Origin of the sequence: Salinimicrobium sp. TH3 (genome assembly GCF_026676115.1) — a bacterium.
Taxonomy (GTDB): domain Bacteria; phylum Bacteroidota; class Bacteroidia; order Flavobacteriales; family Flavobacteriaceae; genus Salinimicrobium.
Genome location: NZ_JAPONB010000001.1, coordinates 634388 through 692058, shown reverse-complemented (window position 1 = coordinate 692058; position 57671 = coordinate 634388). Strand labels below are relative to the sequence as shown.

The window sequence follows — 57671 nt, the reverse complement described above, 5'->3', positions numbered from 1 at the left end:
TAATTTTTCCCTTGTCTGAAACAAATGTCCTGAAGCCTTCCTTCTTTCCAAGGATGGCAGTACCCACACCGCTCTCGCCTCCTCCAAGGATGACGAGGAAATTCTTCTCCTTCATATGTTTTGCTCCTGCCTCCATTAGCGAATCTTAAGGGTTACAATGGTTACGATCGCCAGGAAGATCCCAATGATCCAGAACCTTACTACGATCTTGCTTTCATGAAAACCGGCCTTTTGAAAATGATGATGTAAAGGCGACATAAGAAAGATCCTTCTGCCTTCCCCATATTTTCTTCGGGTGTATTTGAACCAGCCTACCTGCATTACTACAGAGAGATTTTCAATAAGGAATACTCCGCAAAGGATAGGGATCAATAATTCTTTTCGGGTAGCCAGTGCGATTACGGCTATAATTCCGCCAATGGTGAGACTTCCGGTATCTCCCATAAAAACCTGTGCAGGAAAAGTATTGTACCATAGAAATCCTACCAATGCTCCCGCAAAGGCCGAAATAAATATTGTCATCTCCCCTGTCCTGGGGATGTACATCACATTGAGATAATCTGAAAAAATAATGTTACCCGAAACCCACGCAAAAATCCCCAGCGTGAGAACAATGATTGTTGAAGTTCCTGCGGCAAGCCCATCAATTCCATCGGTAAGGTTAGCTCCGTTGGAAACTGCCGTTACTATGAAGATTACAATAGGAATGAATATCAACCACGCATATTGTGCATAATCTGGATTGATCCAGGAGATAAGACTGGCGTAGTCGAATTCGTTGTTCTTTACAAAAGGAATAGTAGTTTTGGTCGATTTCTCTTCCACAGAGGTTGTCACAGGATTTTCAGCAGAAGAAATAAGCTCTACCGCATTGGTACTTCCGGGCAACTGCGGATTTTCATTAATGGTAATATCGGGATGAAAATAAATAGTAGCTCCTACTATAAGCCCAAGTCCAACCTGACCTACCACCTTAAAAATACCTTTTAGTCCCTCTTTATCCTTCCGGAAGGTTTTGATATAATCATCCAGAAATCCTATTGCTCCCATCCATAATGTGGTCACGATCAACAGGATCACATAAATATTATCCAGCTTCGCTACGAGCAATACCGGGATTAGCGTTGCAATAATGATAATTATTCCTCCCATTGTTGGCGTACCGGCCTTTTGGGTTTGGCCTTCAAGCCCTAGATCCCGAACGCTTTCCCCAATCTGCTTCTTCCGAAGGAAATTGATTATCCTTTTTCCATAAATAGTTGAAATACCTAAAGACAGGATAATAGCCACAGCCGATCTAAAGGAGATGTATTGATACAGTCTCTCCCCGGGAAAGGTATAGGCTTCTTCAAGATATTCGAACAGATGGTATAACATACGGTTTGTCTTCTCCGGGAGAATTATTTTTTTAGCTGCTTTAAATATTCACTTACGATCTTGAAATCGTCAAAATCCTTTCTCACCCCATTGATCTCCTGGTAAGTCTCGTGACCTTTCCCGGCGATTAGGATGATATCATTCTTATTGGCCAGCTGGCAGGCAGTTTTTATAGCCTGTAGCCTGCTGGTGACAGACATTACTTTTTTGAAATTCTGTGGCTCCACTCCTGCTTCCACTTCTTCAATGATCTTGTCGGGATCTTCGGTACGGGGGTTATCACTGGTAAAAACCACTTTGGTGCTCAAAGCTGAAGCAATATGTCCCATTTTTGGCCTTTTTGAACGGTCACGATCTCCACCGCAACCAACCACAGTGATCAATTCTTCATTCTTGGTTCTAATACTGTTAATAGTTTCCAGCACGTTATGCAAAGCATCTGGCGTATGTGCATAATCCACTATTGCAGTGATCTTTCCTTCGGAAATGTGATACTGAAACCTTCCGCTAACGGCGTTGAGCTCACTTATGTACTTTAAACTTTCCAAAGTTGTCAATCCAAGTAATTCTGAAGCAGCATAGATTGCCAGGACATTATAGGCATTAAAGTTTCCTATTAATTTAGTCCAAACCTCCTGCTCGTTGATCTTCAGCAGCATGCCGCCAAATCCATTTTCCAGGATTTGCGCCTTATAATCGGCTACAGATTTTAAAGCATAAGTATATTTCCTGGCTTTTGTATTCTGAAGCATTACGTTTCCATTCTTGTCATCACCATTGGTTAAAGCAAAAGCTGAAGCCGGAAGCTGGTCAAAAAAGGCTTTTTTGACATCCCTGTATTCGGCAAAAGATTTATGGTAATCGAGATGCTCGTGGGTAAGGTTGGTGAAAATTCCGCCGGCAAATTTTAACCCGGTCGTGCGATGCTGGGCAATCCCATGAGAACTCACTTCCATGAAACAGAACTCCACCCCTGCCTCATTCATTTTCTTTAAATAAGAATTTATTGTGAGAGAATCTGGAGTGGTGTGAGTAGCAGGAAATTTATCCTCTCCCACCATAACATTTACTGTAGAAAGCAATCCTACTTTAAATCCTGCTTTTGTGAACAGCTGGTACAGGAGAGATGCAACTGTAGTTTTACCATTAGTTCCTGTAACACCAACAAGTTTCAGGTTTTCTGAAGGATTTTCATAAAAATTATCGGCCATGTAAGCTAAAGCCTGCTGTGAGTCCTTCACTTTTACATAAGTGATCCCATTCACCATGGTCTTTGGCATTTCCTCACAAACAATTGCAAGTGCGCCTTGTTCTACAGCCTTATCTATATAGCCATGGCCATCGGTCTGGGTACCGCGTATTGCCACAAATATATCATTGAAACTCACTCTTCGGGAATCAAAATGAATATCATTGATCTGGATGTTGGTGTTTCCAACTACTGCTTCCAGGGAAACCCTGTATAATATGTCTTTTAAATAAATCAACTCAATTTCAATTTTATCACCAGGTTTTCAGCGATCTTGGTTCCGGGTTTAACCGACTGCTGGCTCACTTCTCCGTTTCCGGAAATTTCATATTTCACTCCAAGGTTCTCCAAAAGCGAAACTGCATCCATAGCAGGCATTCCTTTAAAATCTGGTATTACCTTTCCAAGATTCCTGGCTGTGGCAAAATACTTTTCGTAATTCTTTTCGATAGCCGGATTTACTGTTTCTAAAGTCTCAAATTCATCGAGCACCGGGGTATCTGTAAATATTTTTTGTGCAATCCTTTTAAAAACCGGCCCGCTTACGTCTGCCCCATAATACCCAACTTTATTATCGGGTTTATGTATTACAACAATGCAGGAATATTTAGGATCTTCTACAGGAAAGAATCCCACAAAAGAAGAGATGTACTGGGGATTTTGCGCCCAGCCTTCTTTCCAGTATTCAGTTTGGGCAGTTCCTGTCTTGCCAGCCATGGAAAAATTAGGGTCATAAAGGCTTTTTCCTGTTCCCCTTTCTACAACATTCTTCAGCAAATCGGTCACTTTTGCAACCGTCTCGGGGCTGCATATTTGAGGATCAATAACTTTCTTTTCAAATTTTTCAATGGCTTTATCCCACTCCTTTACTTCTTTAATAAAGCGTGGTTTCACCATTTCACCTCCATTAGCAATGGCATTGTAAAAGGTGAGCGTTTGCAGCGGAGTGATCTGGATACTTCCGTAGCCATATGCCATCCAAGGCAGGGACAACCCGCTCCAGGTCTTATCTCCCGGCGTGGGGATATAAGGTGTTCCCTCGCCTTTAATTGCAAGGCCCAGGTTTTCATCAAGATGCATTGCTTTCAACCGATCCACAAATTTCTGAGGCTGGTCCTTATAATTTTCATAAATAAGTTTGACGATCCCTACGTTGGAAGAAACTTCAAAAGCTTTTCCTGCAGAGATCTTACCGTAACCGCCATGTTTGGAATCACGAACTCTTCTGCGGTAAATAATCATCTGGCCTTTCTCTGTGTCTACTACAGTACTGGTATCGATCACCTTGTCTTCCAGAGCTACGATCATAGACATAAGTTTAAAGGTTGAGCCCGGTTCGTGGGCTTCTCCAACAGCGTAGTTTAACTTTTCAAAATAAGTTCCCTGTGAGGTGCGGCCAAGATTTGAAATCGCTTTGATCTCCCCTGTTTCAGTCTCCATTACCACTACAGAACCATGATCGGCCTCATATTTTTCCAGCTGTTTAAGTAAAGCGTGGTGAGCAATATCCTGGATCTTTACGTCAATAGTAGAAATAAGGTCATAGCCGTCTTTTGGCTCGACCTCGTTATTGTCGCTAATTGGTTTCCATTGTCCTTTTGAAATACGCTGCTTAAGTCGTCTTCCTTCCTTACCCCTAAGATATGGCCCAAAGGCTCCTTCAAGTCCAACCCGGGTGTAGTAACCGCTATCATCCTGCCGCTCATAACCTACAGTGCGTTCAGCCATTTTACCAAGAGGATGCTCCCGCACCGTTCTTTGTTCCACAATAATTCCTCCCCGGTTCGAACCAAGGTTGAACATTGGAAAGTTTTTTATTTTGATATATTCCGAATATCCAAGATTGCGGGCAATGAGCAGGTAACGGTGCTTATTGGCCCTGGCAGATCGTAGTTTCTGCGCCCATCTTGAGGAAGATTCCCCAAACATTTTTGCCAGTCCTTCTGAAAGCGGCCCCACATTTTCCTGGAAATTTTTATCTGAAACTGTAACTGCATCAAACCTTATATCATATTTAGGAATGGAAGTCGCCAGCAAATTCCCATTGGTATCATAAAGGTTTCCACGGTTCGCCGGAATAACAAAATTCCGGTAGGTACGCTGCTCGGCCATTTCCCGGTAATTCTCCCCCTCAACTATCTGAATATTGAGAAGCTTAAAGCCCACAGCAACAGCGAGCAAGAACATAAGACCTGCCACAACATATATGCGGTAAAGTATGTGCTTCTCAGTAGTTGCCATTACTCTTTTTCCTTAACTATGATCTTTGTTGGCGGCACATCTGAAGGTTTAATACCTTTTGGCGCCATTCTACCTGTAATAGTAGATTCCATTTTTAGCTTCATGAGGTTTGACCTGCCATCAAGGAACTCTGTCCTCAACTCCAGCACCTCATCGTTGAGTCTCGCTATCTCATGTACCTTTTGCTCTGCACTATGAGAGCTGCCAATCATAAAAATTGCCAGCACTGTACAAAAAAGAATGAAACGCCAGTTGTTAAAGGCGTCGTTACTTATAAGAAATTTCCCTTTCAGGATGTTGTATAAGCTCTCTTTCATGCTATTCATTTCTTTCAGCTATTCTTAATCTTGCACTACGGGCACGATTGTTCTTCTTAATTTCTTCGGAAGAAGGCACGATCATTTTTCCCACCTTTTTAAAGGGAACCGAAATGTTTCCGTAGAAATCTTTTTCGGGCTCACCCTCAAACATGCCACTCCTTATATACCTCTTCACCAGCCTGTCTTCGAGCGAGTGATATGAAATAAGACTTAGCCTGCCTCCCGGCTTCAACAAATTTTCGGTCTGCAACAAAAATTCCTTGAGCACTTCGATCTCCTGATTCACCTCAATCCTAATCGCCTGATATACCTGAGCAAGAACCTTGTGCTCCCGCCCTACCGGCAAAAAAGGTTTTAAAACTTCTTTTAATCTTTCACTTGTCGAGATCTCTTCCTCCTTGCGGGCAGAGATTATCGTTCGGGCAATTTTTGGCGCACTTCTCAATTCTCCATAATTAAACAGCACTGCCTTAAGCTGCCTTTCTTCATAGTTGTTCACTACTTCAAATGCACTAAGACTACTACCCTGATCCATTCTCATATCAAGTTTGGACTCGAAACGGGTAGAAAAACCTCTTTCAGCCACATCGAACTGGTGAGAGGAAACTCCAAAATCCCCAAGAATTCCATCTACTTTTTTCACACCGTAGAATCTTAGAAAACGCTTGATAAACCTGAAGTTTTCGTTTATAAGCGTAAATCGCTCATCATCGATCTTATTCTCAAGGGCATCTTTATCCTGATCAAAAGCGTAAAGCTTTCCTTGTGGCCCAAGCCGACTAAGGATCTCCCGGGAATGCCCGCCGCCACCAAAAGTTACGTCCACATAAACGCCCGAAGGCTGAATATTCAGCCCGTCAACACTTTCCTTCAGCAATACAGGATTATGGTAACTCATTTCCATTTCGGTTTTTGTTTCCCATTACACGTTCGGCCAATGCCGCAAATTCTTCAGCAGGGGTATCTATGGATTTTTCATATAGTTCCTTATCCCATATCTCCACTTTACCAATAGAGGAATTAAGGACCACTTCCTTATTTATCTTCGCAACCCTTACAAGGTCTTTCGGGATCAACAATCTCCCGTTAGTATCAACGTCCACTAATTTAACACCAGCTGTAAACATTCTTATAAAATCTACATTCTCCTTCACATACTGGTTAAGTTCTCCAATCTTCTCCATCTCCTTGTTCCATTGCTCCAACGGATATAATTCTAAACAGGGATTAAAAACTGAACGTTTGAGCACAAATCCCTCTTGCATTATTGGCACCAACTGCTTCTTCATAGGCGCAGGAACCATCAACCGGCCCTTAGCGTCTACCTTGCATTCATATGTACCAATGAGATTTACCACCCTTATAGTTTACAACTTCAAATATATTGAAATTTAAACCACATTTTACCACTTTTTACCACATTGTTGATAAATTTTCCACTTCTTAACTCACTCCCACCTGTTATACCAACTACTTGAAGCAGTTTTAGTTGTATCAATCATATGTTAAAAAAAATTTGATGTTAATAAACCCGGTACGGGAAAAAATGTGAAATTTGGGCGGCAGAAAATTATGGCAGCTTCTGCAAAATCGGTATACTTGTAAGGAAATCATTATATTTGCGAAGCTAACAGCAAAGGCATCAATGGAAAATAATCTAAGGGAAGAAGGAAAATTTAGTTATGTGGAGGAAGGTGAAGGAACACCAATTATAATCCTGCACGGTTTAATGGGAGGATTAAGTAATTTTGAGGGAGTTCTTGATTTCTTTCCAAAACATGGTTACAAAGTTGTGCTGCTTAAATTGCCCCTGTACGAGCTTTCCCTTTTAAAAACCAGTGTTGCCACCTTTGCAAAATACCTTCAGGAATTTATTGTTCACAAACAATTTGAGCAGGTGATCCTGCTGGGTAATTCTCTTGGCGGCCATATAGCACTTCTTTGCACAAAACTTTACCCAAATTCCATAAAAGCCCTGGTTATCACAGGTAGCTCGGGTCTTTACGAAAGTGCCATGGGAGAAAGTTACCCAAAAAGAGGGGACTATGAATACATTCGGAAAAAAGCCGAAAATGTTTTCTACGATCCCAAAGTAGCGACCAAAGAAATTGTGGATGATGTATACGAAACGGTTAATGATCGCAACAAATTGATCAAAACCCTGGCTATAGCAAAAAGTGCAATTCGTCATAACATGTCGAAAGATCTTCCAAAGATGAAAACTCCCACCTGTATAATTTGGGGACGTAATGACAATGTTACTCCTCCCGAAGTAGCCGAAGATTTCCACCGCCTGTTGCCCGACTCAAACCTTTACTGGATAGAAAAATGTGGGCATGCAGCCATGATGGAACATCCCGAAGCTTTCAATGAGATCCTTTTCCGTTGGTTGACCGCCCGAAAGTACTAAAACAACCCCATGAAGATCAAATCGGCCGAATTTGTCATTAGCAATTCTGATGTTTCTAAATGTCCCGAAACCAGGCTGCCCGAATATGCTTTTATTGGCCGCAGTAATGTGGGGAAGTCCTCCCTTATCAATGCTCTTACCAACAGGAAAGATCTTGCAAAGACTTCTGGCCGGCCGGGAAAAACTCAGCTTATAAACCACTTTTTGATCAACCAAAGCTGGTACCTGGTAGATTTACCAGGCTATGGCTATGCCCGCGTGTCAAAGACGGCAAAAAAGACTTTTCAGAAATTTATTACGCAGTATTTCGAGAAGCGGGAGCAAATGATTTGTGCTTTTGTACTTATCGACAGCCGTCACAAACCTCAACCCATTGATATGGAATTTATGAGCTGGCTTGGAGAACACCAGGTGCCTTTCTGTATCATTTTTACCAAAGCAGATAAAATGAAACCCAAAGCTTTGGAAAGAAATATTAATGACTACCAGGCAGAGATGCTAAAAACCTGGACAGAAATGCCCCAGTTTTTTGTCACCTCTTCGGCAAACGGAATGGGGAGTGAAGATGTTCTAAATTATATCCAGAACATCAATGACAATCTTCTTCCGCAGAAATAACTGTCAAAAATTCCCTTTCTGAAAGGTAAGCCTTGGCTATGAATTCACGAATATTATCTTGATTAACCGAACCATTTTCTTACCGGCTCAAAATTCATTGCTTCGTATTTTTCCGCAGAAATAGTTGCCAAAAAACCCTTTTTGAGAGGTAAGTTTTTCAGCCACGAATGCACGAATGTTAGCCAAAATCACTTTATTACATCAGAATTTGGTCGCTTCTACCGCAGAAATAAGCTTCAAAAATGCCTTTTTAGAAGATCTTTGCAGCCACCAACCCACAAATACTTTTGAGCCGCACGTAAAAGGATGGCTAAACTTACTGATCACTGACCACTGAATACTGACCACTTTTTCACTCTTTCTTCAATTCCATTTTATCTGCAAAGAATTCACAAAAATCCTTCATCGTATCCCTCATTTTTTCATCTTGAGTAGCGCGATAAAAAGTATCACTCATAGTAACCAGGGTTTGGTGGAAAAACATTTTCATGTCATCCAGAGGCATATCCTTGGTCCATAGATCGATCTTTAAAGTTTCCTTTTGCTGTGGATCCCACATGGACAGCATCATGGCCTTCGCTTCTTGATGTTCCACCCCTCCGTCTTCTGCGCTCCAATGAAGTTCTTCCGGAACACGATTTTCATCCAGTGAGACTTTAATATTGATGTTCGATGTTTTTGCTATTGCCATTACTTCTGTGGTTTATAATTTGATTGTTTAAAAATTGTTCCTCCATCTTTCTGTACCATCTCTTCTACAGAAACATCATTTTTTTCCATGTATTGCTTTACAATTTGCCAGCCTATGAATTGTCCAAGACGCGGCGGAGCTTCGGCATCCAGTTCCAGGTAAAATTTTGAAAAAGGTGCAGGATAAAGGAATCTCGTATACAGGTCTGAATCTGAGGAATAGAGCAATTCCCGCTCCACAAAATACCTCCAAACCTGGTCTTCATTGGCTTCTGCCCAAGCCATTTCTTCGGGCAAAAATGTCATTTTTTGTGCATCGGTCTTAAAAGGAACCAACAGGTCTTTTAGGTAAAGGATCTTTCCATAGTAGATCATGTGCGCAAGGAAATCCCGGGAACCTGGTCGCGGTACCACGGTTTGTGCAAAGGCCTCGGCAGCATCAACAGAAATTTGCTCTTTACGCATTTCCTTTTTGATGTAATCCTGCACGCCCGCATATAGTGGATGATCCATGCCCAAATAGGTGTCAAGGGCCACTAATAGCAGCGAATCGGCCCATACAACCTGGTTTCGATAATCAACATCACTGGTAAGGGTAATCACTTTGGGGATTTTGCGCTCCGGAAAATAATACTTTATATGCTGAAAAAGACTTTCAAGATCCTGCTCAGTCTTCTTAAGACTAGGAAATTCATTAGCCACAGCTTTGTTCAATTCCAGCTGAATGGTATCATTCATTTTTTCCACCCAAAGAATATCAGGGTACTGCCGCGGAAAGAGGAACGAAAAATCCCTTTTTAGAGCAGGAAGACTATCGGCCGTTGCACGTGCAAAACGTTGATCAAATCTTTGAACATCCAGTTCCACCGCGATATTTGCAATTTCCTCTTCCCTCCTATCATCTTCGGCACAAGAAAACAAAGTGGCAACCAGACAGATAAGAAATATTTTTTTTAGCATGAGCAAATTAAGAATGGTTTAACGCGCGCTATTTCGGGAAACTTGACCGAAAAAGTATATTTGTTAACAAAGATATTATTTCCGGCACAAACTCACCAACTATTATGAAAACTAAACAAGTAATTGACCACATCACAAACTGGCTAAAAGATTATGCTGCTAACGCTAAAATGAATGGCTTTGTGGTTGGTGTTAGTGGTGGCGTGGATTCGGCTGTTGTTTCTGCACTTTGCGCTAAAACAGGAATGAGGACTCTTTGCGTAGAACTCCCTATCCACCAGTCACTCGAGCAGGTCACCCGTGCCCAGGAACATATCACTCATTTAAAAAAGAAGTTTTCGAATGTGACCGATGTACAGGTGGATCTTACTCAAACCTTCGACACATTTAGCAACACCGTACCACTGGTAGAAGAAAGTCCCAAGCTGCATCTTACCATGGCAAACGTGCGTGCAAGATTACGAATGACAACCCTTTATTATTTTGCCGGACTCCATAACTACCTAGTAGCTGGCACAGGCAACAAAGTAGAAGATTTTGGAGTAGGTTTTTTTACCAAATATGGTGACGGCGGAGTGGATCTTAGCCCTCTTGCCGATCTTATGAAGAGTGAAGTTTACGAAATCGCCAAAGAACTGGATGTGATAGAAAGCATAGTAATTGCCGCACCTACCGATGGTCTTTTTGGCGATAGCAGAAGTGATGAAGATCAAATTGGCGCCAGTTATGACGAGCTTGAATGGGCCATGAAGGAAGCTGAAACAGGAAAAACCGAACAAGATTTTTCAGGACGCCAGCAGGAAGTTTTCAGGATCTATAAGATGCGCCATAGGGCTAACAAACATAAGATGGAACCCATCCCGGTTTGCCATATCCCTCTTGACCTGAAATAATTGCAGTTAATCGAAAAAATTATTTTTCGAGAGAATAAGGTAGTAAATTTCCTTCTCCCCCTGACTTTACGATTCAAATCTAATACTTAAACGGTTATGAAAGTATAGTCTGTGAAATTTCTTGTGCTAAAATTCGAACGATGACTAAAATTTTAATTGCAGATCACCATCCTATTACCCGAATGGGAATTTCCTCACTTTTGGAAAAGGAAGGTGTGTACGAAGTTGTAGGGAAAGTTACCAATGGGAAGGATCTTTTCAAGGCTCTTAAAAATAAGAATCCCGATGTATTGATCCTCGAGATCGACTTGCCGGACATAAACGGAATTACAGCTCTAAGAACTATAAAATCTGAAAATCCCGGAACCAAAATCCTTATCCTTAGCTGTCATCCCGAAGAAATGTACGCCTTAAACTCGATTAAGGCAGGTGCCGCTGCTTATCTTTCAAAAACGGTCTCTACAGATATTCTTCTTGAGGCAGTACATCAAGTGGCCAGGGGAGGAATCTATCTCAACAAAGAGATTAGTGAAAAGATCAATTCGGGAACTACAAGATCCAATAACCTTGTTTCCCGTTATAAAAAACTTTCCACCAGGGAAATTGAAGTACTCAACCTACTCTCCACCGGAAAAAGAAATAAGGATATCGCCGAAGCCTTAAAGATCAATGAAAAGACCGTGAGCACCTATAAAACCAGGCTTCTTAAAAAATTACGTGTAGATAACCTTGCCGATCTTATTAACCAATCCCGTTTATTACAAATAAAACCTACATAACCCGGTTTAGTTTGCCCGACAGCACCTTTTTTAGAGAAATATAATCCATAATATCCTGAAGGATCCCCATGGACTCCTCGGGGGGAACTTCTTTTATTTCCCGGTTCAGTTCATTAATTTTTCGGTTCACCAAATACCTTCTCAAAGCGAGAATTGTCTCATTTACCAGGCGACCAATTTCAGCTTTTTTCCCTTTTACAAATATTTCCATCCTTTCCCAGTCATGAAGAACATATTGCTCTTCATCCATCAAAATACTCGTTACTTCCGAAGCATTTTCAGGTTGCAAACCATTTATGAAAGTGTCTATGGAAAATTCTTCCTCCTCGTTATATTTTTGAATAATCAGTTGATAGATCTTCTGGAAATGTTCATTTGCAAATGCTACTTCATCCTCCTGTAAATCGAGGAAGATCTTTTCATAAACCTTCGCTGTTACCATCTCGGGTTCGAGGGTAATTTCCCCTTTATCGTCTACCTTAACGACCAGGTCTTCAAAATCCTCCTCCATCATTCCGTAGTGCAGCAAAAGACTAATAATAGTTCGCTCCAGCACATACAACTCGTCAACCTTCACCCGCGGGGCAGGGTCATCCCTTACTACTTCAAACTGCTGGGTCTTTTTAGAAGTTGGCTTCCCAACGACTTTACCTCCAAGTTGTGCAAGGGTGGTAAATAACACTTCTTCAGAAATATCCATAATGCGGGAGGTTTCCTGCACATAAACTTCCTGCTGAATATTATCCGGGATCTTTGAAATGCTGCTCACCATATCCCTAATCAAGGAAGCCTTCTTGACGGGATCGTTCTTAGCTTCCTCCATCAAGAGGGAGGCTTTGTAATTGATGAAGTCCTTTGAATTTTCTTTCAGGTACAGCCTTATATCTTCTTCGGAAATCTTTTTGGCAAAACTGTCGGGATCCTCCCCTTCAGGGAAGGCACAAACTTTAACGTTCATCCCCTGCTCCAGGATAAGGTCAATTCCACGAATGGATGCACGTTGGCCGGCAGCATCACTATCGAAAAGTACCGTTATATTTTTTGTAAGCCTGTTGATCAGCCTTATCTGCTCGGGCGTTAAAGCTGTACCCGATGAGGAAACAACATTCTCAATTCCGGCCTGATTAAACTGGATCACATCTGTATAGCCTTCTACCAGGTAGCAATTATCCTCTTTGGCAATAGCCTGCTTTGCATGGTAGATCCCGTAAAGCACTTTGCTCTTATGGTAAATATCACTTTCGGGGCTGTTAAGGTATTTTGCCGCTTTTTTATCATTAGTAAGTATCCTTCCCCCAAAACCCAACACACGACCACTCATGGACTGGATAGGGAACATTACCCGACCTTTAAACCTGTCAAACTGCTTATCCTCCTTTACAATACTAAGCCCGGTTTTCTCTAGGTATTCCAGCTTGTAACCCTTTTTAAGGGCTTCATTGGTAAAGGCGTTCCAGTCATCCAGGCAGTAACCCAAATTAAATTTCTTGATGGTTTCATCTGTAAAACCCCGTTCCCTGAAATAACTAAGACCAATGGCCTTTCCCAGCTCGGTCTTTAGCAGGTTGTTCTGAAAATATTTTGCAGCAAATTCCGAAACAAGGAACATGCTCTCCCTCTCATCTGCCTGCTCCTTTTGCTCCTGGCTCTGCTCTGTCTCTTCAACTTCAATGTTGTACTTCTTTGCCAGGTACTTGATAGCTTCGGGATAGGTGAAATGTTCATGCTCCATTAAAAAGGCCACCACATTTCCTCCTTTTCCGCTGGAAAAATCCTTCCATATCTGCTTGACAGGAGAAACCATGAAACTGGGTGTGCGCTCATCGCTAAACGGGCTAAGGCCTTTGTAATTGCTGCCCGACTTCTTTAGATTTACAAAATCGCCAAGCACCTCCTCTACGCGGGAAGCTTCAAAAACACGGTCTATGGTAGATTTTGAGATCATTTTTTTACTGCGGAAATTTTGCTCAAATGTACGTTTTATAACCATAAAACAGAAGGGATTTCCTATTGGGAAATCCCTTCAAATTCTATTATCAGTCGATGTAACAGATCAGTTTTATCTCACCCTGAACATGTTTCAAAATATTTCATTCATTTCAAAAAATTCGCGAAACCTTCTAAATATAAATGCAGAATGGTGGTCCCATAACTTTAGAAGGTCTATTAAATAAACCTAGTTCGCATCAAATCTCAGACCTATAGAAATGTTTCGCATCTCGGGGTTTGGATCTTTAAAAATAGGATTAAGATCGTACTTCACATAAATGGAGGCATCTCCCCAGCCAAGATAACCACTCAGCCCATAGATAAAGTCGTTTGTATTATAATCTCCCTTGAGCTTTTCCTTCACCTTTTCTCCATCCTCTTCATATTTCAATTTTTGACGTTCCCCCAGGTTTACACCGGCGTAGCCCCCAAGGCCAATTTTGAGTTTGTTATGCGTTGAAAACCAAACACTGCGCGGAGTTTCGACTTTTTTAGAAGGACCAAACTCAAAATGAACAGGAAATACAAGATTATCCATCCTGAATTTCGACTTGTCCAGATCAAGTGGATATTCCTCCAGCATAGTGAGATCTCCATCTTCAACAAAGAAACGGTTATCTGTAGGTTTTAAACCATTGAACTGAAATGAGAATCCATACCGTAAACGCATAAAGTTACTTTGTTCAAAAACGCGGGTTCTCCATGCAATTCCAAGTTCGAAAAAACGACTGCCTCCTACTTTAAAGTCAGAATCATTGATAGACTGGTCTTCGGTAAGTGCATTATTGAATCCCACAGCTAGTACAAGGTGGGTGGAAGTTCGGCTGTACTTACTTTTGTTGTACCAGTGATCATCATCATCATCTTCCTCCTCATCTTCCCACTCAAATTCCTCGGTCCCTTCTTCCCTTGTTAGCAGGGCGATCTGGTTATCTATTATCGCTACCCTGTTCTGGATGTTCAAGGCATGTTTTCTTGCGGCTTCGCTCTTGAGTTTTTCGGCTTCTTCCCAGTCGATCTCCTTAGCTTCTGCACGTCGGTTAATTGCTTCTACTTCGAGTTTAAGAGCTTCCTTCTCCTCGGCGATGATCTGCTCTTTTTGTTTTTCCAACTGTTCGATCTTTTCGCTGTTTGTTTTTTCCTGTGCCAAAGCAGGATTAACAATAAAGGAACAAAGAGTTAAGAGCATTAAAAATGTAATATTTTTCATGATTTTAGTTTTTTGGGCTTCTGTACAAAGCCCGTTAATTGATTGATTGATGAATTATTTGATTAAAAATCCCTGTTTGCGACTGCAGTTTTTGCCCTGGAAAGACCTTCTTTTACAACCTCAAATACTTTTTCTCTAAACGACTGGTCCAGTTCATATTCTACCTGGTGCAGTAAATCCCCCGAATCTACGGTAAAGACAGGATCAGATTCTAATTCGGCCGATGCCAGCAATAAGAGTGCTTCCACTTCAGTATCACTTACTTCATAAGGTATTTCAGGTTCAGAACTTTCCTCTTTATTTTCAGCCAGCAGCAATTCATTTTCCGGATTTACAACTTCAATTGTTTCTGAAGTATTTTCTGAAGCCAGCAAACTTTCTTCTTCGGAAGCATCTCCAACAGGGGTCTCAAAAATGACATTTTTGGAAGGTTTTTCAGCTGAAGATTTTTTCTCTGTTTCAGGATCTTTTTGGTCTCCTTCCCCTTGCTCTCCTTCACCTTCTAAAGTAGCTAACTGAATTACCTCAGGCTCCTGTATTTTCTCCTCCAAAATGGGATCTTGTAAAGTTTGCTCCACCACTTGCGGCCCTTCCGAAGCTACTGGAGCATTAATATATGTGCCCAGGCTAAAGAAGATTATGGCCACGGCGGCTGCGGAACTAATCCATAACAGGTAAGGTTTTCTCACCTTCTTCTTTTTATCAAGCCGCTGCTCGAGACGATCCCAACTTTGAGGAGAAGGCTTTATTTCTCTCTCTTCAAGCAAGATTTTTATCCTATTTTCAAATTTTTCCGATTCCATATTCTGTCATGTTTTCCTGTTTCAGCTTTTCCTGCAGCATCTTTCTGGCCTTAAAAAGCTGTGATTTAGAAGTTCCTTTAGTAATGTTCAGCATTTTCGCGATTTCTGAGTGCTTGTAACCTTCCACAGCATACATCAAAAACACCATTTTATAACCTTCGGGCAGGCTGTCGATCATCTCCTGGATGTGCGCCGCATTAAAATCTTCAGTAAAGGTGTATGAGAAATCAGTCTTTTCAGGCACCTCATCTTCAGCAAATAATGAACGTTTATCTGTCCGGAGAAAAGAGATTGCCTCCCTTATCATGATCCTGCGCATCCAGCCCTCAAAGCTGCCCTCATCCCGAAAATCTTCCAGGTGGGCAAATACCTTGAAAAACCCATTTAGCATTACATCCTCGGCATGCTGAAGATCCTTCACATACTGCCTGCAAACGCTAAGCATTTTCCCTGAATGTTTCTCATAGATCTTACGCTGTGCCTGCCGGTTACCGGCGGCTGCACGTTTGATCAACAGAGAATCATTTTTAAAGAGTTGAATTACTTTCACTCAAACATTTTTAAAGGCCTTCTATTAACATAGACGAGTGAAAGTTACAAAAGGTTGCCTGAGGCTGAGATTTTTTTTTTGAATTATCATATTAATACAGTTTTGCAATTACCAGAAAATGCAATTGGAGCCTTGGATTTGCTGAAGTTAAAGCTGCTGAAAATTCAGAAAAAACTTATCTTAGAGCTCCTAACATTTTTTGTGAAATGCGCTAATTTTTAGTCCTGAGTTTCCTGTTCCTGTCCTTCTTATGCTCTGCTCAAGAACGTTACTTAAATGACATTTTTGAAGCTGAAGCTGCGGTGACAGAAACCTATGCTGTCAAAAACGGCGAAGACCTTAAACTGGATATTTACCAGCCAAAGAACGATACTTCCCACACAAGGCCTTTGATAGTTTTTATGCATGGCGGCGGATTCGCAGGTGGCACCCGCACCAATGAAGCCGAGGTAAAATTTGCACAGGCAGCCGCAAGAAAAGGTTATGTCGCGGTCCAGATCTCTTACCGTCTCACCCGAAAAGGTCAATCCTTTGGCTGTGACTATGAAGCTTCCGGAAAAATAGCAACTTTTAAAAAAGCCGCTGAAGATTTTATGGATGCTGTTCAATTTATGATTAACAATAAAGAAAAGTACCGAATAGATCCTGAGCAGGTGATCGTGGGCGGAAGCAGTGCTGGCGCCGAAGCAGTTCTTAATGCAGTTTATAACGCCCGACTCATGTTCGGGAATACTACAAAATATAATTCCATAGACATTGACGGAGTATTCTCCCTCGCCGGTGCTATTGTAGACGCTCGGTACATAACTACCGAAAATGCAGTTCCCGGAGTATTTTTTCACGGAACAGAAGATAATCTTGTTCCTTATGCCACCGCTCCCCATCATTATTGTGATCCTAATGCGCCGGGTTATATTATGCTGGATGGCTCCCGAACGATTAGCAGTAAGCTAAAAGAACTTGACACCTCCTACCTGCTTTACAGCTTTGAAGGAGGAAAACATGAACATGCGGGGATGCCTTTTGATCACCTGGATAGGGTATTTGGATTTTTTAAGCGGGCTTTTCTTGATAGCGAAAAACTACAAATAGAAGTACTAAAATAATCCGGAAGATAATATAACAATGAATTATTCAAAGCCCATGTTGTTTGTCCTAATATTTTTAAACAGTTTTGTTTATTCCCAGCGACAGGTACAAACGCTCAATTCTGCCTGGAAATTTTCTTCGGAAGCACATGCCGAAAAGATCGTGGACCTTCCCCACACCTGGAATGCTCAAGACCCTTTCAGGGACGGCAAGGAATATTTCCGCGGAGAAGGAACTTACACAAAAACTTTATTTGCTCCTCAAAAATGGGAAAACAGGCAGGTATTTCTGAAGTTTGAAGGCAGCAACCAGGTGACAACATTATATGTTAACGATCAGCTAGTCGGCGAACATCGCGGCGGCTATACGGGCTTTGTTTTCGATCTCACAAAAACATTAATTCCGGGCGCCGAAAACCAGATCAGGATTGTTGTTGACAACGGTCATAATGTTGATATCCCTCCCCTTGATGCCGACTTCAATTTCTACGGCGGAATTTACCGGGACCTATGGCTAATTACTACTCCAAAACTGCATTTTGAGACTGCAAATGAGGCAACAGGCAATTTCTTGATCAGAACTCCTGAAGTATCTGCGGAAAATGGCAGGATCTTGATTGAAAGCAGCATTAAGAATAGCACCGCCAAAAGAGAAGCAGTGACAGTAGAAGCTGAGATCTTTGATCCTCAGGGAAATTCCGTTAAGCTTTTAAAAAATAAGAGCAGGATAAAGGCCGGAGAAGTTGTGGAAGTCACTTTTGAAGGTGACATCATATCTCCGAAACTGTGGTCTCCTGCAGCTCCCAACCTCTACAGGGCAGAGATCAGGCTTATTTCAGAAGGGAAAACACAGGATGTGTTAAGCTCTAATTTCGGCTTTCGCTGGTTTGAAGTGGATCCTGAAAAAGGCTTCTTTCTGAATGGAGAACCTATAAAACTCATAGGTGCCAACCGGCACCAGGATTTCCAGGGATTAGGGAATGCACTCCCCGATCGTCTCCACCAGAAGGATTACGAGATGATCAAGGAGATGGGTGCAAATTTCATCCGCACGGCACATTATCCGCAGGATCCCGAAGTGTACAGGATCTGCGATGAACTCGGACTGTTGGTTTGGAGTGAAGTGCCGGTGATCAATGATGTCACGGCTTCTGATGCTTACCACAATGTCTCTTTAAAAATGCAACGGGAACAGATCAAACAGTTCTTCAACCATCCTTCGGTGATCATGTGGGGACATATGAACGAGATCTTCATCAGGCTCGTTTTCAACAACAAAATGACCGAACCCGAAAAGGCAGCAAAGATCAAAACCTCTGTAGAACTGGCCGAAAAACTTGAAAAGCTAACCAAGGAATTGGATCCTGACCGGCTAACGGTGATGGCCCTGCACGAAAATGAATTATATAACACCAGCGGGATTGCCGATATTCCCGATGTCATAGGCTGGAACCTTTATTTTGGCTGGTATTCTCCCGGCCTGGAAAGCTTCGGAAAATTCCTGGACGATCAACACCAACGTTACCCCAACAGGCCGCTCTTCATTTCAGAATACGGCCCCGGTGCCGACGTAAGAATACAAACCACAGACCCGCAGCCATGGGATTACAGTGAAGCCTACCAGTTAAAGCTGCACCGGAGTTACCTCAACCAGGTGCTGGAGCGGGATTATGTCTTTGGGATGGCAGCCTGGAACTTTGCCGATTTTGGATCCTCCTTCCGGCAGGATGCAATGCCGTATATCAACCAAAAAGGCCTTGTCAATTTTGACCGCAGCAAAAAGGATATTTACTACAACTATCAGGCGCGGCTACTTAAAGAACCTATGGTCTATGTAGCAGGAAAGAACTTTACAGATCGTTATATACATTCTGATGAACAGGTGGAGATCACAGTTTTCTCCAATGCCCCACAGGTAACTCTTAGCAGCGGAGATAAAACTTATTCCGCAGAAACCAACGACGGAATTGCCATTTTTGAGATCCCATTGCCCGAAGGAAAGAATAAAGTGACAGCTACTGCCGGAGATGTTTCTCATTCCCAGGTATTCGAGGTGCATTTCCGGGAGAATCTTTTAGATAAAATTGATGAAAAAGCAATACTTGTGAACGTGGGAGCCCATGTTCAGTATAAAGATCCTGTTACGGGAGAAGTCTGGATCGCCGATCAACCTTACCGCGAGAATAGCTTTGGGTATGTTGGCGGAGAGGTATTTCAAAAGGATAAAAATAAGATCCAGGGTACTGCTTCAGATATACAGGGAACTGAAAATGATCCGCTTTTCCAGACCATGAGGGAAGGAATTGAGTCCTATAAATTTGATGTGGAAGAAGGTATTTATCTGGTGACGGTTATGCTAGCCGAACCTCAATTCAATGCTTCGGAAGCACTCATTTATAACCTGTCATCTTCAGAAGAAACAATGGAGGAGAGCGTCCGCAGTTTTGATATCCTGATCAACGAAGAGCCGGTACAGCAAGATCTTAATCCGGCGCGGGATTATGGGAAGATCAGGGCGATCAGCATTACATATAAAGTAAATTCCAAAGATGGAATAACCGTGAAGTTTGCTGAAAATGCAGGTAAGTCACTGCTTTCAGCCATTAAACTTGAGAAGCTGTAATGAAGAAGACATTATTTTTCCTGTTGCTCATGCTGATGGCGGGTTGTAAAAAAGAAGCTTCAGTTATGGTGGAAAAACCCGCCGAGCTTGAAGTTCCGGAAGGAATGGTATGGATCCCCGGAGGCGAATTTACCATGGGAGCGGTAGAAAATGACCCAATGGCACTTGGCCACGAAAAACCCGCACATCCCGTTGCTGTAGACGGGTTCTTTATGGATGTTACTGAAGTGACGAACAAGGAGTTTGAGGAATTTGTCAATGAAACAGGCTATGTAACAGTAGCCGAGCGGGAAATAGATTGGGAGGAGATGAAAAAACAGCTTCCTCCCGGTACTCCAAAACCCCATGATTCCATTTTACAGCCCGGCTCTCTGGTATTCAAAAAACCGGGAAAAAAGGTGCCGAATCTCTATGACTTCTCACAGTGGTGGGAATGGAAAATTGGGGCCAACTGGAAACATCCTAGTGGACCTGATTCCAACCTGGAAGGAAAAGAGAACTATCCTGTAGTGCACATAGCTTATGAGGATGCGGTTGCTTATGCCGAATGGGCGGGAAGAAGATTGCCGACCGAAGCTGAGTGGGAATATGCCGCAAAAGGAGGTGCCAAAAATGCCATTTTTGGATGGGGTGATGATGAAACTTTAATAAAAGAAAAAGCCAATACCTGGACCGGAATTTTCCCAACTGAGAACAATCTGGCTGATGGTTATGAACGTGTGGCTCCCGTGAAAAGTTTTCCACCCAACGATTACGGGCTTTATGAAATGACAGGAAATGTTTGGGAATACACTTCGGATTGGTACAACACCAAATATTACGCTGAGTCCCTGGAAAAAGGAACTCTGCTAAATCCTTCAGGTGCAAAAGCACCTTACAATCCGCACAACCCACAGGTGCCCGAAAAGGTCATCAAAGGTGGTTCTTTCCTTTGCCAGGTTTCCTACTGCGCCAGTTTCAGACCTTCTGCGCGTATGCAGAATTCCCTGGATTCTTCACATGAACATCTTGGGTTTAGAACCGTAGCTACACCGGAGATGCTGAAATAGTGATCAGTGGTCGGTGATCAGTGGTCAGAAAAATTCGATCATTCAGAACGAGCGGCAGTGAAGTGAAGAATCTTTTTGAAATACGATTTTAGAAGGACGAAGTTAGAATCTTCCTGTCTTTCAGAACGAGCGGCAGCGAAGTGAAGTATCTTACGAAAAGAGATTCCTCCTTCGTCGGAATGACAAATCCATACTCCTTGATTTCACGCAAAGTCCACCAAGGTCTCGCAGAGGCCGCAGAGATTTTTTAAAACATTGCTAAAGCAATCCTGAAAGTTTCCCGCAGATCTCACAGATCTACGCAGATCAAACATTCCTCAATCTCCCATTAACTCATTAACTTATAACCAATAAACCATTTTGGAATTTGGTGCTTGTAAAATTGGTGCTTCAAAGTTAGGCTTGTCTCTTGTTTCTTGATTCTTGATTCTTGATTCTTGGTTCTTGATTCTTATTTCCTGCAGCGCAGCAGTCTTTATTTCACATCCTTCGGCACCTTCCCTGAACCATATTTCCTTAAGTAACCTTCATAGTTCCGCACATCGTCATCTGCAAGACGGGCGAAGTTGCGGTAGGCGCGTTCTACCCTTTCAGGCGGAGTCTGCTCGAATTCCTTTTCAGTCACCTGGTACTGCTCCTGCAGAGAAATTAATGTCTCATGCAGCTCCTTTTGAACCTCGGCATAATCGGGATGGTCATAGATATTATTGATCTCCCGCGGATCTTCCTGCAGGTCGTACATTTCCCATTGATCGATATCATCGTAGAAATGCATAAGCTTATACCTGTCTGTCCTTACGCCGTAGTGACGTTTCACCATGTGGAATGCCGGAAAATCATAATAGTGGTAATAAATTGCATTTCTAAAATCCTTACCGCTTTCGCCTTCAGCTAAAAGACCTCTTAAAGATTTTCCCTGCATCTCTGCAGGAATTTCTGCCCCCGCAAAATCGAGAAAAGTAGGTGCAAAATCAAGATTTTGAGTTAAGGCATCGATCTCTATACCGGCAGGGATCTCCTTTGGATACTGCACTAAAAGTGGCATAGCAAGAGATTCTTCATACATGAAGCGCTTGTCAAAAAAGCCTTTTTCGCCCAAATAAAATCCCTGATCTGTAGTGTAAACGATGATCGTATTTTCCATTAGACCATTCTTCTCCAGATAATCGAGGATCTTGCCCACTCCTTCATCCACAGAGGCTACGGTCGAAAGATAATCTCTCAAGTACCGCTGACCTTTCCATTCTGCCAGCTCTTTCCCTTTTAAATTGGCTTCGTGAAAAGCATCATTTTTGGGTCGGTAGGCATTGTCCCATATTCTTCTTTGCTCCGCAGTCATGCGGTTAAAATCACTGGTCCAGGGATTATGAGCCAGGGAATCACTCCCCTTTTTCACGCTTAATTTAAGATCATGCCCTTCATACATATCATCATAGATGGTTTGCAACTGCTCCTGTGAAGCTATGGAACCTTCATGCTCGATAAAGTAGGTCTCGGGCAGCGGGAACTGTACGCTATCATACAAGGTAAGGTGTCGTAAGGCGGGCATCCAGTTACGGTGTGGGGCTTTATGCTGGACCATCAACAAGAAAGGTTCCTCTTTTCCGGCATTTCTCTTGAGCCAGTCGAGACCCATTTGGGTAACAATATCTGTGGCATAGCCTTCAATTCTGGTGGTGTCGCCTTCCCTGATAAAGTCGGGATTATAGTAATTTCCCTGGTCTACCAAAATGTTCCATTCATCAAATTCTTCAGGAAGTCCGTGCAGATGCCACTTCCCGAATAGGGCAGTTTGGTAGCCGACTTCTTTTAAATATTTTGGTAAGGTAGGTTGAGAACCGTCAAAAACCTCCCCGTTCATCCTGAAGCCGTTAAGATGGCTGTGCTTTCCGGTAAGGATCACAGCACGACTGGGCCCGCAGATGGAGTTGGTACAGAAGTTCGTGTTGAACTTTGCTCCATTTTTGGCAATACGGTCAATATTAGGAGTAGGGGCAAGCTTGCTAAGTGGATGACCGTAGGCGCTAATGGCCTGTGCAGCATGATCATCGGTCATTATGAATACGATATTCGGCCTTTTTGGCTCCTCCTCAATCTGTTCCTGTTTCTCCTCTTTACATGAAACCAGTGCAAAAAAAGCGAACAGGACTACCAGTTTGTCTAGATGTAAGCTTACAAATTTTCGTCGTTTTTCAAACCTCATATTATTCGATTCTGATCATTTTACTTCTTTCTGAAATTCCATTCTCGTTGAAGTTCTCTACCTGAAGGTAATACGCCTGATCTGCGTTTAAAGCCCTGAGTTCATAATTGTCCTTTTCATAGACCATTACGGAATTGTTTAGCTTTTCCTTTTCAATTCCCCAGTAGATCACCGAACCAACAACATCTTTCTCTGTCTTCCAACTAACCCTGGCATTACGTCTATCCTGCTGCCGGGCAACTTCAAAGCTTTTTGGTTGCGAAGGAGCTTTTCCGTAGCCTTTCCCAAACACCCTGAATTCTGAAATAGCCAGGTATTCATTTGGCGTATCAACATTTTTATAGCGCAGATAACGGGTATCTGTTGGTGTTTCCAGTTCAATATAAGCATGGGGTTGATCCCTCATATTTTCTGAATAATCTATCAGTGGTTTCCAATTCCTTCCCTCTGGAGAATGTTCAATAATAAACTGGTGCTTTAGGCCCGATTGCCTTCCGAAGATATCTGCATTGAACTCCTGAAAATTCACCTGTACGGCATTCACCCTCATTTTTTTCCCCAGATCAAGGCTTACCTGCATGGAAGAGTCATTGCCATTGGCAACCCAGAAGGTACTAATGTTCTCGTCAACAAGTTTGGAAGCATCATATTCAATGTTGGCCTCCCTTTTAATGGCTTTCATGCCCGGACCTATTACTTCCTGCTGTATTCCCTCAGGAAGAACCGAATTAGCGGTCACCCCTTTGTTGTAAGACAACAGCATCCAACCGGTGAAGCGGTCTTTGTGGTCCTCCACCTCTACTCCCGGTAAAAAGTGGGGATAATCTCCATAGGCTGTATTGACATACATTTGCCCGTCATCTTCAAAGCCAGCGGGAAAGAGGCCAATTCGCCGCTCAAATTTATAATTAACGGCAATGGGCATGGTTGCAAAGTGCCAGTAGTTACCGTTATTGTCCTGTACGGTACTGCCATGACCGGCACCTGTAACAAATCCGCCGGGCTTGTAAGAGATTGGGCTGTAGGGAGCATACTCAAACGGCCCAAGCGGATCATTACTGGTGTAAACGCCATCGGCGTAAACATTGAATTCGGTTCCCGGCGCACCATACTGCAAATAGTAAACGCCATTGTGCTTTGTCATCCAGGGTCCTTCCAGGTAAGGAGCCATGTCAGAGGAATGGTCCTGTCCAAAACGCTCCCAGCCGTGCTTCTCCGGGTCTAAAGTTATAAGTGGCTTTTCCTCTCCTATTGGCAGGTAATTCTTTTCCGGGTCAAGTTCCACACCATGTAAGGGATGAACATTGGACGATTCCTCATACAGGTAGACCCTTCCATTAACGTCTACAAACAAAGCCGGATCCTGAATAGCTATGGGTAAAACTCTGTAGTTGGTTTGCCAGTCGCCTACTTCGGGAGTTTTAGTCTCAATAACCGCCATACTGCCCGAGGGATCTCCCGCTACAATTACCTTATCTCCATGAACGGCAGCGGCAGGGGCATTACTGCCGTTGAAATACCAGTTTTGAGGGGTGACAAATTCCCAGTTGCTCATATCTTCTGAAACCCAGTAGCCGTAAGAGCGCGTCACAAACATATAATACTTCCCATTGAAATTGATCACAGCAGGGTCTGCACCTGCCCTGTAAGACACTCCGGTGTAGGAATTATGTGCTACATAGGTGTAGTCAATATCTATTGGATTACAATAGGTCTTAAAATCCCTTTTTTGGAGTCCATTCTGTGCCGGGTTCCAATGGGAAATCAGGAGAAATATGAAAATTAATATGATATTGCGACTTTGCAACATAGGCGTTCAATGGGGATGATAAATTTATTCTACCAGTGTAAAGCTTCCCTGCATCTCACAATCTGAGGTGCCGCCAACAAAAAATTCGAATTCTCCGGGTTCAGCTACATATTCGAGCTGCCCATTATAGAATTTAAGATCTTCTACGGTCACAGGAAATTCTACAGTCTTTGATTCCCCTGGTTGCAGCGCTATTTTTTCAAAGGCAATAAGTTGCTTTTTTGGAGGAGTAAGACTTCTAACCTTGTCATGAATATAAAGCTGCACTACTTCCTGTCCTGCTCTGTCACCGGTATTGGTAACAGTGGTACTGATCATCAAACTGTCTCCCGGGCGCAGTGTTTCGCCGTGTGCTTTGATCTTTGAATACTGGAAAGTGGTATAACTTAAACCATGTCCAAAAGGTAAAAGCGGAGAATTGGGTACATCGAGATAATTCGTTTTAAACTTCTGAAATTCCTCTGTGGGAGCAGGTCTTCCGGTAATTCTGGAGCCGTAATAAACCGGGATCTGTCCCACATTTCTTGGCCAGCTCATGGTAAGCTTTCCTGAAGGATTCACATCTCCAAAAACAACATCGGCAATTGCGTTCCCGGCTTCCACTCCTGGGTGCCAGGCCTGTAAAATGCTTACCGGCATACCCATTTCTTCGGAAATATCAAGCGGGCGACCGCTCATTAGAACAAGGGCAACAGGTTTTCCCGTGGCAACAAGTTCTCTGATAAGTCTTTTTTGACTCTCCGGAATTTGGATATTGGTACGGCTGGCCGCTTCCCCACTCATTTCACTGGCTTCCCCAACTACGGCAATGACAACATCTGATGCTTTTGCGACTTTAAGTGCTTCCTGAAGCAATTCTTCAGGAGAGCGATCGGAAATTTCCACTTTAGGACCAAAAACATTCACCTTTTTAGCGAATACGCTGTCGTTGGTAATGTTTGCACCCTTAGCATAAGTAATCTGTGCATTTGGTGCTACATTTTTAAAACCTTCAAGTACGGGAACAGATAAATTAAAATCTCCTGTAGGAGCCCAGGTACCAAGCATGTTTGACTGGTTGTTCGCCAACGGACCAATGAGGGCGATTTTTGCCCTTTTTGATACCGGAAGTATGTCGTTATGATCTTTCAGCAACACGAAAGACTGAGTAGCTGCACGACGTGCCAGCTGACGGTTTTCTTTAGTTAAAATATCTTTTTCCGGCCTGCTGGCATCCGAATATTTATAAGGATCATCAAGAAGTCCCAGTTTATGTTTGGCTTCGAGTATCCTGCGGGCTGCAGTGGTGATCTCTTCTTCAGAAACTCTTCCTTCTTCCACAGATTTCTTCAGCGTTGTCAAAAATCCTTCTCCCACCATGTCCATATCTAAACCTGCTTTTAGCGCCATGGCCGATACATCCTGAAGGTCTCCCATTCCGTGGGCTATCATTTCATTAACCGAAGTATAATCGGATACCACAAAGCCGTCAAAGCCCCATCGCTCCCTAAGCAGGTCTGTAAGCAACCACTTGTTTCCTGTTGCAGGCACTCCATCAATGTCATTGAAAGAGGTCATTACACTTCCTACACCGGCATCAACCGCCGCTTTGTAAGGCGGCAGATATTCGTTGAACATCTTGGTGCGGCTCATATCCACACGATTGTAATCCCTCCCCCCTTCGGGTGCGCCATATAGCGCAAGGTGTTTAACAGTCGCCATCATGGTATGAGGCTCAGTAAGATCGTCCTGCTGGTAACCCTGCACCATTGCACGGGCAATCTGTGAACCGAGATAAGCATCTTCGCCTGCCCCTTCGGCTACACGGCCCCATCTTGGGTCGCGCGAAATGTCGACCATTGGCGAAAAATTCCAGTTGATCCCATCGGCAGTAGCTTCTTTTGCCGCCACTTTTGCTGTTTCCTTTATTAATTCCATGTCCCAGCTGGAAGAAAGTCCCAACGGAATAGGAAAAGTGGTTTTATAACCGTGAATAACATCAGATCCAATAAGCAGTGGGATTCCCAGGCGGGAATTCTTTACCGCCAGCTCCTGGGCCTGTCTTACCCTCTCCGGACTTGAAACTCCGAAGACCCCTCCTACATTTCCGGCTTTGATCTTTGCTTCCACGTCTTCACTCACCACAGATCCTGTGGCTATTCCCCCACCCGGGGTGAGAAGATTAAGCTGTCCTATTTTCTCTTCTAAAGTCATTTTTTCCAGCAGGGCTTCCACCTGCGGAATTCTTTCCTGTGCGTGAAGGCCCGAAAGCCCCAGAAAAAGCAGAAATACGACGGATAGATTGAAATTTTTCATTTTTTTATTCTTTAAAATTATAACTGGCTTTTCTTATTCCACTTCCTGAATTTCAGTTCTTTCTGAAATTCCATTTTGATTGAATGCTTCAATACTGAAGTAATATTTAGTCCCACGGTCAAGGTTGCGCATAAAATGTTCATTTTCGCCGTAGATCAACCATGACTGGTATAATTTATCCGGAGCTATTCCCCAGCGAATATTATACCCCTGCGCCCCTTTCACCGGCTCCCACTTAAAGGCAGCATCCCTTCTGTCTTTCTGCCGGTCAACTTTGAAACCTTTAACCTTAGCAGGCTTATTTCCCAAACCTTTACCAAACACCCTGATCTCTGATAAGGCCAGGTTATTCCCCGGAACCTCCACATTGTTGTAGCGCACATATTTACCTCTTACCGGTTGATTTAAAGGCAGGTAAGCATTGGGAGCATCTTCAAAACTGTTACTTCTGTCTACAAGGGTTTTCCAGTTCTTTCCATCATTGGATACCTCTAGAATGAATCTATGTCTTAACCCCTCGGTACGGGTGTAAATACCTGCATCCTGATCATGAAAATTAAGTTGTACGGCATAAATGTCTCCCGGAGCCAACATTTCAATTTCAACCCATTGCTCCTCATCATTGGCTTCAGCAACCCAGAATGATTTAGGGCTTTCATCTGTCAGCACTTTTGAAATGATCTCCCCTTCGCTGTTTCTTTCGAGCGGCATCTCCTGTATGTCGTAATCCCCATCTGTAGATGTGCTTTTTCTAACCTGCATCCGGGAAGAAGAAACAGTAGTATTTCCTTTGTATGACAGCAGCATCCATCCCGTGTGAAGTCCGGCTTTGGTAGGATGATCGGGTGAATGCAAAGGATAATCCCCGTAGCTGGTGTTGGTATACATGAGGCCTTCATCATCAAAATAAGTGGGCCACATCGCGAGGCGACGCTCCCAGTGGGAATTAGAAGCCAGGGCCATGGTCGCAAAATGCCAGTACTGACCATTGGTTTGCTTCACGGTAATTCCGTGGCCTGCCCCATTGGCAAAACCTCCGGGTTTAAAACTATAGGGATTGTTCTTCATGTATTTAAACGGGCCGAGAGGAGTTTCTCCAATATACGCGGCATCAGCATATACGTTGAATTGTGTTCCGGGGGCAGCATATTGCAAATAATATTTACCATCGTGCTTAGTCATGGAAGCCCCTTCCATGTAACCTTCCTTTAAAGTGGGATGAAAATTATTTTCACCGAAACGTTCCCACCCGTGCTCTTCTTCCACAAGATTGATCAATTCCTTTTCTACGCCTGTTTCAAGAAAACGATCATCCTTGTCCAACATCTTTACTTTTAGCGGATGTACATTGGAAGAACCCCAGTACAGATAAGCTTTTCCATCATCATCAATGAACAACTCGGAATCCTGAATATTACTGGTGATTGAAGCTGTGGGTGTCCAATTTCCGCTTTTTGGATCATCGGTATATAAAATACTTCCATATCCTGCAGGGTCACCGGCAAAATAGACCAGGGAATCCTTGTAATTGAAAGCCGTTGGCGCATTGGAACCTTCAAAGAACCATTGTTTAGGTTTAATGAACTCCCAGTTGACCAGGTCTTTAGAATGCCAGTAGCCAAATGAACGCGTAACGAACATATAGTATTCCCCGCGGAATTCAATCACGGCAGGATCTGCACCCGAGCGATAGGAGATATTCTTACTGGAATTATAGACCATGTAGGTATAGTCGATGTCCAGCGGATTAATATAGGTCTCCGGCACTACTTCCTGCGCGTAAGTGACGAAGCTGACTATTAGAGCTACTGCTGTGGATATATGCTTAATCTTTTTCATTTATGATTTCGTTCATTTTTTCTCTGGGCCCATAACCAGGGCAAAAGATAAGGTTCCGAAAAGGCTGAATCCCAGCTGTTATGGTTATCGTTTGGGTACAGGGATAATTTGGCATTACCTCCATGAGAGTTGATCTCCCGTGCCATAGTTTTGGACCAGGCGGGAGGAACAACGTCATCTTTTCCTCCATGGAAGATCCAGATTGGAAAACCTACGGGATATTCCTTCACAATTGCCGGATCTGCTCCGCCGCAAATGGCAAAAGCGGCCGCGAACATTTCGGGTTGGCGATAAAGGATCTCATAGGTACCCATACCGCCCATAGATAAGCCGCCCACATAGATCCGGTTTTTATCCACATATTTTTTGGCAGAAACAGAATTCAGAAGGGCCATGACCAACTGTAGGGATGTTGTAGGCCCTTCCTCCTCCTTAAAATTAAATTCAAACGGCTTTACTTCTCTATCCACTTCCACTTTAGCCCAATAATCTTCTTTTGGAGCCTGTGGAAAAATGACAAATGCAGGAAACTTTTTTCTGACATCCGGCTTCAGGAAAAGATCACTTCCGTGGGTTAATTGTGCAGCATTGTCATCGCCCCTTTCTCCCGCTCCATGCAGGAACAGGATGAGAGGGTACTTTTTGTTCTTCTTAAAACCTTCCGGATAAAGAATACGATATCGAAGCGTATCTCCTTCAGAAATAAATTTCTCGCGTTCGAATAGCTCCCGGTCCTGTGCTTCCACAGAAAACTGGAGTGTCAAAAATGCCAATATGAACAGAATTTTATTTTTCATAGGTAAAGCCAAGTTTTTTAAGTCCGTTCTTCACCTCCGGTGCCTGCATGAATAGATCCCAGATGAGACCGGTGCGATAATTTTCTATCATAACCACCTGCGGTCCCTGGTCGATAGCCAGATAACGATCGGCTACCCAGGGTTCACCTACCAGACTGTAGGCATCGTAAAATCCTGCAGGACCCCACAATAAATCGTGTTGGTCTTCATAGAAATGCCGGATGGCGCGCATGGATTCTTCGGGAGTATAAGGCAGAGAACTAACTGCAGCAGTGGGAGAAACTACTCCGCGGTCATTATCGGGGGAATGGGCCGTATATCCTATACTTCCATCTTCGTGGCGGGTATAACTGGCAGTTAAGCCCCAGGAATTCTCATTATAAGTTTCATAGTCTTTTGGGTTCTCCTGGCAGTAGCGGTAATTAATAAGGGAGTGATTGCGATTAAGATCCCAATAGTTAGCATATTCATCCACGAGGCCTTTCGGATTGAGACCTAAATAAGAATAATGCGCCCAGAACAACGGACCTCCTTTATTTCCCCTGGTGTTGTGCTTAAGGATAAGCGGGAGATCATAAGATTCCCCATAGGATTTGATATTCCCGCTTCTTGCCCATCCTTCATGGTAAACTTCGGGCTCAATGGCATGATCTGGGGAGGCTGCGGCCATCACGTAGGTAATGAGGCACTCATTATAGCCCTGGATCATAAAGTTCATTTCCCATTGATAATTGGGCGACCAGTGCCAAAAAAGTCCATTTTTATTGTTGGTATACCAGTTCCATTCAATGCCTTTCCACAGCTCATCATATTTTTGAGCCACGGCCTGTTCTTCTGGATTTCCATTTTTTAGGTATTCCCTCACCACCAGGAATCCCTGAGCTAAGAAAGAAGTCTCCACCAGGTCTCCGCCGTTGTCCTTTGAACTGAAGGCCTGCGTTTCTCCTGTCTCGCCATTGATCCAGTGGGGCCAGGCACCATGGAAACGAGTAGTGCCGGCAAGAAAATCTGCTATCTTGTTTAGCCTTACAACAGCCGAATCCCGCGGAATAAATTCTCTTTCGATTCCCACCACAATTGACATCAGGCCAAAGCCGGTACCTCCGGTAGTTACTACATGAGCATCGTTCTTTGGATAATCTCCATCCGGGTGAAATCGCTCCCGGGCCATACCCGAATTAGGTTCGGCATAGTCCCAGAAATATTTCAGGGTTTGCTTCTGAACCAGGCCCAGCAGTTCATCATCGCTGAGAGTCTGGGTAAGTTCCGGTTCCTGCGTAAGGATCTGGGCCGTCTCTTCAGAATTCTTGCAACTACCGAGAAGCAATGGAACAAAGAAAAAAAGAGCTCGGTATATAAGTTTCATGTTTTACGTTCTTTATGGGGTGCTGTAACTAAATCCTAATTTTTCCAAACCGGTCAAAACTTCCTCATTGCTCATAAACAGGTCCCAAAGCAAACCGGTCCTGTAATTCTCGATCATTCCAATGATGGGCCCCTGATCAATGGCTAAATATCCATCGGCAAACCAATTCCTTTCTTCAGAAAAAGCATCATAGAATCCATAAGGCCCCCACAGTTCATCTCCCAATTCTTCATAATAGTAGCGAAGTGCCTGCATGGACTCCTGGGGAGTGTAAGGAAAGGATGAGAGTGCTGCCGTAGGTGCTATGACCCCCAGGTCATTGGTAGGACTGTGAGCCGAATAGCCTTCATAGCTGTCACTTGCAGTAAGCCCCCAGGCATTTTCACCATAGCCTTCGAAGTTCTTAGGATTAGCGAGGGCGTAATTATAATGGATCAATGCATGTGCTTCGTTCTGTTCCCGGTAATTGGCATATTGATCCTGAAGTCCGTTAGGATCAAGTCCTAAAAAGGAATAATGTGCAAAGAAGAGAGGACCTCCGTAGGACGGACCGAGTGGCATTTGTATATTGTAATGGTTCCTGTTGGTGACCATACTTCCGTTTGAAGCCCAGCCTGCATCATATACTCCTTTTTCAATAGGATAAGTTGGCGAAGAAGCCGCCAAAACATAGACAATAAGGGCTTCATTCCAGCCTTTGACAGGCAGGTTCATTTGAAAATTGTATGTGGGGGACCAATGCCAGTAAAGCACATTTTGACCATTTGTATACCACGACCATTCCACCGCTTCCCATAAATCGCTTATTCTTTCCCTGATGGCAGTTTCTTCTTCCCCATCTCCTGAAAAGTATTGCCTGTTGATCAATAGCCCCTGCATTAGCAAAGCAGTTTCTACCAGGTCTCCTCCATCATCCATGGTGCTAAAGGCAATAGTTTGAGCAGTCTCACCATTGTACCAGTGAGAAAAAACTCCGTGGTACGTGGGCACATCTTCTAGAAAGTTGAGAATCTTATCCAATCTTTGAACCGCATCATTTCTACTGATCCAGCCTCTTTCAACTGCAGCGGGAAAGGAAGCCAGGCCAAGACCAGTACCTCCTGTGGTTACTAATCTTGGAGACAGCCCTCCATAGGCATCGTCCTGAGACCGTTCTCTGGCCATACCGGAATTTGGTTCGGCAAAATCCCAGAAATATTGAAAAGTCTGTTCCTGCACCAGGTCCAGGAGTTCTTCATCTGAAAGTTGGGGTGCCGGTTCCTCTCCGTTTCCGGGATCAGGAATGTAGGGTTCCTGATATCCGGGGCCTGAATCATCTGAACAAGCCAGAAAAAGTACCACAATATTAAGGAGGGAAAAGTATTTTAAGAGACTTTTCATGAGATAGGAATTAGTAAAAATTTTTGAAAAAACAGTCCTCTAAAATGTCATTTTCGAGGACTGTTTAAGCTTATGATCAATTATTCATATCCGCTTCTATTTCTTCTTCTGTCAAAGCCACACGGTAAAAACGCAGGTCGTCGATATAACTTTGATCGGAAAGGTGATTCCATTCCACAAAACGTGGAGCTCCAGACATTACAGAAACAAGATCGGCACCGGTCCAGTCTACACCACCGGGTACAGCAGCTTCGGTGGCCAGTTCACCATTGATATATATCCTGCTTTTATTTTCAGTAATGACAAAACCTATATGCACCCATTCGCCGGCAGTAGCATCGATCAATCCGCCATCATTCCAGCTATTACTTGCTCCGGTTCCAATGCTCGCCTTTATACGTTGGCTGTCGGCACTTCCTTCTCTAAATAACTGGAAGCCTTTGGTCAAATTGTTTTTATTGGCACCATCTGGATTTACAGCACTAATGGAAATAATACCCGCCCGGTCTGGACTTGAGTCAACTTTATACCAAAATGTGGCACTAAACTCTTCGCTTAACAGATTTTGAGAAGGGAAGGTTAAATAAGCCCCTTCTGCCCCGGCATAAGCATTACTTCCTACTTTAGCATCCTCGGTAAATCCAGGCGATCCTACAACATTAATGCTGCGGCCTGTAACTTGTTCGTTAAAATTTCCGTCAAAAGGCAGGTGAAGAGAAATATCTTCAGAAGGAGGATTGACCATGGTATTGACCTCCTCTGCGGTTAAAGCTGCATCAAAAATCCGTAGTTCATCTATTAAACTTGGATCGGAGTTGTGACCCCAACCATTAAAATTCAAGCCTGAGCCTATTACCAAATTTTCAACGCCTGTCCAGTCTATCGTCACATTGTTGAGCACCGTAGCTCTTTCTAAAACTCCGTTAAAATAGATGGCTGTTCCTGTGGGAGACACAGTAAATGTAATATGGGTCCATTCCGGTTCTACACTAGAAATTTTGCCTCCATCATTCCAGGCAGTGTCTTCACCAATTCCCATATTAAGTTTAATAGTTTGAGTATCCTGGTTACCCTGAGATTCTCTAAACAATCTGAATCCCTGATTGAGATCAGCATCATCTGTCGCTGTCAATATTCCGGCTCTCTCCACACTTGGATCTAATTTATACCAGAAGGCGATACTAAATTCATCTCCTAATTCAGGCAAAGGAATGCTTAGATAAGAATCTGCAGCTCCCTTATAAGCTCCTGTTCCCTCTTTAGCATCATCTGAAAAACCGGGATTCCCAATTTGTTCGGGAGTTTGCAGCCCAATGAGTTCCATAAAATCTTTATCAAAAGGCATATAGAAGATCTCATTTTCAAAAACTGGAGTATATGGAGGTTCTTTGCTGAAGGTTGTAGTTTTAACGGTCTCTTTACCTTCCATATCTGTTGCCCTTACAGTAACAGTATGCTCACCCATAGCTAAGCCTTCAACATTGACAGTTTTAAGAGCTATACGGTAATCGGTGAATTCGGTAAAGGTGGCTACCACTTCTCCATCCATAAGCACGACGATCTCCTGTAGCTCAATATCGTCTTCCACCTCAAGATCAATAGTGATATCAGAAAATTCTGAGACTTCCTTGATCACAGTGCCCTGTTGAGGGTATTTTATATTGATTTCCGGAGCTCCTTCATCCTGCCCGGGCTCTACATTTGTTATAGGATCAATTCCTTCACGCTCACAACCTGCCAAAATAAACAGAAAGGTGAGGATGCCTAAAATTTTGATATTAATATTTTTCATTTTTACTTATTTAAAATGGACAATACATCATTCATGGCAGTATTTCTATCTACTGCTGTAGCTTCAAGAGGCAAAGCATCCACCTGGGCTTGTGGATAAGGCAGGTACTCATCACTGGCAGAGAAAGTCCTGCCGTCATAGCTGAGTTCATTATAGTTGTCTACCCGAATCATGTCGTAGTAACGAATTCCCCACTCCATTGCCAGTTCAGCAAATTTTTCATCAAGGACATCCTGTGTGGTCACTCCTGAAAGTGGCGGCATGTCTGCACGCTCTCTTACCAAATTTACCGCTTCATCTGCAGGTATTGCAGTAGCACTGGCCCCTCTTGTCACTGCTTCGGCATACATGAGCAGGATTTCGGCGTACCTTATTACTATGAAGTTTTTCCCGGCACCGTAATTATTACGTCCGTCAGTGAGTTGTATGGAGGGTAAATAATGTTTTCCACTCGCAAAATCTGCCCTCACATAATTGTTGATCACATCATCGGAAGGAGTAACATTATTTACAAAAGAAGGGATGGTATAACCCTCTGCCCTTAGTTCTTCTATCCCATCGGGGGTAAATAAAACACTGGTTTCCAGTCGAACAGTTTCATTTCTGTCAAGCATAAATCCTATAAACTTAGTGCTTGGCTCATAAAACCCCCATCCCGCTGAGGCATTTTCCCTTGCAGGCTCCCAATTTTGTGGTCCAAATGGCGCATAAAGGTGATAAAACTCTCCTCCAGATGCCGTACCATAGTCTGTATACTGTAGTTCAAGAAGGCTTTCGTTACTTAATTCTCCCGGCTTTTTAAAGAGTTGATAAAAATCCGGATAAAGAGAGAAAAGCCCGGAACTAATAATTGCTCCAGTAGCATCTGCCACTCCCTGGTAATTTTGAAGCTCCTGCTGTGCCAATGCTTTAATTGCATAAGCAGTGTACCGGGTAACTGCCCCGGGGAGATCTGTGCGTTGATTTGGTCTCATATCGGGTAGGTTAGGAATAGCCTCATCCATTTGATCACTTATAAACTGCATGACCTCCTCTTTAGTAGCTACTCCCTGCTCCAATTCGGCTTCGGGTTGACTTGAAGTTATTATAAAAATATCCTCCCACGTTCTCGCCAGGTTTAAATGAAGCCAGGCTCTTAAGACCTTCATTTCAGCAATGTACTGCTCACCGCGGGCAAAATCAGCTTCACTGGCAAATTCCATAAAATTCTCGATCTGTTCAATGGCTGTATTCATATTTATAATATCGTTATAATGCGAATTCCATACCTGATTATACATCCAGAAATCTTTATTGTAATTGAAAAGATCGGTCTCTGTATAGAGTGGTTGGTCACCAAGACCTCCGGAATTCACGTCATCCCCGCGTACTCCCAGGAGTAAAGGCTCTTCCCAGCCCATGTCTGCTATTTCATAATAGGCCCCAATTAATGGTTCTACCATCTGGCTGGCATCGGTATAATCGATGTCCCCAGTATTAAGTTGCCCCTCCTGAGTGTCCAGCTTGTCGGAACACGAGCTAATTACTAAAGCAAAAGCCAGTGCAGAGAGACGGATAAATATATTTTTTGAATTTTTCATTTGGTACGTAAATTAAAATTTCACATTAACTCCTACTGTGTAAATAGAAGGTATTGGATAAGTCTGCCTGTCTACTCCATCGGAAACTTCGGGAGTAAAACCATTATAATCAAAGAAAGAAAAAGGTCTCTCTGCAGTAAAATATATTCTTGTTAAAGGAAAATCCTCTTGTTCTACAGTGTATCCAACCTGAATATTCTGTATTCTGAAGAAATCCCCATCCTCAACCCAAAAGTCACTAAGGCGCTGGTTCCATGCTTTACGCATTCCTGCAGAGGAAGGGTAGATATTACTTGTTCCTTCACCATGCCATCTGTTAATAGCCAAATCTGCATCCATGTTGGTGTCATTGGTAAATATGATCTCTCCCCTTCTTCTGTTTAAGATCTTATTACCTGCCTGCCCGTAAAAATTCATGGAAAAATCAAAATCTTTAAAGTTCATGGAAATATTTCCTCCATAGGTAAAATCGGGTAGAAACGATCCCAGAATTACCCTGTCTTCATCGTTAATTTCCCCATCACCGTTTTGATCCCGGTAAATAAGATCTCCCGGCACCAAATTGTTTGCTACAGCAATAGGATCTGCTTCGATTTCTGCCTGGTTCTGGTAAACCCCCACTCTCTCATAGCCATAAAATCCAAACAAAGGACCTCCTTCAATAGTTCTTTGCCTAAATTCAGCCGAACCGGCATCAAGGTAACCCCGCTCATCCTCAATTTCAATGGCTTCATTTTTGAGCGTGGTAAAGTTTGCACCTATAGAAAATTCGAAATCTTTGCCAATATTCCCGAAGTAGTTTCCACTGAATTCAAATCCTTTGTTACGAATAACTCCTGAATTTCTGTCCACACTGCGATCCACAATAGGAATATATACGGGCAAGATCGCATCTTCTGTATCCCTAATGTAATAATCTGCAGTAATAGAAAGACGATTTTCAAGAAGTTCCAGGTCCATACCAAAGTTAAATTCTTCTATTACCTCCCAGGTATTATTAGAAAAAACACTTGAAGAAGTAATTCCTGTTCGCTGTTGTTCTCCAAAAGGAACAGTGATAACTGTAATGGTATTTGACCCTGCACTGGCTGCAACATTATCATTACCTAATTTACCCCAGGCAGCTCTAAATTTCAGAAAGTCAATAACTCCTACATCATCCATAAAAATTTCTTCTGAAATTACCCATCCAAGTCCGACTGATGGGAAATAACCCCAGGGATCAAGAGTAAATTTCGAAGAACCGTCTGCCCTAAAAGTCCCATAGACCAAATATCTGTCCAGATAATTATAGGAGATCCTTCCGAAGTAGGACATCCCATAATATCTTCTACCAATTTCACTCACGTTGTCGTTAAAGGATTCCGGATCGGCAAAATCCAGATACCAGCTCGACTCGAACCTTATCCCGGCAATATTTCTTCCGGTAGCTTCAAATTCATTTGAAGCTTCATCTCTAAATGAGGTACCTGCCATTACAGTAAATTTATGATCGCCAATCTGGTCCTGATATGTTAACACATTATCCCAGTATTGTTTTGAGAAGGTGTTATTTTCTCTTCGAATGGAAGACTGTATCTCGGTATTAAAACCAAGATTGTAAGGTAAACTCACATATCGTTCTTCCAGGGCAGTTAGGTTATGGCTATAGGTGGTCTTGAAATCAAGCTTATCTTCTATGATATCATATTGGAAATCAATCGTAGCCAACAACTTTCTAATTTTAATCCTGTTCTCATTAAAATCCATGACAGGAAATGGGTTTTGACTGTTTCTGTAACCCAGGGATTTTGCATTAGCATACCGTATTGGTTCAGCTGCAGTGTTTAATGGATCTATAACAGGAAGAATAGGGACAGCAAAGTATGCATTGAACCAGGCTGCATTTTCGGGTTCATATTTAGTAGCGTTACTAAATACGAGATTCACTCCAGTTTTAAACCTGTCGGTGATATCCACATCCATTTTAGACCGAATGTTAAACCTTTCATACTCATTCTTCATGTCCAGGATACCTTCCTGTGAAAAATAGTTAGTTCCTATGGAATAGGTGACATTATCTCCCCCTCCTGAAACACCTATACTATGGCTTTGAATAATCCCATCTCTCAAGATCTCTTCATACCAGTCGGTATTCACATCTGGAATATTAGGATTAATACGGCTTCGGCCGAAACGTTGCATGGCATTCATCACAAATTGAATATCGGCCTGGGAACCCGATTCGAAAGCCATTGTCGTAAACTGCTCTGCATTCGCCATTTTCACGATATCCTGAGCTCGTTGTACCCCGGTATAGCCGTCATATTCAAACTGCGGCTTCTGGTTAAGTCGTCCAGATTTTGTCTCTATTATAATAACCCCATTTGCAGCCCTAACCCCATAAATAGCAGATGAGGATGCATCTTTTAGAACGTTTATTGTCTTAATGTCCTTGGTGCTAAGGAAGTCAATGTTATCATACAATGCTCCATCTACTACATACAAAACGTTCGTACCACTGGTGTAAGTTCCCAAACCTCTTACCCTTACGTTCGGGGAATCCCCGGGAGAACCAATAGAAGTGATTTGCACTCCTGCCACTTTCCCTTGCAAAGACTGCATAACATTGGAAGTAGGTGTTTTTTCAATTTCTTCGGACTCAATGGTGACAATAGAACCAGTAAGATCAGCTTTTCTTTGAGTACCATATCCCACCACAACTACTTCATCCAGTGCGGCCGCACTCTCCATAAGGGTTATCTGATAATCATTGGCTCCCAACACAGGTAACTCCTGCGGCTCGAAGCCAAGAAAGGTGATCCTGAATGTATCACCTTCAACCACTCCTTCCAGAGTGAAATTTCCATCAAAGTCGGTAATATCAAAAATGTTCTTTCCGACTACTTTTACCTCCGCGCCCGGTAAAGGCATATCATCGGGACCAATAACAGTACCCGTAATAGTTTTAGGTTGCTGCGCATATCCTATTCCATACAACAGGAGAGCCAGAAATGTCAATAGTAGTTTAATTTTCATAAGGTAAACTGTTTACAAAATTTATATGAAAGTACATCAGAGCACCGTGACACGAAAACGTTATAGTACACATTTGTTACATCACGCCGCTTTCCTCTACAATTTACTGTTTTTAAGCTAATTACGCATCACGTGAAGTAAAATTTTCAACGTTAAATTTCATTGTGATGTAGTGTTGTTGTAGTGAAATTTGGCCTGTTTTTAAACCAGATCAGCCATTCAGAAATTCGCAATGAGCCAATTGGTGAGGTTTTCTGAATTAGTTACACCAATTTTTTTTCGCAGTCTATATCGGTGCACTTCAACTCCTCTAACACTAATTCCCATTAGTGGAGCAATCTCTTTTGAAGTAAGATTCATTTTTAGGTAAGCACACAATTTTAAATCTCTATTACTCAACTGGGGATATTTTACCAGAAGATCTTTAAAAAAATCTTCATGTAATTCATTGAAGTTAGTTTCGAACACTTTCCATTCATCATCATTCTTTACCGCATTGTTAATCTTGGTCATTATATTTTTCAACCTGTATTGGTTAGAAAATTTAGTTTTATCTTTACTCAGTTCTCCATGAATCTGCATGAGGATTTCATTTTTTTTAGCAGCCATCATTGTTGAATTTGCCAACTCCTTGCGCTTAAGGTTGATCTCGTTTATGAGCTGTTCTTTTTCCAGCTTACTAATTTTTTCCTCATGTTCCTTCTTATACCTAATCTTCAATAGTTGTCTTTGCTTTTGAAGTTTAACCCTATTCACATAGTAGATAAGTACCACAAGAAGAAGCAGAGAGAGAATATATAAGAATTTCATATAGTCTTTCAAATACCAGGGAGGGTCTACCACAAACTGAAAGGAACTAAAAACTGATGCCTTTTCTTGTGATCCCACTGCTGTTAAAGTGAGATTGTAAACATCATAGGGTAAATTTTGAAATTGAATCTTTCCTTCCTGTACCTTTCCTCTGATGGGCGCACTGTTTTCGCCCACCAGTTCATAATGCATTCCTACTGCATCAGACACAGGCAGACCGGCCAGAATGGTAACCTCCTTGGCCTGTTTGCTGGGTATATGAGGCAAAGAATTAATGTCATAATATTCTTTTGCATCATGTAATTTCTGAACTACAGGTTTACTTATGTGCTCCTTCGCTCTAAAAGCTTTTAATTCCTCAAGGTTGAGCTTGGCAAAACCGTCATGAAGGGTTATATAATAGATAGAATCATTGAATTTTATGAGACGTTCATTTTTCTTTACAGTTCGGTTATTGAGCATTCCGGCTGTTACCAGGATTTTCTGATCTTTAAAATCGGTTATTTCCAGGAAATTTTCTTCAGAATTCATAAACCAGAAGAGGTCGCTATGCTGTCCAAGCAGCCTGTTATTTGCGTATTCCTCCCATTCAGTTAGTACTTCCAGGTCCTGAGTAAAGGGATTGTGCCGGTACCATTTTCCATTGGTGAATACAACGATTTGGTTATTCACCCGGTACAGCTGTGCATTATGATCACCTCTCTGGTTCGAAGAGCGCAGTTTGTTTACAGAAGTAATACTATCTCCTTCCCTGTTTAATCCAATCTTGTAGATCCCTTCATATGCATCTGTTGCCCAAAGGGTGGTCGGATTTTCAACGAGCATCTGTTTGACAGGAAAATCTATGCCGCTAAGTCTTTGTACTTCTCCGGTTGCTGCCTTATAATAATCTATACCGGTGTAATTCCCTATCAGAAATTTATTATCGTTGTACTCTAAAATATCAAAGCTCCCCGTACGCTGGTCCACAGGCACAAAGCCATCATTCACAACTTTATAGGTTCCATTGTTGTGATTGCTGTACATTTCCCCGCCATAAAGCTGAAGATTCCAGGAATGACCTTCGGCTCCATCAAGTAATTCTATTTCATTGTCTACAAATTTGAAAACTCCCGTGTTACTGGCAAGGTAAAGTTCCTTATCCCGAAAAACGATGTCGTAGACAGAGCCAAGTTCTCCACTTTCATTTGTAAAGAATTTGATTGGAGAATGTATATCAACCGCATCGATACCATTATCGAGTCCCAACCAAACTTTCCCATTTTTCCTGGCCATTGAGAGAACAGTGTTATTCTGGATACCATCCCTGCGATTATAGGAGGATATCTCTCCCGTTTTTGCATTAAAGTGGATTATCCCATTTTTTAGTGTTCCTATTACCAATTCAGTAGACGAAAGCGACAACACATGATTAAGCTCGTAATTTTGAAGTTTCTGCTCAAGATTACTGTTTTTTAACCTTTGGATTTTGGTACCATTAAAAAGGAAGATTTCATCCTTGACTCCAATTAATAGTTCATCACCGTGAACAATTAATTCTCTTACCGGTTTATTCTTAAGCAGCTCCTCATTTGGAAGAGGCTCCAATTTTCCAGATTCATCAAGATAAAAAACCCCATCTCCTCCTATGCCAACCACCAATCGCCCCTTGAAAACTTCCATTTGGTTTATATTGACTCTTTTCAGAGGAATAATAGCATCTTCCTTATATTGATAGATAGCCCCAAACGACCTGAAATAGATAACATCATTATGAGAAATAATTTCCCAAAACTCCTCACTCTGGAGTTCATAATCCCCCAACAAAGGAATGAGAGAGGTATAACACATATCCCCTTTATTATCTTTTTCCCAATATCCAAACTCCCTGTAAGATCCCGTATAAATTTTTCCTTTATGTGGTAAAACAGATCTTATCACAGCACCACCTTCGAGAGCGAATAATTCCCATCGTTGTCCATCAAAAGAAAGCAGTCCCTGGTTATTGGCAGCAAAGATTACCCCTCGATCATCAATAGCCATATCCCAATTTTGGCTGGCTGCTTTATAATCAAGGGAAGTGTAATTGTGTATAGGTGGTGAAAGTTCCTGAGCTGTAGTGAAATAAAAGGATAAAGCTGTGATTATAAGTAATTTACAACTAAGTTTTTCCATGATGAAATAACATTTGTGCAGTAAGTGAGCAACAACTTTTTGTTATTGAAAGGTAACTTTTTTTCCTTTTAATCACCTAATGAAGTGATTTGAAAATTATTTCATGGATACAGCATGGAAGGCAGATTAGTACTTAAGGATATGCAGTAAATAATAAGCAGATATAAAATCTCCACCGGAAACAGGTGTTTTAATCCATAAAATGGAGGAGAAAATGGCACAAAGGCGGAATTATTTCTTACGTTCAATAACGTAGTTTACCATTAGGATTAGAGAATCCTTATAGGGAGAATCGGGATATTCTTCAAGTAAAGCCAGCGCCTCTTGTTGAAAGGATTTCATTCTTGCAACGGCATAATCAAGTCCATCATTTTTCTTGACAAATTCAATGACTTCCTTTACCCGTTTGCCGTCCTTATTATGGTTTTTCACCGAGTTTATTACCCATGCTTTCTCTTTAGGAGAAACCTTGTTAAGCACATGAATAAGAGGAAGGGTCATTTTCTGTTCTTTAATATCGATCCCGGTAGGTTTTCCAATGCGTTCATTACCGTAGTCAAAAAGATCATCCTTGATCTGGAAAGCCATTCCTATAAGTTCTCCAAAATGACGCATTTTCTCCACTTCAGGAGAATCTGGTTGCACAGAGGCCGCTCCCAGACTGCAACAGGCAGCAATTAGCGTAGCCGTTTTTTGCCGAATGATCTCGTAGTAAATATCTTCGGTAATATCCAGGCGACGGGCTTTTTCGATCTGCAACAGTTCGCCCTCACTCATTTCGCGAACAGCAACTGAAATTATCTTCAGTAAATCAAAATCATTATTATCTATGGAAAGCAAAAGTCCCTTTGAAAGCAGGTAGTCTCCTACAAGAACGGCAATCTTATTTTTCCAAAGGGCGTTGATAGAAAAGAATCCCCGGCGGCGGTTAGAATCGTCGACCACATCATCGTGAACAAGAGTAGCGGTGTGGATAAGTTCAATAACAGAAGCTCCCCTGTAGGTACGTTCGTTTACCTTCCCGTCTGCAACCATTTTTGCAACAAGAAAAACGAACATAGGCCGCATTTGCTTACCCTTCCGGTTTACAATAAAATGGGTGATTCTGTTTAAAAGAGCAACCTTCGAAGACATCGACTGAGTGAACTTTTTTTCAAAAAGTTCCATCTCCTTTTCTACCGGCAGCTTTATTTTGGAAATAACCTTCATAAGGGCTGCTAAGATAGTTAAAAGATTAAATTTTCAACCCTTCAAAAAAAGGCCTTTTTAGCAGTCTATACGGTAACTTCTTTGGATTTGTTTGCAAGCTGTCCACAGGCTGCATCTATGTCCTTCCCCCGGGACCGGCGAACCGTACAGGTAATGTGGTTGCGTTCCAGCTCCCTCACGTACAAATTCGTAGTTTCTTCGGGTGCCTGCATAAAATGATCGTCGCCAATTGGATTGTATTCTATAAGGTTCACCTTGCAGGGAACGTACTTACAGAATCTCACCAATGCATCTACATCGTTTTTACTGTCATTGATTCCTTTCCACACCACATATTCATAGGTGATACGGCTTCCGGTCATAGCATACCAGTATTCCAGGGACTCTCTAAGGTCTTTAAGCGGGAAGGTGGCGTTAAAGGGCATAATAGACGTTCGCACCTCATCAATGGCTGAATGCAGGGAAACGGCAAGTTTGAACTTCACCTCCTCATCGGCCATTTTTTTGATCATTTTTGGTACCCCGGAAGTGGAAACGGTAATACGTTTTGGTGACATCCCTAAACCTTCGGGAGAAGTAATCATTTCTATAGCCTTAAGAACATTATTGTAATTCATAAGCGGCTCGCCCATTCCCATAAATACAATGTTGGATAACGGCTTATCAAAGTACAACCGGCTCTCATTATCAATGGCAACTACCTGATCGTAAATTTCATCGGGATTGAGGTTTCGCATTCGTTTGAGCTTTGCGGTCGCGCAGAACTTACAGTCCAGACTGCAGCCTACCTGCGAGGAAACACAAGCAGTAGTACGTGTTTTCGTTGGAATTAGAACAGATTCCACGGTAAGATCATCGTGTAATTTCACTGCATTTTTGATGGTCCCGTCACTACTCCGCTGCATCTGGTCCACCCGAATGTGATTGATCACAAAGTTATCATTCAGCATTTGACGTGTATCTTTTGAAATATTGGTCATATCTTCAAAAGAATGGGCCCCCTTACCCCACAGCCACTCATAAACCTGAGTTCCGCGGAAGGATTTATCCCCCTGAGAAACAAAGAATTGCTGAAGTTGTTCTTTGGTCAATGCCCGTATGTCTTTCTTTCCGTTTTTCACGCTGCAAAAATACTAAAGTTATTGTGATTTCTAATACTCCTCTAAAATGTCATTTTTGAGGATCAATAAGTTAGCCAAAAAAGGATTCCGGGTTCGGGATTTAAGAATTATGATTTTAAAGTTCAGCTATTTTTTAGCTACAGATGCACATATTAATCTTATGAAACCGTTGATATGGTGATGCTGAATCAAGTTCAAAATGACTTGAAATGGGGAAAGCTTTCCGTCACCCTAAATTCATTTCAGGGTCTTGGCAAAACGCAATTCTGGAGAGATGCTGAAACAAGTTCAGCATGATACTTAATAAAAAACCTCACAGATCTTTGAGATCTGTGAGGTTTTTTATTATAATACTGCCGACTGCGTTATTAAAGAATTAGCATCGCATCCCCGTAGGTGTAGAATTTATATTTTTCTTTCACCGCTTCAGCATAAGCCTTTTTCATGAAATCATGACCTGCAAAGGCAGAAACCATCATCAATAAAGTCGATTTTGGAGTATGGAAGTTGGTGATCATACAGTTCGCTATACTAAAATCGTAAGGAGGGAAGATAAATTTATTGGTCCATCCACCAAATTCATTTAGAGTTCTGTTCGAAGAAACAGAGCTTTCCAGGGAACGCATCACAGTAGTTCCTACTGCACAAACCTTACGTTTTTCGCTAATAGCTTTATTAATAGTATCTACAGCCGGTTTTTCAATAAAGGCTTCCTCGCTGTCCATTTTATGTTTTGAAAGATCTTCTACCTCAACAGGGCTAAAAGTTCCCAATCCAACGTGTAGCGTCACCTCGGCGAAATCAATTCCTTTGATCTCTAACCTCTTTAAAAGATGCTTTGAGAAGTGAAGTCCGGCAGTTGGTGCCGCTACAGCACCTTCAGATTTCGCATAGATCGTTTGGTAACGCTCTTTATCTTCAGGCTGTACTTCTCTCTTGATGTATTTTGGCAGCGGAGTTTCACCCAGCTCTGTCAATTTATCACGGAATTCTTCATAAGAACCGTCATATAGGAAACGAAGTGTTCTCCCACGGGAAGTAGTATTGTCAATGACTTCGGCCACAAGGCTTTCATCCTCTCCAAAATATAATTTATTCCCTATCCTAATCTTTCTGGCTGGATCTACCAGCACATCCCACAAACGGGTTTCAGCATTTAATTCCCTCAAAAGGAACACTTCAATACGAGCACCGGTCTTCTCTTTATTACCAAACAAACGCGCAGGAAAAACCTTGGTATTGTTCAATACCATCACGTCATGCGGTTCAAAATAATCGATAAGATCCTTGAATTGTTTGTGCTCAATAGTTTGATCTTTTCTATTCAAAACCATTAAACGTGCCTCATCCCTGTTTTCTGAAGGATATTCGGCCAAAAGTTCTGGTGGCAGATCAAAGCTGAAGTGCGATAATTTCATTCCCATATAAGATAGTTTTTTTGAAGCTGCAAATATACGACCTCGAGATAGGCGTTGTCAAGTAAATGCAGGTTTATTTAAGAAATCTGTTAATTGACGCGGCCACACAACGGGTTCTTTTACAAAATTTTTATTCGACCGCTAAATCTTCTACAGAAAATCCAAGTTGTTGCATTACTTTCCAGAATCCCGGAAAAGATTTACTCACCACTCCTGCATTATTGATCCCTATTGGCACTTTTAATGCCAAAGGCGCAAAAGCAAGTGCCATACGATGGTCATTATAAGTATCTATTGAAATATTTGAATTTATTTCTTCGGAAGCTGAAAGCTGCAGCGAATTCTCTGTAATTGAAACCTCACCCCCAAGCTTCTCAATCTCGTTCTTCAATGCCTGAAGCCTATCTGTTTCCTTGATCTTTAAGGTATGCAAACCTGTTAACCGGGCTTCTATTCCAAGGCCAAAGCAGGTAACGGCCACAGTTTGTGCAAGGTCGGGTTTGTTAGAGAGGTCCAGCTCCAAAATTTTGGGAAATAGTACTTCAGTTTTCTCCAGCTTTATCTCACCTTCCAAAAAGGTGGTTTTTACACCTAATTTTTGATAAATCTCTGCTACGTTTCTGTCTCCCTGCAGACTATTTTCCCGATAGGAAGTAAGATGAATCTCTGCCGAATTTGAAAGGGCTGCGAGGCTGTAAAAATAAGAAGCCGAACTCCAGTCAGATTCAACAACAATTTCAGTTTTCGGCACCGATTTTTGTGGCTCGATAGAAATTTTATTGTTTTCAAAGGTTCCGGAGATTCCGCATTGCTTCAGGAGTTGCAGGGTCATTAAGATATAAGGTACAGAAGTTACTTTTCCTTCCAGGTGTATGTGCAAACCTTCGGGCATACCGGGTGCGATCAGCATCAAAGCCGAAATATACTGGCTACTGATGTTTGCCAGTACTTTCACCTCATTTTTAACCAGCTTTTTCCCTTTGATGCGTAAAGGTGGATAACCTTCATTACTTTTATAAGAAATCTCTGCTCCCAATTCCCGAAGTGCATCTACAAGAATCCCCATTGGTCGTTCCTGCATCCTTTGGCTGCCGGTTAAAATTACCTCCCGGCCTACAGTAGATGCCAGGTAAGCGGTTAAAAAACGCATTGCCGTACCCGCGTGGTGAATGTCTATAACCTCTTCTAAAGAAGCAAGAGCAGTTTGAAGTACCCGGGTATCATCGCTGTTGGAAAGATTTTGGATTTGGATGGAGGGAAACTGCGCCTGCAATATAAGAAGCCTGTTAGATTCACTTTTTGAACCGGTAACAGAGATCCTGCCGGCAAGTTCCCGGCTCCTGGTAGAAAGCTGCAGCTGCATAGATTATTCTCTTTTGAAGTTCTTGCGCCTACTGGTCATATACATTGCATACACAAGACTTATTGCAGCCTTAACAAGAATATATTCTACCCATTTCCCATCTGCAAATTCATCCTGGTAAATAGCACTAAAATCCCCCGACATGATCTGGCGAAAATGAGAGATGATCAATGATAGTCCCACAAATATGACAAAAAAGATGATTCCTAATTGGAAAACTTTTGTCCAGTAATCCGGGTTTTTAATATCTTCTAAAATGCGCATTTATTTTAATTTTTTATTGTTTTTATGTCTGTCTTTGTCCCGCTGAGATTTAAGATCCAGCTTTTTATCAAAGGCTTCCTGGAGGTTGATGCCGGTTTGATTGGCAAGGCAGAGCACCACAAATACAACATCGGCAAGTTCCTCGCCAAGGTCTTTTGTTTTGTCACTCTCTTTTTCGCTTTGTTCGCCGTAGCGGCGGGCAATGATGCGTGCCACTTCGCCCACCTCTTCGGTAAGTTGGGCCATATTGGTAAGTTCATTGAAATACCGCACGCCGTGTTCTTTGATCCAGTTATCTACTGCTTTTTGAGAATCCTGTATATTCATTATTGTTATTTTGAACCCTTTCAGGGTTTAGAACCCTAAAAGGGTTATTCTATCATTCCTTATTTTTCGAATCAATAATTATCGTAACAGGCCCATCATTTAAAAGCTCCACCTTCATGTCTGCACCAAATTCTCCTGTGCCTACGGCTTTACCCAACTCCTGCTGAAACTGACCTACAAATTCCTCGTATAAGGGAATAGCAACATCGGGTTTGGCGGCTTTGATATAACTGGGACGGTTTCCTTTTTTTGTGCTCGCATGCAGGGTGAACTGGCTTACGACTATGCCATCTCCCTTCACGTCAAGTAGAGAATCATTCATCACTCCATTGGAATCATTAAAGATCCTCATGTTCACGATCTTTTTGCATAGCCAGGCAATATCCTCGGAAGTATCTTCTTCAACTATTCCTAACAGGATCAATAATCCAATACCAATTTCAGCGTTTTTGACACCATTTATGGTCACCGATGCTTTGGAAACTCTTTGTATTACTGCTCTCATTCGGGCTGGTAATTGTCGAATCGATAATTCTGTTCGTCTTCGCCTTTCAATATTTGCAGATAACTTTTATAACGGGACCACGGGATCTCCCCGGCTTCCAATGCCTCTTTTACAGCACACTTGGGTTCTTCCAGGTGAAGGCAATTATAGAACTTACAGTCCTTTTTCCGCGCAAAGAACTCGGGAAAATAGTTCCCTAATTCCTCTTTTTCAATATCTACTACCCCAAAGCCTTTTATCCCGGGAGTATCAATGATCTGGGCACCAAAATCAAGATCATACATTTCAGCAAAGGTAGTTGTATGCTGGCCCTGACGGTGCTGCTCAGAAATCTCGGTAGTCTTCAGGTCCAGTTTAGGTTCGATCGCATTAATTAAAGTAGACTTCCCCGTTCCGCTATGACCGGAGATCAAACTGGTTTTCCCCTTCATAAGCTCTTTTACCTGCTCCACTTTTTTTCCGGTCTTTGCCGAAATTCCTATACATTGATAACCGATTTGGCGATACATGGCTGCGAGATATTTCACTTCGTCCAGCTCATCATCTTTATAAGTATCGATCTTGTTGAAAAGCAAAATTGCCTTGATCTCATATGCTTCTGCAGTGATAAGAAAACGATCAATAAAAACGGTAAAGGTTGGCGGATTTTTAAGGGTGACCAGTAAAAAGGCCTGATCAATGTTTGAGGCAATAATGTGCGTTTGCTTTGACAGGTTAACCGATTTGCGGATAATATAGTTTTCCCGCTCCTTGATCCCTGTGATCACCCCGTTTTGATCTTCATCGTTGGTATTTTCCAGTTTAAATTCCACCCGGTCTCCCACAGCCACAGGATTGGTGCTTTTAATACCCTTGATCCTGAACTTTCCTTTAATTCGGCATTGATAAAAGTTTCCGTCATCAGCTTTTACCTGATACCAACTTCCGGTAGATTTGTAAACAGTTCCTGTCATAAAATTATTTTAGGTTTTGAAAACTTTCCGCAATGGAAAAAGAAAGCACTCAAAACCATGTATTCTGTGCTTTTAACTAGATAGGCAAAATTACATTATAAATTTTCATTACCTATTATTTTACCGCATTGCAGCATCTGTACCTGAAAAAATAAACACAGGAATTTACTGCATAGATCTCATGATCTTCTCCTGGTGGTCGATTGATTCCTGGTGAATTGCCTTGAAGATTCTCATGATAAATTCTTCACTCAATCCATTTTGCTGCCCTTCTGCGGTCATTTTTTCCAGAATTTCACTCCATCGCTGATTCTGAAGTACCGCTACGTTTTGAGATTTTTTAGCTTTCCCTATTTCATCCGATATTTTCATTCTTCTCGATAAAACGTCCAGTAACTGAGTATCGGCAATATCTATCATCGCTCTCAAACTTTGAAGTTTCGATTTAAATTCCTCACTTTCAGAAATCACTTTCCTTATCCTCAAATCTTCCATAAACTGCACCAGTGTGGCCGGCGTAATTTGTTGGGCTGCGTCACTCCATGCGTTATCGGGGTCGTGGTGCGTCTCTACCATGAGTCCGTCATAGTTAAGGTCCAGGGCCGTTTGGCAAAGATCAAAGATCGACGTCCTGTTTCCTGCAATGTGTGATGGATCAAGGATCAACGGCAAATCGGGAAATTTTGTCTGTAGATCAATAGGAATCTGCCATTCAGGATTATTCCTGTACCTGGTCTTTTCGTAAGTGGAGAATCCGCGGTGGATCACCCCAAGATTTTTGATGTCACTGGTGTAAAACCTCTCCACCGCTCCCAGCCAAAGGGAAAGATCGGGGTTCACAGGATTTTTCACCAGCACCACCTTATCTGTTCCTTTAAGAGCATCGGCTATCTCCTGAATAATGAAAGGGGAAACCGTAGTTCGGGCGCCTATCCACAGGATATCAATATCATGTTTGAGGGCAAGATCCACGTGGTTTGGGTTCGCTACTTCAGTCGTAGTAAGCATTCCCGTCTCTTCCTTGGCCTTTTGAAGCCATTTTAGCCCAAGCGCACCCACACCTTCAAAATTTCCCGGGCGGGTTCTCGGTTTCCATATCCCAGCCCTAAGAACTGTGGCATCGGTGTCTTTTAACTGGTGTGCTATTTTGAGTACCTGCTCCTCAGTTTCTGCACTGCAGGGGCCGGCAATTACAAGAGGATGATCCAGTCCAAAATTGTCCAGCCAGGTTCTCAGTTCTTTTTTATTTTCCATTTTATGATCAGTTTATTCCGTTTAAAATTGTTTTAATATGATTCGTTCTTTCCATCTCCAGAAAAACCTCCTCAAAATCATCATTTTCGATAAGGTTTTTGAATTTGGTAAGATTGCTAATGTATTCATCCAGCGTCTCCAGGATGTTGCCTTTGTTCTGCTGAAAAATTGGAGTCCACATGGCGGGGGAACTTTTTGCCAGCCGCACTGTGGATGCGAATCCACTTCCTGCCAGGTCAAAAATGTCTTTCTCGTTCTGCTCTTTTTCAAGTACGGTTTTTCCCAACATAAAAGAGCTGATGTGTGACAGGTGAGAAACATAGGCGATATGCCTGTCATGGGATTTTGGATCCATATACCTAATGCGCATTCCCAGCTTCTGAAAAATTTCCAGTGCTCTTTCCTGAAGTTTAAAGGCTGTCTTTTCCACTTCACAAATAATGTTGGTCTTGTTTCTAAAGAGGTCTTCTACAGCGGCTGAAGGTCCTGAAAATTCAGTACCCGCAATAGGATGAGCTGCAAGAAAATTCCGCCGGTTAGGATGTGTTGCTATAGTTTCACACAGGCCTGCCTTTGTCGAACCTGCATCAAAAACAAGGGTATTTACACCTACTTTATCCAGCACCTCAATGGCTACTTTTTTTGCCGCATCAACAGGAACGGCTATTATCACGACATCTGCCTCCTTTATTTCCCCAAATTCCGCAGCATCGTCAATAAGTTTTAACTCAGCAGCCTTGTGGAGGTGAGCTTCACTTGCATCAATCCCCAGAATTTCAACATCGGGAAATGCCTTTCTTATTCCAAGAGCAAACGAGCCGCCTATTAAACCTAAACCTATTATATTAACCTTCATGCTGATAATCTTTTACAGGCTTTAATAATAGTTTCTTCAGGCGAACAGAGGGAAAATCTTATATATCCTTCTCCCTGACTGCCAAAAATAAAACCCGGGGCCACAAAAATATGATACTGCTTTAAAAGATGGTCCACAAAAGCTTCCGAAGTAATACCTTGTGGTACCCGGCACCATAAAAACATTCCCGTTTGATCCCGGGTAAAACTACAGTCAAGGGCCTCTGCCAGTATACTAATCTTTTCCTTCCGGCGCAGGTAGATCTTATTCTGCTCCCTAAACCAGTCTGGCGGAAGTCTCATTGCCATTGCCGCACCCGCCTGTAGCGGAAAAAACATTCCGCTGTCCATGTTGGTCTTCACTTTCAGGACAGAATTGATGTGCTTCTCACTTCCGCAAAGCATACCTATACGCCAGCCAGACATATTGAAGCTCTTACTTAAAGAATTCAGCTCCAGCACGCCGTCTGTATCATCGGCATACTTCAGAATACTTTCCGGCTCCTCATTTAAAATAAAGCTGTACGGGTTGTCATTGACGATTAGAATGTGATGCTTTTTTCCGAAGGCAATAAGCTGTTCGAAAATTGCCTTTTTTGCCACCGCACCGGTAGGCATGTTAGGATAATTCACCCACATCAATTTCACCCTGCTCAAATCCCGCTTTTCCAGTTGCTCAAAATCTGGCAGCCACCCTGTTTCTTCACTAAGATCATAAAACACTGTACTGGCCCCTACTAAACGACTAACAGCAGCATAAGTGGGATAGCCGGGATTTGGTACCAGCACCTCATCTCCTTCATTTAAAAATGCCATCGAAATATGCGTGATTCCCTCCTTGCTGCCCATAAGGGGAAGGATCTCGGTTTCAGAGTTTAATGCAACGCCATAGAAGTTTTGGTAGAATTCTGCTATTGCCTTTCTAAAATCATTTGTTCCGCGATAGGGCTGATACTGGTGAGCATCGGGGTTGAGCAAGGCCTGGTGCAGTGCCGTCATCACCTGTGGAGGTGGTGCAAGGTCCGGGCTTCCCACTCCCAAATTAATAATAGGCTTCCCGGAATCCTGTAAAGCCCTCACTTCCTTCAATTTTGTTGAGAAGTAGTATTCCTCAACATGATTTAATCTGCTGGCTTGTGCTATCATAATAACCCGTTTTTATAAATCCCCAATACTTTTAATTCTTCAGTTAATCCTGAAAGGATCTCCAATACCTTTTGAAATTCCTCTTCATCCTGAAACAGCACATCTATAAAAAATGCATATTTCCAGGGGATATCAACCACCGGAACACTTTGTATCTTGGTCATATCAAGATCAAAATCCCGTAAAATATTTAATACACTTACCAGGCTTCCTCTTTTATTCTCAAGCACGAATTTTAAAGAAGCCTTATCTACGCCGGTGACCACAGGGGCCGCATTTTTGGAGGAAAGCACAAGGAATCGTGTGGAATTACTTTTCATAGTCTGGATTCCTTCATTAAGGATCTCCAGTCCATAAATTCTGGCCGCTGCTTTGCTTGCCACAGCCGCGACTCCCTTCAACTTGTGTTCGCTTATCCTTTTCGCAACATCTGCAGTATCGGTATCTTCAATAAGTTCTATATGTGGGTATTCTTTGAAGAAAGCCTGGCACTGCAACAGGGCCATTGGGTGAGAACAAACTTTTTTTATTTCTGATATCTTCTGGCCCGGAAGCACCATAAGGTTCATGAAAATGGGAATATAATGCTCCCCTTTTATTTGAAGATTGTTCTCATCAATAAGGGCATAATTAGGCAGAATAGTTCCCGCTGTAGAATTTTCAATTGCCATAACAGCACTTATAGCCCGGTTATTTAGCAAACTGTCAACTACCTCCCTAAAGGACTGGCATTCATCCACGGGCACTTCCTCCCCAAAATATTCCAGGGCCACCTGGTGGTGAAAAGATCCTTTTATTCCCTGTATGGCTATTTTTTCTTCCATTTTACGGCAAAAAAAAATCCCGATGCTTACATCGGGATTTTGGTTATAACTATTGATCTAATTATACGGCACTCCCGATCCTATCTCTTGAATAGAAATAAAAATAATACCAGGCGTTCCAGATAAATAAATTGCTCATTCTCATCTTTGTGAAAAGCTAATGTAGTACATATTTTCAGAAAACGATATTTTTTTTGTGATAATTCACGAGAACGATTTAGTAAAATTCCTTTGCTCCGGACTTCTCCTTCTAAAATTTCCTTCTTTTGAAAAAGTTGATTTACTTTTGAAAAAAAGCTGCTATGTCCATACAGGTAAATAAGATCTCAAAATATTACGGGGAGCAAAAGGCCCTTGACGAGGTTTCCTTTTCTATTCAAAAAGGGGAAATTGTAGGCTTTCTCGGCCCCAACGGTGCGGGAAAATCAACCCTAATGAAGATCCTTACAGGCTATTTGCAGCCATCTTCGGGAGAAGCTACTGTTAACGGTCATCTCCTTACAGAAGAAATGCTGGATGCACAAAGAAGCACAGGGTATTTACCAGAACATAATTCCCTTTATACAGAAATGTACGTGCGGGAATACCTCGAGTTCAATGCGCTCATTTATAAGGTGCCAAAAAGCCGAATTGAAGAAGTCATTGTTCAAACCGGGCTGTTGCCCGAAGCCAATAAAAAGATCGAACAACTCTCCAAAGGTTTTAGGCAGCGGGTAGGTCTTGCGAACGCCCTCTTACACGACCCCGAAGTTTTGATCCTGGATGAACCTACCACAGGATTGGACCCCAACCAATTGGTCGAAATAAGAGAATTAATCAAACAAACCGGAAAAGAAAAAACCATTTTTCTCTCCACCCACGTCATGCGTGAAGTGGAGGCGTTATGCGAACGGGTGATTATTATCAACAAAGGAAAAATTGTAGCCGATAAAAGTCTTGCAGAACTACGCGACGAACAGGTGCAGATCATCGAAGTAGAATTTGACTACCGTATTGAAGAAGTTGCCCTGCAGCAACTTCCACATTTGATGCACACCAGGAATACCGGAGGTTTTGTATATGAACTTACTTTCGAGACCCAAAAAGACATGCGCCCTACAGTGTTTGACTTCGCCCACGATAACGGATTAAAAACCCTACAGTTAAACCGAAAGAATAAGAACCTGGAGAATTTATTTTCAGAATTAACGCTGAAGAAATAGTCAACCCTTTCAGGGTTCCAAACCCTGAAAGGGTTATTGGTTAAAATCCCCGGCACGGATTGCAGATCCGCGCCAACAATGAAAAGATGGCGCGGATCTGTGATCCGTGCCGAAACTTCCTTTTTACTCAAAGATCAATTTCCCGGTATAGAACGTCTCCACCTGCACTACGGGCGGGCGGTTTACAGAGATCACATCACCGGTACTTCTTATCTCCCCCTTCAACACCTGCTGCGGATTCACAAGCAACTTATTCGTTCCACGGTGCTGTATCTCTACTGTCCCTGCGATCATTTCCTGTGCTTCCACCCTGCCGTCACCATTGGCGATATAGAGATTCAAATAATCTGTCTCCCCGCGAAGAAAGAAATTGGAAAAATCATCCCCAGTCACCCGCACAAGATTTGAAACAAGGTGCAAGTCAAAATCCCCTACGGTATACACTCCTTTTGCGCGTTCCTGGTTAAGACTGCGAAGCCAGATTTCAGGAAAATGTAATTCCCCCACACTTCGTATAACTTGGTTTCCTGAGTTTTGCAGCCACTCCAGATTAGGGACGGTAACGTAGATACTGGTAAGACCATAATCCCGCAAAAAATTACATCCGTTGGAATTTCGAAGTATGAGTCTGCCGTCCACTACTTCAGCAGAGATCTCCTTCATTAGGTTCTCCCCTGTTTCTACAACAACCTTATGTTCTGTCCCCTGCTCTATGTACAGGTTGATATCCTCATAAACAAGGAGCTCGTGAAAAGTTTTCACCCGAATTTCTTTTGTAATCTTTTTCCCGGCAGTTTGGAAACAATCGGGTGTGTCTTCTGTATCACAGCTCACCAGAGACAGGAGTGCCAAAAAGGGCAAAACCGGCAGATATTTTTTCAGCAGCTGTTTCATAGGCGATATCCTATTGAAAATTCAACTGCCTCAGCATTTGCACCATGGGAGCGGACGGTTACAGATCCAAAAAGGTCATTCCATATCTCTCTTTGCAAACCTACCCTATTGTAAATTCTATCCACATATTTGTCGTAGGGATAGTAAACATAATATCCCAAATGCGTAATGAGGCTAAGCTTCCTAAAAGTCAGCTGATGTCCCGCAAAGATCCCTACCCGTTTCGCGTCTTCATCTCCGGCAGAACCATCCAAAGGAAAGGCAACAGAATGGAAATAGATATATTCCTCCATGGCCCTTGAAAGGAACAGTTCTGTACCTGCCTGCAGGGTGCTTTTATGGTTCAGGGACTTATCTGCATAGGCCGACAAAGTTAAAAAAGGATAGGATTCAGATCCTATGACTCCGGGAGTATTTACTCCGCTGCGCAATACCAGGTTGTATCCTACAGGTGCCGAAAATGGCACTTTTGGATCTTTAGGAATAAATTCTCTTTGGGAGCCATGGTTAAAGTCATAGTTGAGCCCGGCGTTCCAGGCCAGCGTGTTGGTTGAGCTGTTGGGGGACTTAAAATCGGCATTGGAATAGTGAATAAGGGCGAGGCCGGTTTGAAAGCCGAGACCGCCAATGAGGTTTTCGAACTGCAGATTTCCGGTGAAGATCGTGGAACTGAGGATGCGGGAGCCGTAGGCATTGTTTCGGTAATTATCATCCGGGTGATAAGGATTCGTAGTCACTGCCAGGCCTTGTCCAACCTTCAGCAAAAGGTGTCGCTTCAGAAAATAGAATCCGAGGTGCGCATAGGCTCCAAAATTCTCTCCCAAATGTTCATTTTTGAGATCCTGATAAGAAAGTGAAAATCCTACATTAGGATAATTATACCGCCGCTCCCAGGCCTGATCTCCATAGGTTTTCCGGTTGAAATGCAAGAGCAATCCATAAGGATGATCAGTGATCAAATGTGAAATATTCGGGTTGTGCTCCCAGATGTTGCCGTAGAAATAATTTGCCTCTATAGAATAATGCTTCTCCTGCGAAAAAGCAGTCTGGCCAAGGCAAATTAAAAAAAGGAGCAGCAGTTTTCGCATGGGGGACCGGCGCCGGAATTATTTCTTTACAGGCGAACCGTTAAGGATGACTTCTGTAGTGATCTCTGCAGTTTTCTCCAACATTTTTGCAACTGAACAGTACTTTTCCAGGGAAAGATCTACTGCTCTTTTTGCTTTATTTTCAGGAATTTCCCCGTCAATAGTTATCTTTAGGTGAATTCTGGTGAAAACATTGGGAACAGCACCGTCAACTCTAAAACCTTCCACATCCATCTCCAGATTAGTCATCTCAAGTTGTTGTTTTTTCAGGATCATTACGATATCGATCCCACTGCAACCAGCAATTCCCATAAGTAGCAATTCCATTGGGCTTGCTCCCTGCGAATTCGGTTCACTCTTGTTATCGAGATGAATTACATTGCCGCGTTCATTAACTGTTTCAAAATGGTAATTGTCGTTGAGCCTTTTTAGATGGATCTTCATGAGGGTAATTTTTCGGCTAATTTAATTAAATCTGTAAGAACTCCACGTGCCGTCACTGCAGCTCCTGCTCCCGCGCCTTTAATGACCAAAGGATGCTCGCCATAAGATTCTGTAAATATTTCAAAGGAAGAATCGGCATTTTTAAGGCTGCCAAGGGCAGAAGTTCTGTTTTCTGTCACCAGTTTCACATCCAGAATACCGCTTTGAAGATCCAGCTCGCCAACATGCCGAATTACCTCATCACGTTTTAGATCTTTTTTTAACTTCGAAAAAACCGGGTCCAGATCCTTCTTTTTCTTTTGAAAATTCTTGAGGGTAGATTGCCCGTTGAGATGAACCGGCACCAGGTCCTGAATGCTTATCTCCTCAAACTCTTTTTGTAACCCCAGTTCCCTGCCAAGGATCAACAGCTTACGGGCAACATCTTTACCGGATAGGTCTACCCGTGGATCGGGTTCTGTGAAACCTTTGTCGGCCGCTTCGGTAAGCACTTCCGAAAATGCCTTTTCCTCCTCGCAGTAGGTATTGAAGATATAGCTAAGAGAACCTGAAAATACTCCCCTCACCTTTGTCACCCGCTCATTGGCACGATAAAAATTCCGAAGGGTCTCAATAACAGGCAATCCAGCACCCACGTTTGTCTCATAGAGAAAATGCTTGTTGTGCTCCTGCAACGTTTCCCGTAATTGAGTATAGGATTGAGACGAAAGGGTATTGGCTACCTTATTGGCGGCAACGATGTGAAAACCGCCACGAATAAGATCAAGATAATTATCCACAAATTCCTCACTGGCCGTAGCATCTACAGCAATAAGATTCCCGTACTGCTGTTTTTGCACATAATCCAGAATATCCTCCAGCTTATAAGGAAAACCGAAATTCTTAAGATCGGCTTCCCAGGAAGACTGCTG

General features: G+C 42.5%; 48 protein-coding genes (2 of these 48 running past the window's edge). 8 read left to right on the top strand and 40 right to left on the bottom strand.

The features are described 5' to 3' along the window. The 7 genes in view from murD to mraZ are tightly spaced (at most 23 nt apart) and all read right to left on the bottom strand, a layout consistent with a single transcriptional unit that may run on beyond the window. Positions 1-115: the 5' end (the start) of a UDP-N-acetylmuramoyl-L-alanine--D-glutamate ligase gene (gene murD, locus OU683_RS02960; protein ID WP_268135048.1), read on the bottom strand. The gene continues 1229 nt to the left of window position 1, outside the view; 115 of the gene's 1344 nt are visible here — the first part of the coding sequence; the start codon lies at positions 113-115; its stop codon lies beyond the left edge, outside the window. A gap of 20 nt (positions 116-135) precedes the next feature. Then, positions 136-1377: a phospho-N-acetylmuramoyl-pentapeptide-transferase gene (gene mraY / locus OU683_RS02955; protein ID WP_268134967.1), complete on the bottom strand. Its 1242-nt coding sequence runs from the start codon at positions 1375-1377 to the stop codon at positions 136-138. Positions 1378-1400: 23 nt separating this feature from the next. Continuing rightward, positions 1401-2864 (bottom strand): UDP-N-acetylmuramoyl-L-alanyl-D-glutamate--2,6-diaminopimelate ligase, encoded by a 1464-nt coding sequence (locus OU683_RS02950; protein ID WP_268134965.1) that lies wholly within the window; start codon positions 2862-2864, stop codon positions 1401-1403. Further along, positions 2861-4867 (bottom strand): penicillin-binding protein, encoded by a 2007-nt coding sequence (locus OU683_RS02945; protein ID WP_268134963.1) that lies wholly within the window; start codon positions 4865-4867, stop codon positions 2861-2863. Before OU683_RS02945 ends, OU683_RS02950 begins: the two co-directional genes overlap by 4 nt. Beyond that, on the bottom strand, positions 4867-5184 hold the full coding sequence (locus tag OU683_RS02940) for an FtsL-like putative cell division protein (RefSeq protein ID WP_228914429.1): 318 nt from the start codon (positions 5182-5184) through the stop codon (positions 4867-4869). The genes OU683_RS02945 and OU683_RS02940 overlap by 1 nt, the downstream gene beginning before the upstream one ends. Before the next feature lies 1 nt (position 5185). Continuing rightward, positions 5186-6085, bottom strand: coding sequence for a 16S rRNA (cytosine(1402)-N(4))-methyltransferase RsmH (gene rsmH / locus OU683_RS02935; RefSeq protein ID WP_268134961.1), 900 nt, complete (start codon positions 6083-6085; stop codon positions 5186-5188). After that, positions 6072-6545 carry a division/cell wall cluster transcriptional repressor MraZ gene (mraZ, locus tag OU683_RS02930; protein ID WP_268134959.1) on the bottom strand — a complete coding sequence of 158 codons (474 nt, stop codon included), beginning with the start codon at positions 6543-6545 and terminating at the stop codon, positions 6072-6074. Before mraZ ends, rsmH begins: the two co-directional genes overlap by 14 nt. 287 nt (positions 6546-6832) lie before the next feature. Here mraZ and OU683_RS02925 point away from each other — a divergent pair, with 287 nt between their 5' ends. Then, positions 6833-7597, top strand: coding sequence for an alpha/beta fold hydrolase (locus OU683_RS02925; RefSeq protein ID WP_268134957.1), 765 nt, complete (start codon positions 6833-6835; stop codon positions 7595-7597). A gap of 9 nt (positions 7598-7606) precedes the next feature. After that, on the top strand, positions 7607-8215 hold the full coding sequence (yihA, locus tag OU683_RS02920) for a ribosome biogenesis GTP-binding protein YihA/YsxC (RefSeq protein WP_268134955.1): 609 nt from the start codon (positions 7607-7609) through the stop codon (positions 8213-8215). A gap of 352 nt (positions 8216-8567) precedes the next feature. Here the strand turns inward: yihA and gldC are convergent, their stop codons facing one another. Together gldC and gldB are read right to left on the bottom strand one after the other, a co-directional pair. After that, a complete protein-coding gene (gene gldC, locus OU683_RS02915; protein WP_268134953.1) occupies positions 8568-8906 on the bottom strand; it encodes a gliding motility protein GldC in 339 nt (112 codons plus the stop codon). Beyond that, complete coding sequence (gene gldB / locus OU683_RS02910) at positions 8906-9865, bottom strand: gliding motility lipoprotein GldB (protein ID WP_268134951.1); 960 nt, start codon at positions 9863-9865, stop codon at positions 8906-8908. The genes gldC and gldB overlap by 1 nt, the downstream gene beginning before the upstream one ends. A 104-nt stretch (positions 9866-9969) precedes the next feature. On the opposite strand from gldB, the gene nadE reads away from it, so the two are divergent. Both nadE and OU683_RS02900 read left to right on the top strand, forming a co-directional pair. Continuing rightward, a complete protein-coding gene (gene nadE / locus OU683_RS02905; protein ID WP_268134949.1) occupies positions 9970-10758 on the top strand; it encodes an NAD(+) synthase in 789 nt (262 codons plus the stop codon). A gap of 140 nt (positions 10759-10898) precedes the next feature. After that, positions 10899-11537, top strand: coding sequence for a response regulator transcription factor (locus OU683_RS02900; RefSeq protein WP_268134947.1), 639 nt, complete (start codon positions 10899-10901; stop codon positions 11535-11537). Here the strand turns inward: OU683_RS02900 and dnaG are convergent. The 4 genes from dnaG to OU683_RS02880 all read right to left on the bottom strand — a co-directional run bounded on the left by dnaG (position 11530) and on the right by OU683_RS02880 (position 16089). Beyond that, positions 11530-13482: a DNA primase gene (gene dnaG, locus OU683_RS02895; protein WP_268134945.1), complete on the bottom strand. Its 1953-nt coding sequence runs from the start codon at positions 13480-13482 to the stop codon at positions 11530-11532. The genes OU683_RS02900 and dnaG overlap by 8 nt on opposite strands. Positions 13483-13713: 231 nt before the next feature. Then, the gene (locus OU683_RS02890; RefSeq protein ID WP_268134943.1) at positions 13714-14736 is read right to left on the bottom strand and encodes a hypothetical protein; all 1023 of its coding nucleotides are present in this window, start codon (positions 14734-14736) and stop codon (positions 13714-13716) included. A 62-nt stretch (positions 14737-14798) separates the two neighbouring features. After that, a complete protein-coding gene (locus OU683_RS02885; RefSeq protein WP_268134941.1) occupies positions 14799-15539 on the bottom strand; it encodes a hypothetical protein in 741 nt (246 codons plus the stop codon). Then, the gene (locus tag OU683_RS02880; RefSeq protein WP_268134939.1) at positions 15520-16089 is read right to left on the bottom strand and encodes an RNA polymerase sigma factor; all 570 of its coding nucleotides are present in this window, start codon (positions 16087-16089) and stop codon (positions 15520-15522) included. Before OU683_RS02880 ends, OU683_RS02885 begins: the two co-directional genes overlap by 20 nt. A 302-nt stretch (positions 16090-16391) precedes the next feature. Here OU683_RS02880 and OU683_RS02875 point away from each other — a divergent pair, with 302 nt between their 5' ends. From OU683_RS02875 to OU683_RS02865, 3 genes are read left to right on the top strand one after another with little or no spacing between them, the layout of a single operon-like run. After that, positions 16392-17195, top strand: coding sequence for an alpha/beta hydrolase (locus OU683_RS02875; RefSeq protein ID WP_268134937.1), 804 nt, complete (start codon positions 16392-16394; stop codon positions 17193-17195). 19 nt (positions 17196-17214) lie between these two features. Further along, positions 17215-19800, top strand: a complete 2586-nt coding sequence (locus OU683_RS02870) for a glycoside hydrolase family 2 TIM barrel-domain containing protein (protein ID WP_268134935.1) — start codon at positions 17215-17217, stop codon at positions 19798-19800. Further along, complete coding sequence (locus tag OU683_RS02865; RefSeq protein WP_268134933.1) at positions 19800-20849, top strand: formylglycine-generating enzyme family protein; 1050 nt, start codon at positions 19800-19802, stop codon at positions 20847-20849. The genes OU683_RS02870 and OU683_RS02865 overlap by 1 nt, the downstream gene beginning before the upstream one ends. A 475-nt stretch (positions 20850-21324) precedes the next feature. Here OU683_RS02865 and OU683_RS02860 read toward each other — a convergent pair whose 3' ends face one another. The 23 genes from OU683_RS02860 to OU683_RS02750 form a co-directional block, all read right to left on the bottom strand. Further along, positions 21325-23052, bottom strand: coding sequence for a sulfatase family protein (locus tag OU683_RS02860; protein WP_268134931.1), 1728 nt, complete (start codon positions 23050-23052; stop codon positions 21325-21327). A 1-nt stretch (position 23053) separates the two neighbouring features. Further along, positions 23054-24862, bottom strand: coding sequence for a family 43 glycosylhydrolase (locus OU683_RS02855; RefSeq protein WP_268134929.1), 1809 nt, complete (start codon positions 24860-24862; stop codon positions 23054-23056). Positions 24863-24886: 24 nt separating this feature from the next. Next, a complete protein-coding gene (bglX, locus tag OU683_RS02850; RefSeq protein WP_268134927.1) occupies positions 24887-27157 on the bottom strand; it encodes a beta-glucosidase BglX in 2271 nt (756 codons plus the stop codon). A 33-nt stretch (positions 27158-27190) separates the two neighbouring features. Then, positions 27191-28996 (bottom strand): family 43 glycosylhydrolase, encoded by a 1806-nt coding sequence (locus OU683_RS02845; RefSeq protein WP_268134925.1) that lies wholly within the window; start codon positions 28994-28996, stop codon positions 27191-27193. Next, on the bottom strand, positions 28993-29793 hold the full coding sequence (locus tag OU683_RS02840; RefSeq protein WP_268134923.1) for a carboxylesterase family protein: 801 nt from the start codon (positions 29791-29793) through the stop codon (positions 28993-28995). The genes OU683_RS02845 and OU683_RS02840 overlap by 4 nt, the downstream gene beginning before the upstream one ends. Next, a complete protein-coding gene (locus OU683_RS02835) occupies positions 29783-31159 on the bottom strand; it encodes a glucoamylase family protein (RefSeq protein WP_268134921.1) in 1377 nt (458 codons plus the stop codon). The genes OU683_RS02840 and OU683_RS02835 overlap by 11 nt, the downstream gene beginning before the upstream one ends. A 12-nt stretch (positions 31160-31171) precedes the next feature. Beyond that, a complete protein-coding gene (locus OU683_RS02830; RefSeq protein ID WP_268134919.1) occupies positions 31172-32539 on the bottom strand; it encodes a glucoamylase family protein in 1368 nt (455 codons plus the stop codon). A gap of 76 nt (positions 32540-32615) precedes the next feature. Next, positions 32616-34331 (bottom strand): LamG domain-containing protein, encoded by a 1716-nt coding sequence (locus OU683_RS02825; RefSeq protein WP_268134917.1) that lies wholly within the window; start codon positions 34329-34331, stop codon positions 32616-32618. A 2-nt stretch (positions 34332-34333) separates the two neighbouring features. Then, the gene (locus tag OU683_RS02820) at positions 34334-35911 is read right to left on the bottom strand and encodes a RagB/SusD family nutrient uptake outer membrane protein (protein ID WP_268134915.1); all 1578 of its coding nucleotides are present in this window, start codon (positions 35909-35911) and stop codon (positions 34334-34336) included. A gap of 12 nt (positions 35912-35923) precedes the next feature. Then, on the bottom strand, positions 35924-38929 hold the full coding sequence (locus tag OU683_RS02815) for a SusC/RagA family TonB-linked outer membrane protein (protein ID WP_268134913.1): 3006 nt from the start codon (positions 38927-38929) through the stop codon (positions 35924-35926). A 219-nt stretch (positions 38930-39148) separates the two neighbouring features. Beyond that, positions 39149-41893, bottom strand: a complete 2745-nt coding sequence (locus OU683_RS02810) for a helix-turn-helix and ligand-binding sensor domain-containing protein (protein WP_268134911.1) — start codon at positions 41891-41893, stop codon at positions 39149-39151. Between the two features lie 231 nt (positions 41894-42124). Beyond that, positions 42125-43102: a polyprenyl synthetase family protein gene (locus OU683_RS02805; protein ID WP_268134909.1), complete on the bottom strand. Its 978-nt coding sequence runs from the start codon at positions 43100-43102 to the stop codon at positions 42125-42127. A 65-nt stretch (positions 43103-43167) separates the two neighbouring features. Beyond that, on the bottom strand, positions 43168-44223 hold the full coding sequence (gene rlmN / locus OU683_RS02800) for a dual-specificity RNA methyltransferase RlmN (RefSeq protein WP_268134907.1): 1056 nt from the start codon (positions 44221-44223) through the stop codon (positions 43168-43170). Positions 44224-44591: 368 nt separating this feature from the next. Then, positions 44592-45641, bottom strand: a complete 1050-nt coding sequence (gene queA / locus OU683_RS02795; RefSeq protein WP_268135046.1) for a tRNA preQ1(34) S-adenosylmethionine ribosyltransferase-isomerase QueA — start codon at positions 45639-45641, stop codon at positions 44592-44594. A gap of 130 nt (positions 45642-45771) precedes the next feature. Beyond that, a complete protein-coding gene (aroA, locus tag OU683_RS02790) occupies positions 45772-47004 on the bottom strand; it encodes a 3-phosphoshikimate 1-carboxyvinyltransferase (RefSeq protein WP_268134906.1) in 1233 nt (410 codons plus the stop codon). Positions 47005-47007: 3 nt separating this feature from the next. Continuing rightward, positions 47008-47268 carry a hypothetical protein gene (locus OU683_RS02785; protein ID WP_268134904.1) on the bottom strand — a complete coding sequence of 87 codons (261 nt, stop codon included), beginning with the start codon at positions 47266-47268 and terminating at the stop codon, positions 47008-47010. After that, complete coding sequence (locus OU683_RS02780) at positions 47269-47595, bottom strand: nucleotide pyrophosphohydrolase (RefSeq protein WP_268134902.1); 327 nt, start codon at positions 47593-47595, stop codon at positions 47269-47271. A 52-nt stretch (positions 47596-47647) separates the two neighbouring features. Then, positions 47648-48100 carry a D-aminoacyl-tRNA deacylase gene (gene dtd / locus OU683_RS02775; protein WP_268134900.1) on the bottom strand — a complete coding sequence of 151 codons (453 nt, stop codon included), beginning with the start codon at positions 48098-48100 and terminating at the stop codon, positions 47648-47650. Beyond that, positions 48097-49053 (bottom strand): ribosome small subunit-dependent GTPase A, encoded by a 957-nt coding sequence (gene rsgA, locus OU683_RS02770; RefSeq protein ID WP_268134898.1) that lies wholly within the window; start codon positions 49051-49053, stop codon positions 48097-48099. The genes dtd and rsgA overlap by 4 nt, the downstream gene beginning before the upstream one ends. Before the next feature lie 165 nt (positions 49054-49218). After that, on the bottom strand, positions 49219-50307 hold the full coding sequence (locus OU683_RS02765) for a bifunctional 3-deoxy-7-phosphoheptulonate synthase/chorismate mutase type II (protein ID WP_268134896.1): 1089 nt from the start codon (positions 50305-50307) through the stop codon (positions 49219-49221). 7 nt (positions 50308-50314) lie between these two features. Next, on the bottom strand, positions 50315-51163 hold the full coding sequence (locus OU683_RS02760; RefSeq protein WP_268134894.1) for a prephenate dehydrogenase: 849 nt from the start codon (positions 51161-51163) through the stop codon (positions 50315-50317). After that, positions 51160-52308, bottom strand: coding sequence for a pyridoxal phosphate-dependent aminotransferase (locus OU683_RS02755; protein WP_268134892.1), 1149 nt, complete (start codon positions 52306-52308; stop codon positions 51160-51162). Before OU683_RS02755 ends, OU683_RS02760 begins: the two co-directional genes overlap by 4 nt. After that, positions 52305-53132 carry a prephenate dehydratase gene (locus OU683_RS02750; RefSeq protein ID WP_268134890.1) on the bottom strand — a complete coding sequence of 276 codons (828 nt, stop codon included), beginning with the start codon at positions 53130-53132 and terminating at the stop codon, positions 52305-52307. The genes OU683_RS02755 and OU683_RS02750 overlap by 4 nt, the downstream gene beginning before the upstream one ends. Positions 53133-53434: 302 nt before the next feature. Here OU683_RS02750 and gldA point away from each other — a divergent pair, with 302 nt between their 5' ends. Then, positions 53435-54334 (top strand): gliding motility-associated ABC transporter ATP-binding subunit GldA, encoded by a 900-nt coding sequence (gene gldA / locus OU683_RS02745; protein WP_268134888.1) that lies wholly within the window; start codon positions 53435-53437, stop codon positions 54332-54334. A 123-nt stretch (positions 54335-54457) separates the two neighbouring features. Here gldA and OU683_RS02740 read toward each other — a convergent pair whose 3' ends face one another. The 4 genes in view from OU683_RS02740 to OU683_RS02725 are tightly spaced (at most 18 nt apart) and all read right to left on the bottom strand, a layout consistent with a single transcriptional unit that may run on beyond the window. After that, on the bottom strand, positions 54458-55228 hold the full coding sequence (locus tag OU683_RS02740; protein WP_268134886.1) for a head GIN domain-containing protein: 771 nt from the start codon (positions 55226-55228) through the stop codon (positions 54458-54460). Continuing rightward, the gene (locus OU683_RS02735) at positions 55225-56316 is read right to left on the bottom strand and encodes an acyloxyacyl hydrolase (RefSeq protein WP_268134884.1); all 1092 of its coding nucleotides are present in this window, start codon (positions 56314-56316) and stop codon (positions 55225-55227) included. Before OU683_RS02735 ends, OU683_RS02740 begins: the two co-directional genes overlap by 4 nt. A gap of 18 nt (positions 56317-56334) precedes the next feature. Beyond that, positions 56335-56760 carry an OsmC family protein gene (locus tag OU683_RS02730; protein ID WP_268134882.1) on the bottom strand — a complete coding sequence of 142 codons (426 nt, stop codon included), beginning with the start codon at positions 56758-56760 and terminating at the stop codon, positions 56335-56337. Further along, positions 56757-57671 carry the 3' portion of a homoserine dehydrogenase family protein gene (locus OU683_RS02725; protein ID WP_268134880.1) on the bottom strand. It continues 162 nt past the right edge of the window, so only the last 915 of its 1077 coding nucleotides appear in the window; its start codon lies off the right edge, out of view; the stop codon is at positions 56757-56759. Before OU683_RS02725 ends, OU683_RS02730 begins: the two co-directional genes overlap by 4 nt.

What these genes read in the sequence shown, in the direction of transcription:
- aroA (WP_268134906.1), bottom strand. Translation starts at nt 47,004, where the DNA reads ATGCAGCTGCAGCTTTCTACCAGGAGCCGGGAACTTGCCGGCAGGATC.
- bglX (WP_268134927.1), bottom strand. Translation starts at nt 27,157, where the DNA reads ATGAAAAATTTCAATCTATCCGTCGTATTTCTGCTTTTTCTGGGGCTT.
- OU683_RS02860 (WP_268134931.1), bottom strand. Translation starts at nt 23,052, where the DNA reads ATGAGGTTTGAAAAACGACGAAAATTTGTAAGCTTACATCTAGACAAA.
- nadE (WP_268134949.1), top strand. Translation starts at nt 9,970, where the DNA reads ATGAAAACTAAACAAGTAATTGACCACATCACAAACTGGCTAAAAGAT.
- OU683_RS02835 (WP_268134921.1), bottom strand. Translation starts at nt 31,159, where the DNA reads ATGAAACTTATATACCGAGCTCTTTTTTTCTTTGTTCCATTGCTTCTC.
- OU683_RS02925 (WP_268134957.1), top strand. Translation starts at nt 6,833, where the DNA reads ATGGAAAATAATCTAAGGGAAGAAGGAAAATTTAGTTATGTGGAGGAA.
- OU683_RS02805 (WP_268134909.1), bottom strand. Translation starts at nt 43,102, where the DNA reads ATGAAGGTTATTTCCAAAATAAAGCTGCCGGTAGAAAAGGAGATGGAA.
- rsmH (WP_268134961.1), bottom strand. Translation starts at nt 6,085, where the DNA reads ATGAGTTACCATAATCCTGTATTGCTGAAGGAAAGTGTTGACGGGCTG.
- dtd (WP_268134900.1), bottom strand. Translation starts at nt 48,100, where the DNA reads ATGAGAGCAGTAATACAAAGAGTTTCCAAAGCATCGGTGACCATAAAT.
- OU683_RS02900 (WP_268134947.1), top strand. Translation starts at nt 10,899, where the DNA reads ATGACTAAAATTTTAATTGCAGATCACCATCCTATTACCCGAATGGGA.
- OU683_RS02765 (WP_268134896.1), bottom strand. Translation starts at nt 50,307, where the DNA reads ATGGAAAATAAAAAAGAACTGAGAACCTGGCTGGACAATTTTGGACTG.
- OU683_RS02760 (WP_268134894.1), bottom strand. Translation starts at nt 51,163, where the DNA reads ATGAAGGTTAATATAATAGGTTTAGGTTTAATAGGCGGCTCGTTTGCT.
- gldC (WP_268134953.1), bottom strand. Translation starts at nt 8,906, where the DNA reads ATGGCAATAGCAAAAACATCGAACATCAATATTAAAGTCTCACTGGAT.
- gldA (WP_268134888.1), top strand. Translation starts at nt 53,435, where the DNA reads ATGTCCATACAGGTAAATAAGATCTCAAAATATTACGGGGAGCAAAAG.
- rsgA (WP_268134898.1), bottom strand. Translation starts at nt 49,053, where the DNA reads ATGACAGGAACTGTTTACAAATCTACCGGAAGTTGGTATCAGGTAAAA.
- mraY (WP_268134967.1), bottom strand. Translation starts at nt 1,377, where the DNA reads ATGTTATACCATCTGTTCGAATATCTTGAAGAAGCCTATACCTTTCCC.
- OU683_RS02755 (WP_268134892.1), bottom strand. Translation starts at nt 52,308, where the DNA reads ATGATAGCACAAGCCAGCAGATTAAATCATGTTGAGGAATACTACTTC.
- OU683_RS02825 (WP_268134917.1), bottom strand. Translation starts at nt 34,331, where the DNA reads ATGAAAAATATTAATATCAAAATTTTAGGCATCCTCACCTTTCTGTTT.
- gldB (WP_268134951.1), bottom strand. Translation starts at nt 9,865, where the DNA reads ATGCTAAAAAAAATATTTCTTATCTGTCTGGTTGCCACTTTGTTTTCT.
- OU683_RS02750 (WP_268134890.1), bottom strand. Translation starts at nt 53,132, where the DNA reads ATGGAAGAAAAAATAGCCATACAGGGAATAAAAGGATCTTTTCACCAC.
- OU683_RS02840 (WP_268134923.1), bottom strand. Translation starts at nt 29,793, where the DNA reads ATGAAAAATAAAATTCTGTTCATATTGGCATTTTTGACACTCCAGTTT.
- OU683_RS02940 (WP_228914429.1), bottom strand. Translation starts at nt 5,184, where the DNA reads ATGAAAGAGAGCTTATACAACATCCTGAAAGGGAAATTTCTTATAAGT.
- OU683_RS02785 (WP_268134904.1), bottom strand. Translation starts at nt 47,268, where the DNA reads ATGCGCATTTTAGAAGATATTAAAAACCCGGATTACTGGACAAAAGTT.
- OU683_RS02730 (WP_268134882.1), bottom strand. Translation starts at nt 56,760, where the DNA reads ATGAAGATCCATCTAAAAAGGCTCAACGACAATTACCATTTTGAAACA.
- OU683_RS02890 (WP_268134943.1), bottom strand. Translation starts at nt 14,736, where the DNA reads ATGAAAAATATTACATTTTTAATGCTCTTAACTCTTTGTTCCTTTATT.
- yihA (WP_268134955.1), top strand. Translation starts at nt 7,607, where the DNA reads ATGAAGATCAAATCGGCCGAATTTGTCATTAGCAATTCTGATGTTTCT.
- OU683_RS02870 (WP_268134935.1), top strand. Translation starts at nt 17,215, where the DNA reads ATGAATTATTCAAAGCCCATGTTGTTTGTCCTAATATTTTTAAACAGT.
- OU683_RS02845 (WP_268134925.1), bottom strand. Translation starts at nt 28,996, where the DNA reads ATGAAAAAGATTAAGCATATATCCACAGCAGTAGCTCTAATAGTCAGC.
- OU683_RS02885 (WP_268134941.1), bottom strand. Translation starts at nt 15,539, where the DNA reads ATGGAATCGGAAAAATTTGAAAATAGGATAAAAATCTTGCTTGAAGAG.
- OU683_RS02820 (WP_268134915.1), bottom strand. Translation starts at nt 35,911, where the DNA reads ATGAAAAATTCAAAAAATATATTTATCCGTCTCTCTGCACTGGCTTTT.
- OU683_RS02735 (WP_268134884.1), bottom strand. Translation starts at nt 56,316, where the DNA reads ATGCGAAAACTGCTGCTCCTTTTTTTAATTTGCCTTGGCCAGACTGCT.
- OU683_RS02815 (WP_268134913.1), bottom strand. Translation starts at nt 38,929, where the DNA reads ATGAAAATTAAACTACTATTGACATTTCTGGCTCTCCTGTTGTATGGA.
- OU683_RS02740 (WP_268134886.1), bottom strand. Translation starts at nt 55,228, where the DNA reads ATGAAACAGCTGCTGAAAAAATATCTGCCGGTTTTGCCCTTTTTGGCA.
- OU683_RS02810 (WP_268134911.1), bottom strand. Translation starts at nt 41,893, where the DNA reads ATGGAAAAACTTAGTTGTAAATTACTTATAATCACAGCTTTATCCTTT.
- queA (WP_268135046.1), bottom strand. Translation starts at nt 45,641, where the DNA reads ATGAAATTATCGCACTTCAGCTTTGATCTGCCACCAGAACTTTTGGCC.
- OU683_RS02945 (WP_268134963.1), bottom strand. Translation starts at nt 4,867, where the DNA reads ATGGCAACTACTGAGAAGCACATACTTTACCGCATATATGTTGTGGCA.
- OU683_RS02865 (WP_268134933.1), top strand. Translation starts at nt 19,800, where the DNA reads ATGAAGAAGACATTATTTTTCCTGTTGCTCATGCTGATGGCGGGTTGT.
- OU683_RS02830 (WP_268134919.1), bottom strand. Translation starts at nt 32,539, where the DNA reads ATGAAAAGTCTCTTAAAATACTTTTCCCTCCTTAATATTGTGGTACTT.
- OU683_RS02855 (WP_268134929.1), bottom strand. Translation starts at nt 24,862, where the DNA reads ATGTTGCAAAGTCGCAATATCATATTAATTTTCATATTTCTCCTGATT.
- OU683_RS02780 (WP_268134902.1), bottom strand. Translation starts at nt 47,595, where the DNA reads ATGAATATACAGGATTCTCAAAAAGCAGTAGATAACTGGATCAAAGAA.
- dnaG (WP_268134945.1), bottom strand. Translation starts at nt 13,482, where the DNA reads ATGATCTCAAAATCTACCATAGACCGTGTTTTTGAAGCTTCCCGCGTA.